Annotated in this window: 53 protein-coding genes, 7 tRNA genes and 1 riboswitch (1 of these 61 running past the window's edge); of the genes, 46 read left to right on the plus strand and 14 right to left on the minus strand. The window is 47.1% G+C overall.

Going from position 1 to position 57,671, the window contains the following annotated elements; all coding sequences use genetic code 11:
- Window positions 1-15 precede the first annotated feature (15 nt).
- The 12 genes from BW952_RS17445 (at window position 16) to BW952_RS17500 (ending at window position 8,730) form a co-directional block, all read left to right on the plus strand.
- Window positions 16-91 (plus strand) — tRNA-Phe (locus BW952_RS17445).
- A 10-nt stretch (window positions 92-101) separates the two neighbouring features.
- Window positions 102-177 (plus strand) — tRNA-His (locus BW952_RS17450).
- A gap of 23 nt (window positions 178-200) precedes the next feature.
- Window positions 201-274: transfer RNA gene (locus BW952_RS17455), tRNA-Gly, on the plus strand.
- A 16-nt stretch (window positions 275-290) separates the two neighbouring features.
- Window positions 291-364: transfer RNA gene (locus tag BW952_RS17460), tRNA-Ile, on the plus strand.
- A gap of 11 nt (window positions 365-375) precedes the next feature.
- Window positions 376-450 (plus strand) — tRNA-Asn (locus BW952_RS17465).
- Window positions 451-453: 3 nt separating this feature from the next.
- Window positions 454-544 (plus strand) — tRNA-Ser (locus tag BW952_RS17470).
- A 3-nt stretch (window positions 545-547) separates the two neighbouring features.
- Window positions 548-619: transfer RNA gene (locus BW952_RS17475), tRNA-Glu, on the plus strand.
- Between the two features lie 242 nt (window positions 620-861).
- Window positions 862-2,736, plus strand: a complete 1,875-nt coding sequence (glgB, locus tag BW952_RS17480) for a 1,4-alpha-glucan branching protein GlgB (RefSeq protein ID WP_045852510.1) — start codon at window positions 862-864, stop codon at window positions 2,734-2,736.
- Window position 2,737: 1 nt separating this feature from the next.
- On the plus strand, window positions 2,738-3,901 hold the full coding sequence (locus BW952_RS17485) for a glucose-1-phosphate adenylyltransferase (RefSeq protein ID WP_045852509.1): 1,164 nt from the start codon (window positions 2,738-2,740) through the stop codon (window positions 3,899-3,901).
- Entirely contained in the window at window positions 3,901-4,911 is a 1,011-nt protein-coding gene (locus BW952_RS17490; protein ID WP_045852508.1) for a GlgC family sugar phosphate nucleotidyltransferase, read from the plus strand. The genes BW952_RS17485 and BW952_RS17490 overlap by 1 nt, the downstream gene beginning before the upstream one ends.
- Window positions 4,908-6,359, plus strand: a complete 1,452-nt coding sequence (glgA, locus tag BW952_RS17495; protein WP_045852507.1) for a glycogen synthase GlgA — start codon at window positions 4,908-4,910, stop codon at window positions 6,357-6,359. Before BW952_RS17490 ends, glgA begins: the two co-directional genes overlap by 4 nt.
- Window positions 6,349-8,730 carry a glycogen/starch/alpha-glucan phosphorylase gene (locus BW952_RS17500; RefSeq protein WP_045852506.1) on the plus strand — a complete coding sequence of 794 codons (2,382 nt, stop codon included), beginning with the start codon at window positions 6,349-6,351 and terminating at the stop codon, window positions 8,728-8,730. Before glgA ends, BW952_RS17500 begins: the two co-directional genes overlap by 11 nt.
- A gap of 18 nt (window positions 8,731-8,748) precedes the next feature.
- Here BW952_RS17500 and BW952_RS17505 read toward each other — a convergent pair whose 3' ends face one another.
- Both BW952_RS17505 and BW952_RS17510 read right to left on the minus strand, forming a co-directional pair.
- Entirely contained in the window at window positions 8,749-9,270 is a 522-nt protein-coding gene (locus tag BW952_RS17505) for a TraR/DksA C4-type zinc finger protein (RefSeq protein WP_052698559.1), read from the minus strand.
- A 76-nt stretch (window positions 9,271-9,346) separates the two neighbouring features.
- Window positions 9,347-10,258 carry a 1,4-dihydroxy-2-naphthoate polyprenyltransferase gene (locus BW952_RS17510; RefSeq protein WP_045852505.1) on the minus strand — a complete coding sequence of 304 codons (912 nt, stop codon included), beginning with the start codon at window positions 10,256-10,258 and terminating at the stop codon, window positions 9,347-9,349.
- A gap of 291 nt (window positions 10,259-10,549) precedes the next feature.
- Here BW952_RS17510 and BW952_RS17515 point away from each other — a divergent pair, with 291 nt between their 5' ends.
- From BW952_RS17515 to BW952_RS17545, 7 genes are all read left to right on the plus strand, one after another.
- Window positions 10,550-11,938 (plus strand): isochorismate synthase, encoded by a 1,389-nt coding sequence (locus tag BW952_RS17515; protein ID WP_076496366.1) that lies wholly within the window; start codon window positions 10,550-10,552, stop codon window positions 11,936-11,938.
- A complete protein-coding gene (menD, locus tag BW952_RS17520; protein WP_045852504.1) occupies window positions 11,931-13,634 on the plus strand; it encodes a 2-succinyl-5-enolpyruvyl-6-hydroxy-3-cyclohexene-1-carboxylic-acid synthase in 1,704 nt (567 codons plus the stop codon). Before BW952_RS17515 ends, menD begins: the two co-directional genes overlap by 8 nt.
- The gene (gene menH / locus BW952_RS17525; RefSeq protein ID WP_045852503.1) at window positions 13,631-14,425 is read left to right on the plus strand and encodes a 2-succinyl-6-hydroxy-2,4-cyclohexadiene-1-carboxylate synthase; all 795 of its coding nucleotides are present in this window, start codon (window positions 13,631-13,633) and stop codon (window positions 14,423-14,425) included. Before menD ends, menH begins: the two co-directional genes overlap by 4 nt.
- The gene (gene menB / locus BW952_RS17530) at window positions 14,415-15,233 is read left to right on the plus strand and encodes a 1,4-dihydroxy-2-naphthoyl-CoA synthase (protein WP_045852502.1); all 819 of its coding nucleotides are present in this window, start codon (window positions 14,415-14,417) and stop codon (window positions 15,231-15,233) included. The genes menH and menB overlap by 11 nt, the downstream gene beginning before the upstream one ends.
- Before the next feature lie 731 nt (window positions 15,234-15,964).
- The gene (locus tag BW952_RS17535) at window positions 15,965-17,401 is read left to right on the plus strand and encodes an o-succinylbenzoate--CoA ligase (protein WP_045852493.1); all 1,437 of its coding nucleotides are present in this window, start codon (window positions 15,965-15,967) and stop codon (window positions 17,399-17,401) included.
- Window positions 17,391-18,491 (plus strand): o-succinylbenzoate synthase, encoded by a 1,101-nt coding sequence (menC, locus tag BW952_RS17540; protein WP_045852492.1) that lies wholly within the window; start codon window positions 17,391-17,393, stop codon window positions 18,489-18,491. The genes BW952_RS17535 and menC overlap by 11 nt, the downstream gene beginning before the upstream one ends.
- A 72-nt stretch (window positions 18,492-18,563) precedes the next feature.
- A complete protein-coding gene (locus BW952_RS17545; RefSeq protein ID WP_045852491.1) occupies window positions 18,564-19,103 on the plus strand; it encodes a LemA family protein in 540 nt (179 codons plus the stop codon).
- Here the strand turns inward: BW952_RS17545 and yidD are convergent.
- Both yidD and ytzI read right to left on the minus strand, forming a co-directional pair.
- On the minus strand, window positions 19,089-19,331 hold the full coding sequence (gene yidD / locus BW952_RS17550) for a membrane protein insertion efficiency factor YidD (RefSeq protein ID WP_045852490.1): 243 nt from the start codon (window positions 19,329-19,331) through the stop codon (window positions 19,089-19,091). The genes BW952_RS17545 and yidD overlap by 15 nt on opposite strands.
- A complete protein-coding gene (gene ytzI / locus BW952_RS17555; protein WP_414735842.1) occupies window positions 19,328-19,483 on the minus strand; it encodes a YtzI protein in 156 nt (51 codons plus the stop codon). Before ytzI ends, yidD begins: the two co-directional genes overlap by 4 nt.
- Before the next feature lie 113 nt (window positions 19,484-19,596).
- Here ytzI and BW952_RS17560 point away from each other — a divergent pair, with 113 nt between their 5' ends.
- A complete protein-coding gene (locus tag BW952_RS17560) occupies window positions 19,597-20,037 on the plus strand; it encodes a Dps family protein (protein ID WP_045852489.1) in 441 nt (146 codons plus the stop codon).
- Between the two features lie 51 nt (window positions 20,038-20,088).
- Here the strand turns inward: BW952_RS17560 and BW952_RS17565 are convergent, their stop codons facing one another.
- On the minus strand, window positions 20,089-20,331 hold the full coding sequence (locus BW952_RS17565; protein ID WP_045852488.1) for a DUF6154 family protein: 243 nt from the start codon (window positions 20,329-20,331) through the stop codon (window positions 20,089-20,091).
- 121 nt (window positions 20,332-20,452) lie between these two features.
- Between BW952_RS17565 and BW952_RS17570 the strand changes: the two genes are divergently transcribed.
- The 4 genes from BW952_RS17570 to BW952_RS17585 are packed head-to-tail and all read left to right on the plus strand — an operon-like array spanning window position 20,453 to window position 22,262.
- On the plus strand, window positions 20,453-20,761 hold the full coding sequence (locus BW952_RS17570) for a hypothetical protein (RefSeq protein WP_045852487.1): 309 nt from the start codon (window positions 20,453-20,455) through the stop codon (window positions 20,759-20,761).
- 33 nt (window positions 20,762-20,794) lie between these two features.
- On the plus strand, window positions 20,795-21,268 hold the full coding sequence (gene ytkD / locus BW952_RS17575) for an RNA deprotection pyrophosphohydrolase (RefSeq protein ID WP_045852486.1): 474 nt from the start codon (window positions 20,795-20,797) through the stop codon (window positions 21,266-21,268).
- Entirely contained in the window at window positions 21,265-22,041 is a 777-nt protein-coding gene (locus BW952_RS17580) for an alpha/beta hydrolase family protein (RefSeq protein ID WP_045852485.1), read from the plus strand. Before ytkD ends, BW952_RS17580 begins: the two co-directional genes overlap by 4 nt.
- Entirely contained in the window at window positions 22,020-22,262 is a 243-nt protein-coding gene (locus BW952_RS17585) for a DUF2584 domain-containing protein (protein ID WP_045852484.1), read from the plus strand. The genes BW952_RS17580 and BW952_RS17585 overlap by 22 nt, the downstream gene beginning before the upstream one ends.
- 724 nt (window positions 22,263-22,986) lie before the next feature.
- Here BW952_RS17585 and pckA read toward each other — a convergent pair.
- Window positions 22,987-24,576, minus strand: a complete 1,590-nt coding sequence (pckA, locus tag BW952_RS17590) for a phosphoenolpyruvate carboxykinase (ATP) (RefSeq protein WP_045851677.1) — start codon at window positions 24,574-24,576, stop codon at window positions 22,987-22,989.
- A gap of 300 nt (window positions 24,577-24,876) precedes the next feature.
- A riboswitch (SAM riboswitch) is annotated at window positions 24,877-24,988 on the plus strand.
- Between the two features lie 120 nt (window positions 24,989-25,108).
- On the opposite strand from pckA, the gene metK reads away from it, so the two are divergent.
- Entirely contained in the window at window positions 25,109-26,305 is a 1,197-nt protein-coding gene (metK, locus tag BW952_RS17595; protein WP_045851678.1) for a methionine adenosyltransferase, read from the plus strand.
- 42 nt (window positions 26,306-26,347) lie between these two features.
- On the opposite strand, the gene BW952_RS17600 is transcribed toward metK, so the two are convergent.
- The gene (locus tag BW952_RS17600; RefSeq protein WP_045851679.1) at window positions 26,348-26,860 is read right to left on the minus strand and encodes a gamma carbonic anhydrase; all 513 of its coding nucleotides are present in this window, start codon (window positions 26,858-26,860) and stop codon (window positions 26,348-26,350) included.
- A gap of 104 nt (window positions 26,861-26,964) precedes the next feature.
- Between BW952_RS17600 and BW952_RS17605 the strand changes: the two genes are divergently transcribed.
- From BW952_RS17605 to BW952_RS17615, 3 genes are read left to right on the plus strand one after another with little or no spacing between them, the layout of a single operon-like run.
- Complete coding sequence (locus BW952_RS17605) at window positions 26,965-27,774, plus strand: alpha/beta hydrolase (protein WP_045851680.1); 810 nt, start codon at window positions 26,965-26,967, stop codon at window positions 27,772-27,774.
- Between the two features lie 9 nt (window positions 27,775-27,783).
- The gene (locus tag BW952_RS17610) at window positions 27,784-28,866 is read left to right on the plus strand and encodes a tetraprenyl-beta-curcumene synthase family protein (RefSeq protein ID WP_045851681.1); all 1,083 of its coding nucleotides are present in this window, start codon (window positions 27,784-27,786) and stop codon (window positions 28,864-28,866) included.
- Between the two features lie 14 nt (window positions 28,867-28,880).
- Window positions 28,881-29,873, plus strand: coding sequence for an LLM class flavin-dependent oxidoreductase (locus tag BW952_RS17615; protein WP_045851682.1), 993 nt, complete (start codon window positions 28,881-28,883; stop codon window positions 29,871-29,873).
- 48 nt (window positions 29,874-29,921) lie between these two features.
- Here BW952_RS17615 and mnmM read toward each other — a convergent pair whose 3' ends face one another.
- Together mnmM and mnmL are read right to left on the minus strand one after the other, a co-directional pair.
- A complete protein-coding gene (gene mnmM, locus BW952_RS17620) occupies window positions 29,922-30,491 on the minus strand; it encodes a tRNA 5-(aminomethyl)-2-thiouridylate-methyltransferase MnmM (protein WP_045851683.1) in 570 nt (189 codons plus the stop codon).
- The gene (gene mnmL / locus BW952_RS17625; RefSeq protein ID WP_045851684.1) at window positions 30,488-31,444 is read right to left on the minus strand and encodes a tRNA modification radical SAM protein MnmL/YtqA; all 957 of its coding nucleotides are present in this window, start codon (window positions 31,442-31,444) and stop codon (window positions 30,488-30,490) included. The genes mnmM and mnmL overlap by 4 nt, the downstream gene beginning before the upstream one ends.
- A gap of 252 nt (window positions 31,445-31,696) precedes the next feature.
- Here mnmL and leuS point away from each other — a divergent pair, with 252 nt between their 5' ends.
- Together leuS and BW952_RS17635 are read left to right on the plus strand one after the other, a co-directional pair.
- Window positions 31,697-34,108, plus strand: coding sequence for a leucine--tRNA ligase (gene leuS / locus BW952_RS17630; RefSeq protein WP_045851685.1), 2,412 nt, complete (start codon window positions 31,697-31,699; stop codon window positions 34,106-34,108).
- A gap of 20 nt (window positions 34,109-34,128) precedes the next feature.
- Window positions 34,129-34,437: a rhodanese-like domain-containing protein gene (locus tag BW952_RS17635; RefSeq protein ID WP_045851686.1), complete on the plus strand. Its 309-nt coding sequence runs from the start codon at window positions 34,129-34,131 to the stop codon at window positions 34,435-34,437.
- A gap of 46 nt (window positions 34,438-34,483) precedes the next feature.
- Here BW952_RS17635 and BW952_RS17640 read toward each other — a convergent pair whose 3' ends face one another.
- Window positions 34,484-35,737 carry a BaiN/RdsA family NAD(P)/FAD-dependent oxidoreductase gene (locus BW952_RS17640; protein WP_045851687.1) on the minus strand — a complete coding sequence of 418 codons (1,254 nt, stop codon included), beginning with the start codon at window positions 35,735-35,737 and terminating at the stop codon, window positions 34,484-34,486.
- 122 nt (window positions 35,738-35,859) lie between these two features.
- On the opposite strand from BW952_RS17640, the gene BW952_RS17645 reads away from it, so the two are divergent.
- Together BW952_RS17645 and BW952_RS17650 are read left to right on the plus strand one after the other, a co-directional pair.
- The gene (locus BW952_RS17645) at window positions 35,860-37,479 is read left to right on the plus strand and encodes a putative polysaccharide biosynthesis protein (protein ID WP_045851688.1); all 1,620 of its coding nucleotides are present in this window, start codon (window positions 35,860-35,862) and stop codon (window positions 37,477-37,479) included.
- Between the two features lie 14 nt (window positions 37,480-37,493).
- Window positions 37,494-38,204, plus strand: coding sequence for a pseudouridine synthase (locus tag BW952_RS17650; protein ID WP_045851689.1), 711 nt, complete (start codon window positions 37,494-37,496; stop codon window positions 38,202-38,204).
- A 66-nt stretch (window positions 38,205-38,270) separates the two neighbouring features.
- On the opposite strand, the gene BW952_RS17655 is transcribed toward BW952_RS17650, so the two are convergent.
- Window positions 38,271-38,492: a DeoR family transcriptional regulator gene (locus BW952_RS17655; RefSeq protein ID WP_045851690.1), complete on the minus strand. Its 222-nt coding sequence runs from the start codon at window positions 38,490-38,492 to the stop codon at window positions 38,271-38,273.
- 294 nt (window positions 38,493-38,786) lie between these two features.
- On the opposite strand from BW952_RS17655, the gene pepV reads away from it, so the two are divergent.
- Window positions 38,787-40,196, plus strand: coding sequence for a dipeptidase PepV (gene pepV, locus BW952_RS17660; protein ID WP_045851691.1), 1,410 nt, complete (start codon window positions 38,787-38,789; stop codon window positions 40,194-40,196).
- Between the two features lie 94 nt (window positions 40,197-40,290).
- Here the strand turns inward: pepV and cysK are convergent, their stop codons facing one another.
- The gene (gene cysK, locus BW952_RS17665) at window positions 40,291-41,220 is read right to left on the minus strand and encodes a cysteine synthase A (RefSeq protein WP_045851692.1); all 930 of its coding nucleotides are present in this window, start codon (window positions 41,218-41,220) and stop codon (window positions 40,291-40,293) included.
- Between the two features lie 149 nt (window positions 41,221-41,369).
- Between cysK and thpR the strand changes: the two genes are divergently transcribed.
- From thpR to trmB, 5 genes are all read left to right on the plus strand, one after another.
- On the plus strand, window positions 41,370-41,945 hold the full coding sequence (gene thpR / locus BW952_RS17670; RefSeq protein WP_045851693.1) for an RNA 2',3'-cyclic phosphodiesterase: 576 nt from the start codon (window positions 41,370-41,372) through the stop codon (window positions 41,943-41,945).
- Window positions 41,929-42,894, plus strand: coding sequence for a nuclease-related domain-containing protein (locus tag BW952_RS17675; RefSeq protein WP_045851694.1), 966 nt, complete (start codon window positions 41,929-41,931; stop codon window positions 42,892-42,894). Before thpR ends, BW952_RS17675 begins: the two co-directional genes overlap by 17 nt.
- A complete protein-coding gene (gene pulA, locus BW952_RS17680; protein WP_045851695.1) occupies window positions 42,891-45,026 on the plus strand; it encodes a type I pullulanase in 2,136 nt (711 codons plus the stop codon). The genes BW952_RS17675 and pulA overlap by 4 nt, the downstream gene beginning before the upstream one ends.
- A 145-nt stretch (window positions 45,027-45,171) precedes the next feature.
- Window positions 45,172-45,999 (plus strand): phosphotransferase family protein, encoded by an 828-nt coding sequence (locus tag BW952_RS17685; protein WP_045851696.1) that lies wholly within the window; start codon window positions 45,172-45,174, stop codon window positions 45,997-45,999.
- Complete coding sequence (trmB, locus tag BW952_RS17690) at window positions 45,983-46,630, plus strand: tRNA (guanosine(46)-N7)-methyltransferase TrmB (protein WP_045851697.1); 648 nt, start codon at window positions 45,983-45,985, stop codon at window positions 46,628-46,630. Before BW952_RS17685 ends, trmB begins: the two co-directional genes overlap by 17 nt.
- A gap of 37 nt (window positions 46,631-46,667) precedes the next feature.
- Here trmB and BW952_RS17695 read toward each other — a convergent pair whose 3' ends face one another.
- Complete coding sequence (locus BW952_RS17695; protein ID WP_045851698.1) at window positions 46,668-46,988, minus strand: PepSY domain-containing protein; 321 nt, start codon at window positions 46,986-46,988, stop codon at window positions 46,668-46,670.
- Window positions 46,989-47,133: 145 nt separating this feature from the next.
- Here BW952_RS17695 and BW952_RS17700 point away from each other — a divergent pair, with 145 nt between their 5' ends.
- The 4 genes from BW952_RS17700 to murC all read left to right on the plus strand — a co-directional run bounded on the left by BW952_RS17700 (window position 47,134) and on the right by murC (window position 52,963).
- On the plus strand, window positions 47,134-48,204 hold the full coding sequence (locus BW952_RS17700; protein WP_045851699.1) for a M42 family metallopeptidase: 1,071 nt from the start codon (window positions 47,134-47,136) through the stop codon (window positions 48,202-48,204).
- Between the two features lie 27 nt (window positions 48,205-48,231).
- Window positions 48,232-49,032, plus strand: coding sequence for a DUF1444 domain-containing protein (locus BW952_RS17705; protein WP_045851700.1), 801 nt, complete (start codon window positions 48,232-48,234; stop codon window positions 49,030-49,032).
- Between the two features lie 221 nt (window positions 49,033-49,253).
- Window positions 49,254-51,491: a DNA translocase FtsK gene (locus tag BW952_RS17710; RefSeq protein WP_045851701.1), complete on the plus strand. Its 2,238-nt coding sequence runs from the start codon at window positions 49,254-49,256 to the stop codon at window positions 51,489-51,491.
- Window positions 51,492-51,664: 173 nt separating this feature from the next.
- Window positions 51,665-52,963 carry a UDP-N-acetylmuramate--L-alanine ligase gene (murC, locus tag BW952_RS17715; RefSeq protein ID WP_045851702.1) on the plus strand — a complete coding sequence of 433 codons (1,299 nt, stop codon included), beginning with the start codon at window positions 51,665-51,667 and terminating at the stop codon, window positions 52,961-52,963.
- 45 nt (window positions 52,964-53,008) lie between these two features.
- Here murC and BW952_RS17720 read toward each other — a convergent pair whose 3' ends face one another.
- Complete coding sequence (locus BW952_RS17720) at window positions 53,009-54,124, minus strand: aminopeptidase (protein ID WP_045851703.1); 1,116 nt, start codon at window positions 54,122-54,124, stop codon at window positions 53,009-53,011.
- Between the two features lie 162 nt (window positions 54,125-54,286).
- On the opposite strand from BW952_RS17720, the gene BW952_RS17725 reads away from it, so the two are divergent.
- The 4 genes from BW952_RS17725 to BW952_RS17740 all read left to right on the plus strand — a co-directional run.
- Window positions 54,287-54,769 (plus strand): DUF948 domain-containing protein, encoded by a 483-nt coding sequence (locus tag BW952_RS17725; RefSeq protein WP_045851704.1) that lies wholly within the window; start codon window positions 54,287-54,289, stop codon window positions 54,767-54,769.
- 33 nt (window positions 54,770-54,802) lie between these two features.
- Window positions 54,803-55,504, plus strand: coding sequence for a YtxH domain-containing protein (locus tag BW952_RS17730; RefSeq protein WP_052698499.1), 702 nt, complete (start codon window positions 54,803-54,805; stop codon window positions 55,502-55,504).
- A 53-nt stretch (window positions 55,505-55,557) separates the two neighbouring features.
- Entirely contained in the window at window positions 55,558-55,878 is a 321-nt protein-coding gene (gene ytxJ, locus BW952_RS17735) for a bacillithiol system redox-active protein YtxJ (RefSeq protein WP_045851705.1), read from the plus strand.
- An 844-nt stretch (window positions 55,879-56,722) separates the two neighbouring features.
- Window positions 56,723-57,671: the 5' portion of a bifunctional 3-deoxy-7-phosphoheptulonate synthase/chorismate mutase gene (locus tag BW952_RS17740; RefSeq protein ID WP_045851706.1), read on the plus strand. The gene runs 128 nt beyond the window's last position; only the first 949 of its 1,077 coding nucleotides appear in the window; its start codon is at window positions 56,723-56,725; its stop codon lies off the right edge, out of view.

Genomic DNA, 57,671 nt, shown 5'->3' on the forward strand with positions numbered 1-57,671 from the left:
CCGCCATTTTTATATGGCTCAGTAGCTCAGTTGGTAGAGCAAAGGACTGAAAATCCTTGTGTCGGCGGTTCGATTCCGTCCTGAGCCACCATTTTTTGATGGCGGCTATGGCGAAGTGGTTAACGCATCGGATTGTGGCTCCGACACTCGTGGGTTCGATTCCCATTAGTCGCCCCATCTGATTAAATACATAAATTAATGCGGGTGTAGTTTAATGGTAAAACCTCAGCCTTCCAAGCTGATGTCGTGGGTTCGATTCCCATCACCCGCTCCATTATCCATACAGCTTTGGGCCTGTAGCTCAGCTGGTTAGAGCGCACGCCTGATAAGCGTGAGGTCGATGGTTCGAGTCCATTCAGGCCCATTTTCAACTATTCCGCAGTAGCTCAGTGGTAGAGCAATCGGCTGTTAACCGATCGGTCGCAAGTTCGAGTCTTGCCTGCGGAGCCATATGGGGAAGTACTCAAGAGGCTGAAGAGGCGCCCCTGCTAAGGGTGTAGGTCGGGTAACCGGCGCGAGGGTTCAAATCCCTCCTTCTCCGCCATTCGGCCCCTTGGTCAAGCGGTTAAGACACCGCCCTTTCACGGCGGTAACACGGGTTCGAATCCCGTAGGGGTCATTTTCAAAAGGAAACACCAGGAAGTTAAATTTAACTTCCTGGTGTTTTTTTGTTGGAGAATTTACAAATAATACATTGTTATTTTTTATTAAATAAGGGAAGATAATAATTAATAAATGTTAAAAAGAAAGAAGGAAAATCAGCAATTTTAAAGAATAGTAACAATATTGATTAAATACGGATTTATCCGCATTTTCCTCATTTCCACTTCACCAAGAATACATAAATAAAGGGTGTGGGCCATGTCATCAGAAACGAGTTATCCAAGCGAATTCGATCTCCACTTATTTCATGAAGGAAATCTTTTCAAAGCGTACAAGCTCTTTGGCGCACATATCCAAAATGGCAAAACGTCATTTGGGCTATGGGCACCGAATGCAAGAAAGGTACGTGTAATCGGCAGTTTTAATGACTGGGATGGATCTGCCTTTGAGATGAAGCGTGTTTCCAAAGAAGGGGTATGGTTTTTGGAAGTTGAGCACGATTTAGAAGGCTCTCTTTACAAATACGAAATTATTGCTGAAAGCGGCAGAGTCATTCATAAAACAGATCCATTTGCTTTTATGACTGAACTCCGTCCTCATACAGCCGGTGTAATCAACTCATTGAATGATTACGAATGGCGGGATGAGAACTGGTTTAACAGTCAGCAGCCTTCTCACATTTATGAAGAGCCGCTCGCTATTTATGAAATGCACCTGGGCACATGGAAACGAAAAGGTCCGGATGAAAACGACTTGTATTCTTACCGCGAACTGGCTGATATGCTGATCCCGCATGTAAAGGAGCAGGGATTTACTCATATTGAAGTCATGCCGGTAACGGAGCACCCATTTGACCGGTCGTGGGGATATCAAAGCACAGGCTATTTTGCTGCGACGAGACGATATGGAGAACCAAAGGATTTTATGTATTTTGTAGATGAATGCCATCGTGCAGGTTTAGGTGTCATCATGGACTGGGTGCCAGGCCATTTCTGCAAGGATGCTCACGGTCTCCACAATTTTGACGGCAATTTCAGCTACGAATACGAAAACAGCTGGGATCGTGAAAATTACGTATGGGGCACGGCCAATTTTGATTTAAGCAAAACGGAAGTACATAGCTTTTTAATATCCAATGCTCTTTTTTGGATGGATCATTATCATATAGACGGTTTTCGGGTCGATGCGGTATCGAATATTTTTTACTGGCCGAACCGGGATGGATTAGAAGCAAACCTTCATGGTGCAGCTTTTCTTCAAAAACTGAATAAAGCCGTTTTTGCGTTTAAGCCGGAAGCTCTTATGATCGCGGAGGATTCCAGCGACTGGCCGCAGGTTACTGCACCGGTACATCAAGGGGGCATCGGGTTTAATTACAAATGGAATATGGGCTGGATGAATGATGTGCTCAAATACATGGAAACCCACTGGACTGAACGGCCCGGTCAGCATCATTTAATGACATTCTCCCTTATGTACACGTATGCTGAAAATTACATTCTGCCTTTTTCTCATGATGAGGTTGTACATGGCAAGCGATCCCTGCTGGATAAAATGCCAGGAGATTACTGGCAAAAATTCGCACAGCTGCGCTTACTGCTCATGTTTATGATGGGCCATCCTGGCAAAAAGCTTCTGTTTATGGGAACAGAGCTTGCCCCGTTTTCCGAATGGAAAGATCTTGAGGAAATAGATTGGCATTTAATGGATTATGATATGCACAGGAGTTTTAATGCGTATTTCACAACACTGATGCATTTTTATAAAAAAGAGCCCGCACTGTATGAGCTGGATCACAGCCCGGAAGGCTTTGAATGGATTGACGTGCATAATCAGGAACAAAGTGTATTATCGTTTATGCGAAAGGATAAAGACGGAAATTCACTTGTCATTGTGTGTAATTTCGGTGATTACGGGTACAGTGAATATAAAGTAGGTGTACCGGAAGAAGGACTGTACGAAGAGGTTTTAAACAGTGACAGTGCTTCGTTCGGAGGCTCGAATCGTGTTAATACAGGCGCCATTCAAACGGTCTCGGATTCGTTTCATGGACAGCCTGCTTTTGTTGAAGTGAATATACCGCCATTTGGCGCAACGTACTTGCGTCATGTAAAAGAAAAAGGGAGGAACTAACATGGCAAAACAAAAATGTGTAGCAATGCTTCTGGCTGGAGGCAAAGGAAGCCGTTTAAAAGAACTGACGGAGAGCCTTGCAAAACCAGCAGTGCCATTCGGTGGAAAATACCGTATTATTGATTTCCCGCTTTCCAATTGTGCAAATTCAGGAATTCATACAGTCGGCGTGCTGACGCAGTACCAGCCGCTCGTTTTAAATTCTTATATCGGCATTGGAAGCGCCTGGGATCTTGACCGTAAAAACGGCGGTGTAACCGTACTTCCTCCTTACAGTGAATCATCTGAAGTAAAGTGGTATTCTGGTACAGCGAGTGCGATCTACCAGAATTTAAATTATATTAAGCAGTATGATCCTGAATACGTACTGATCCTTTCAGGGGATCATATTTATAAAATGAATTACGATACGATGCTTGATTATCATATAGACAAACAGGCGGATGTGACAATCTCTGTTATTGAAGTGCCGTGGGATGAAGCAAGCCGCTTTGGCATTATGAATACAGATGAGGAGTACAACGTCACGCGGTTTGACGAAAAACCGGAAAAGCCGGAGAGCAATTTAGCGTCAATGGGCATTTACATTTTTAAATGGTCTGTTCTTCGTAAATATTTGGAAATGGACGAAAGCAATCCGGATTCATCAAATGATTTCGGTAAAGACGTTATTCCAGCCATGCTGGCGGATGAACTAAAGCTGATCGCTTATCCGTTTAAAGGATACTGGAAAGACGTGGGGACGGTCAAAAGCTTGTGGGAGGCCAATATGGATCTGCTCGATAATGATCAGGATTTAAATTTGTTCGAGCATTCATGGCGCATTTATTCTGTAAACCCAAATCAGCCGCCTCAAATTATTGGAACGGAAGCAAAAATAAAGCATTCTCTTGTGAACGAGGGCTGTGTGATCGATGGAGAAATTGAACAATCGGTTATGTTCCAGGGAGTAGAAGTCGAAGCGGCAGCCGTCGTGAAAGAGTGTGTTGTAATGCCAAACGCACGGATCGGAAAAGGCTCTTACATTGAACGGGCTATTGTCATGAATGAGCTGGAAGTGCCTGAGAACACGATTATTCATAATCACAGCGATGACATTTTACTTATCACAGAAGAATATTTAGCCGAGCATGAAAGAAGACAATCGAGAGTGGAGGAAGCCTGATGAAAAAATCAATGCTTGGTGTTATAGATGCGACAATGCTTCCTGGAGAAATGGCTGAGCTTGCAGGGCACCGTTCTCCAGCGGCTATTCCTTTTGCAGGCCGTTATCGGCTAATTGATTTTGTATTATCAAATATGGTGAATTCCGGCATTCAAAGTGTGGCGATTTTTCCACGCTCTCCGTACCGCTCTTTAATGGATCATTTAGGTTCAGGGAAAGATTGGGACTTAAACCGAAAGCGCGATGGGTTGTTTTTCTTTCCAGCTCCAGCGAAAGAAGGGCAGTTCAGCCGCTTGGCAGAGCATCTGGATTACTTTAACCGGAGCGATCAAAAATACGTCATCGTTTCGAATTGTACGACAGTAGCCAATATGGACTTTGGACCGACGCTTGACCGTTTTATTAAACAAGACTGTGACCTTTTAGAAGTCACACATAACGGAGAGCCGGCAAATATTTACCTCCTCTCTCTTGAGCTGCTCCTAACGCTCATTGAAAATCGTCATGAAACCGGCTACCAATCCGTCCAAAGTGTGTTTGAAGACCAATCCTCGTCTTTGAAAAAGTGCCAGTATGAATTCGAAGGTTTCTTAAAGCGCATCAAATCAGTGAGCGACTATTATCAGACGAGCATGGAGCTTCTTCAAAAGGATAAATGGAGTGAGCTGTTCAACGAATTCCAGCCAATTTATACAAAGGTCAAGGATGAGCCGCCGACCAATTATCTTGAAGGGTCTCATGTAACAAACGCTATGATCGCCAACGGCTGCATCATCGAAGGAGAAGTCAACCACAGTATCGTTTTTCGGGCGGTGACGATTGGCAAGGAGTCGTCGGTGAAAAACAGTATTATTATGCAGAAATCCAAAATCGGCTCCAACTGTACATTAGAGCATGTTATTTTAGATAAAGATGTGTCAGTGGAGGATGGAACAGTGCTGAGAGGCACAGCTGAAAAGCCGCTGGTCGTTAAGAAAGGCTCGATCGAAAGTGCGGTGGCAAGCTCGTGAAGGTGTTATTTGCAGTTTCAGAGTGCGTACCGTTTGTGAAATCAGGGGGGCTTGCAGATGTTGCAGGCGCCCTGCCGAAGGAACTGGCAAAAATGGGTGTGGATGTACGCGTGATCATGCCAAAATATGGCCTGATCCCGGAAAAATATGAAAAAGAAATGAAGCAGGTAGCTGTTTTTACAGTACCGGTCGGATGGCGGAATCAGTATTGTGCTGTATTTGAACTCGTTCAAGACGGTGTCACCTATTATTTTGTTGATAACCTTTACTATTTTAGAAGAGACAGCTTGTATGGCCACTATGATGACGGAGAGCGTTTTGCTTATTTTACGAGAGCTGTTCTTGATTCATTTGCCCATCTGGACTTTTATCCGAATATTCTGCACTGCCATGATTGGCATACAGCCATGATGCCATTTATGCTCAAGGTTGAGCATCAGCACCGTCCGGGATACGAAAAAATCCGTTCCATTTTCACTATTCATAATTTGATGTTCCAAGGAATTTTCCCGGCACAGGCAGTTACAGACTTATTGAATTTACATAGTCAGCATTACCAAACAGGCCAGCTTGAATTCAACGGAAATACGAACTTCATGAAAGGAGCCCTCGTTGCTTCGGACGAAATTACCACGGTCAGCCCGACTTACCGGGATGAAATATTAAATCCTTACTTCGGTGAACAGCTGGAGGGTGTTCTTCAAGAGCGGCAGGGTGATTTAACGGGCATCTTAAATGGGCTGGATTACTCGGTTTACAGCCCGGAAAACAATGAATCGGTCATTCCGTATACGGCAGATGATCTCTCTGGAAAAGCGGAAAACAAAAAACGGCTGCAGGAATTTTTCCACTTGCCGGTAAGAGACGATGTGCCTGTTATCGGGCTGGTGTCGCGGCTGACCAAACAAAAAGGCCTGGATCTCGTGCGTCACGTTTTTCACGAAATGGTTCAAGAAGACGTGCAGTTTGTTTTACTTGGCAGCGGGGAAGCGGAATTTGAACATTTCTTCCGTGAAATGGAATGGGTGTATCCTGAAAAAGTCCGATCCTATATTGGGTTTAATGAATCTCTTGCACACCAGATTTATGCAGGCTCGGATTTGTTTTTAATGCCTTCACAGTTCGAACCGTGCGGCCTCGGCCAGCTGATTGCGATGAAATACGGCTCGCTTCCGCTCGTCCGGGAAACAGGCGGCTTGAATGATACCGTCCATTCGTACAATGAAGCGGACAAAACAGGAAATGGCTTTTCTTTCAGTCATTTTAATGCACACGATATGCTGAATACGTATCGAAGAGCGCTCCGCTTTTACACAGAAGAGCCTGAAACGTGGCTGGAAATTGTCCAGAACGCCATGCGCGAAGATTACAGCTGGACACAATCAGCGACAGAATACTTGAGATTATACGAGGAAGTTTCCACTAGGAGGGAAAGCCATGTTTTCTGATAAAAAAGCGTTTCAGGAATCCTTTAAAAAACGGCTGGAGCAGTCTTACAGCATCAGCTTCCAGGATTCCACACGCGCTCAGCAATTTGTGACACTCAGTAACATGGTTCGGGAGCATATTAGCAGTGAATGGATTGAAACGAATGAGCGCTACCGCAAAGGGAATAAACAAGTATATTATTTATCCATTGAATTTCTCCTCGGCCGGCTGCTCGGGCAAAATCTTATTAATCTAGGACTTTATGAAACGATTGACGAGTGGATGAAGGAATTGAACATTCCGCTTGATGAGCTGGAGGAAATTGAGCCGGATGCTGCACTCGGAAACGGCGGGCTCGGCCGACTGGCTGCTTGCTTCCTGGATTCACTTGCTTCCTTGAATTTACCCGGCCACGGCTGCGGCATCCGCTATAAGCATGGCTTATTTGAACAAAAAATGGTCGATGGCTTTCAAATGGAGCTTCCAGAAAACTGGCTGAGCTACGGCTACGTATGGGAAGTGAGAAAATCTGACTTATCGGTAGATGTGCCGTTCTGGGGCAGCGTTGATGTCATTGAACGTGAGGAAGGAACAAAATTCCGTCACGTGGATGCAGAATATGTTCGGGCTGTTCCGCATGATATGCCGGTCGTCGGGTATGGCGGCGAAACAATCAATACCCTTCGTTTATGGAGTGCTGAAATGTCGACAATGACGCCTATGCATGATGTATTGAAATACAAACGTGAAACAGAAGCCATTTCGGAGTTTTTATATCCGGATGATTCAAACGATGATGGAAAGATTTTACGCTTAAAGCAGCAGTACTTTCTTGTATCTGCCAGCATTCGCTCGATTTTGCGCCGCTACCTGTCAAACGGAGGGCAATTAAAGGATTTGCATGAGCATGTGGCGATTCACATTAATGATACGCATCCGGTACTGGCGATTCCAGAGCTAATGCGCCTGCTTCTTGACGAATATCAGCTTTCATGGGACGAAGCATGGTTTATTACGGAAAGAACGTTTGCTTACACGAACCATACAACGCTTTCCGAAGCACTTGAAAGATGGCCGATTCGTATTTTCAAGCCGCTTCTTCCGCGTATTTTTATGATTGTAGAGGAAATTAACGAACGGTTTTGCAAAAGCCTGTGGGAAGAGTATCCGGGTGACTGGGACCGAATCGAAAAAATGGCCATTGTTGCAAATGGAGAAGTTCGCATGGCTCACCTTGCCATTGCAGGAAGCCATAGTGTAAATGGAGTGGCCTGGCTGCACACCGAAATATTAAAAAATCGTGAAATGAATGATTTTTACCAGTTCCAGCCGAAGAAATTTAACAACAAAACAAATGGCATAACGCATCGCCGCTGGCTGTTAAAGGCGAACCCGGAGCTAACCGCTCTTTTAACAGACACGATAGGGGATGGCTTTCATAAGGATGCAGCGGAATTATCCAAGCTTGCTCCATATGCAAACGATTCCGCGTTTCTTGAAAAGCTCTGGGATGTAAAAACAAAGCGAAAAGAAATTTTGGCGAAGCGGATTTTTGACCAAAATGGCATCAAAGTGGACCCTTCCTCGATTTTTGATGTGCAGGTTAAGAGGCTCCATGCGTATAAACGGCAGCTGCTGAATGTGCTGCACATATTGGCTCTTTACAACAAAATTAAAGCTGATTCATCTTATGAAATTGCACCACGAACGTTCATTTTTGGTGCAAAGGCGTCACCGGGTTATTTTTACGCAAAAAGAATCATTAAGTTGATTCATTCTGTCGCCGATCTTGTCAACAATGATCCAGCAACTAAAGGAATTTTGACAGTTGTCTTTATGGAGAATTACCGCGTATCTCTGGCGGAAGATATTATCCCGGCAGCAGACATCAGTGAGCAAATTTCGACCGCCAGCAAAGAAGCGTCAGGAACAGGCAATATGAAGTTCATGATGAACGGGGCTATTACAATGGGCACACTGGACGGCGCTAATGTCGAAATATTAGAGCAAACCGGACCAGATAACATCTTCATCTTCGGCTTAAAAGCGGAGGAAGTAATGGCATATGACAAAGAGGGCGGCTACCGTTCGATGGATTATTATCACCATGATCCGCTTATCCGCCGCACGCTTGATCAGCTGGTCGACGGTACACTTGACGACAAAGGGCTGTTTGGGATCATATACGATTCTCTTTTAGGTGAAAATGACCAATATTTCGTGTTAAAGGATTTTGAGTCCTACCGTAAAGCGCAGGAAACAGCCGGGCGCATTTATGCAGAAGATCCCGAGAGCTGGCGCAAAATGATGGTTCATAACATAAGCGGCTCTGGCATCTTCTCCAGTGACCGGACGATTAAGGAATACGCAACGGACATTTGGAACATTTAAGAAACAATCCAGCGGCCATTAGGTCGCTGGATTTTCGTCGTCCTCTTCTTCTTTGTACAGCTCATTGTAATTATCTTTGTCTTCGCTGAAATCTGACGGGGTTTCTGACGTGCCATAATTGGCTGCGTCGCTAAAGCTGTCAATTCCATCGTCAGGATGGGGAACACGGTCTTCTGGGACACGGCCCGTTTCTAACGACTGCTCCGGAGAGTGATCGACTGCATACAGCGTTGTCGGGACGGCTTGAAGGCGTTCGAATGGAATCTCTTCTCCGCTTTCTTTACAAATGCCGTATGTACCGTCCTTCATTGCGGCTAGAGCAGCGTCAATCTTTTCAAGCTCTTCTTTCCCATGTTCATCGAGGGCCATGTCGCGTTCACGCTCATACAGCTCCGTTCCCGTATCAGCCGGGTGATTATCGTAAGAAGACAATTCGCCTTCATTCGGGTTTTCTTCCTCCTCTTCCAACCGGCCGGTTAGCTGCTGCTTTTGAAGCAATAGTTCTTTTTTTAGTTCACTTAATTGCTCTTTCGTTAACATAAGCTGTCTCATCCTTTCATCTATTCTATAGGTATAACCGTTTTTGAACAGAAAAAAACCCGATGGTGAAATCGGGTTAAAAAAGAAAGCTGATTAGGACGCCTATGGATAAAAGAAAACCGTAGAATGTATTGGTTTGCGCCGTTGCTTTCATCGCCGGCATCATTTGAATCGGACTCGTTTTTCCTTTAAAGCCTTTAATCGCTTTAATGGCTTTTAGAATGCTGAAGAAGGACAGGAACAGCCAGAGTGAGCCGGCATCGGTAAAGAGGAGCACAGCTACCCATGCATAAGCAATGACAAATGAAGCAGCGAGCACCAGAACAGCACGCTCGTGCCCAATTAAAATAGCCAGCGTTTTTCGGCCGGATTCTTTATCGCCGATACGGTCCCGAATGTTATTAGCCAGGTTAATTCCACCGACAAGCAAGATAATCGGGACGGAAAAAAGGAAGACCGTCCATGACAAAAAGCCGGTTTGAATAAAAAAGGAAATGTAAATAATGACGCCGCCCATAAAAAATCCGGAAGCGGCTTCTCCGAAAGGTGTATAGGCAATGGGCAGCGGTCCGCCAGTGTACAGGTAGCCGACAGCCATGCACACAAGCCCAACGAGCCCGATCCACCAGGAGGAAACAGCGCAAATATATAATCCAAGCAAAAGAGCGATCCCGAAAAAAGCAAACGCCATATTTAAGACGGTCTTCGGCTTCACACCGTTTCGGACAATGGCACCGCCGATCCCGATGGATTTTTCCGTATCCAGGCCGCGCTTAAAATCAAAGTATTCGTTAAACATGTTTGTAGCAGCCTGGATGAGCAATGAAGCGATCATCATGGCAGAAAACAACGGAACATCTAAATCTGTATACTGGGCAGCAAGGACAGTGCCAAGGAAAACAGGCACGAAGGCAGCAGTCAAAGTGTGTGGCCGCATAAGCTGCCACCATATTTGAAAGCCGCTGTCTGCTGAAGGGGTTTGGTTCATTTTCTTCTCTCCCAATCATCATTGTGAACAATTAAACAAATGTCCTTTCACAAGTGTAGAAAACGGAACCAAAAGTGTCAATCATTTTTCATATTTATCCCTTCCACGATTGTTTTCGGAAAAGTCGAACATTGCCACTCATAAATGAAAATGTGATATAAGTGGTATATAATAAAGAGAAATGATAAAAAAGCGCGGTTTTTGCCGCAACCTCTTCGTATAGACTCAACAAGAAGGTACGAAGAAGTTTGACCCGTTTGAGGTCGGCACAATGGAGGGATTTCATTGGCTATGATAAAGGGGCACCCGCTCAAAGGGGCCTTTGTTGATTTTATAAAGGAACAAAAAGGATCGGCTTTGTTCAGCTATGTGGAAAAGGTTGAAGAAGGCGATCCGATCCGTTTTTACGAAAACGGAAAGGAATGGTATAAGGGAGAGCGGTTTTACTTTAAAGACCGTGATGCCGAGCGTATTTTTGCGGGACTCGGAAGTGTTAGCACGATTCAAAGTGCGAAGGACAACCGTTTTGAGGACATTGAGGCGCAGTGGGATCAGTTAATGAGCCAGGCTTCGGTTCATAATCCTTACGATATTTATGGAACGGGTCCTGTGGCATTTGGCGGCTTTTCCTTTGATCCCCTGCAATCTCAGGGAGAAGAATGGTCCCGGTTTGCATCGTCTTTTTTTTATGTGCCGGAAATGATGATGACGGTGTATAACGGTGACACATACATTACCGTGAATATGATCTGTGAAGAACAGGATTCCGAGCTCCTATTTGACCGGATCGAGAAACGCAAGCAGACGATCTTGTCACACATGCAGCACCCATCTGAAAAAGAATCCGTTTTGATGGAGCTCCGGACCGGGGATACATGTGCCTGGAAACAATCGGTCCAAAGTGCAGTGGATGAAATCGAACGTGATGACGAATTGAAAAAAGTTGTTCTGGCACGAAAAGTCACCGCCGTGTTTGATGGAACGGTTCCTTCAGACCGTGTGCTCCGGCGCCTGGATGAAGGCCAGCCGGACAGCTTTGTGTTTGCAATTGAAGCGATGGACAGCTGCTTTTTAGGCGCTTCACCGGAACGGCTTGTGAAAAAGCGGGCGCAAACGGTGCTAACCACCTGTCTGGCAGGGTCTACTGCTCGAGGCGCAACGGCGGAAGAGGATACGGAGCTTGCGGACGCTTTGCTGAATGACGGGAAAAACCGCATTGAGCATGATTACGTTGTACAGATGATCCGGCATGAAATGCAAAAAATGTGTCATCGCGTAACCGTTCCGAAAGAACCTGTTGTAATGAAGGTTCGGGATATTCAGCATCTGTATACCCCGGTGATCGGCGAAGCAGCGGAAGAGGATTCAATTTTGCGCTTTGTTCAAACGCTTCACCCCACTCCTGCATTAGGAGGGCTTCCTGGCGAAAAAGCGCTTCGTGTTATTCGGGAGCTTGAAGGGATGGATCGAGGGTTTTACGCAGCGCCTGTCGGCTGGATGGACTACCGGAAAAACGGCGAATTTGCTGTAGCGATCCGCTCCGGCCTGGTTGTTCAAAACGAAGCTTTTCTATACGCTGGCTGCGGGGTCGTACGGGATTCCAATCCGGAAACGGAGCTCGAAGAAACAAATATGAAGCTGCGGCCGATGCTGCGGGCAATAGGAGGCGGCAATGAGTAGCCATCAGGACAATATGACGCACTATAACGCACATTTCATTGACAGCCTCGTCCGCTCCGGAGTGGAAAATGCGGTGATCAGTCCAGGATCACGCTCCACTCCAATGGCGCTGTTAATGGAGGAGCATCCTCGTTTGAACACATTTATTCAAGTGGATGAGCGGTCGGCTGGCTTTTTTGCACTGGGCCTGGCCAAAGCGACGCAAAAGCCGGTAGCGCTTTTATGTACATCCGGGACAGCCGCTGCCAATTATATGCCGGCGGTGGCGGAGGCGAAAATCTCGCGGGTGCCGCTCATCGTTCTCACATCTGACAGGCCGCATGAGCTGCGGGATGTCGGCGCGCCTCAAACGATCGATCAGCTGCATTTATATGGGCATACCGCGAAATGGTTTGCTGAAATGGCGCTGCCGGAAGCAACGGAAACCGCTTTGCAGTATGTCCGGACACAAGGTGCGCGTGCCGTGTTTGAATCCGTTGCTGCGCCTTCAGGGCCTGTGCATTTAAACTTTCCATACCGGGAGCCTCTTTTGCCTGATTATGATGGGATTTACGAACGAATCCGTATTCCTGCACCCGTCCGGCTCATTTCGGGGAAAAAAGTGCCGGATGCGATTATGATGGAGGATGTAGCGAATGAGATCCAAGTTGAAAAAGGTCTGATCATCGCAGGGGAAATCGTTCATTCGGGCGTTGCTGCCGCGATTGTTTCGCTTTCCGAAAAAACAGGCTGGCCTATCGTAGCGGACCCCTTATCCCAACTGCGTTCACATCATGAAGCAATTGACAGCTATGATGCATTTCTTCGGGATGATGAGGTGAAGGATGCGTTAAAACCGGAAGCCATTGTCCGATTTGGTGCGCTTCCAGTATCCAAGTCTTTGATGCTGTTTATGAAGCGCCATCAGGATATCCCTCATATTGTCGTTGATTCAGACGGGGGCTGGCGCGATCCAGCTCACCTTGCGACGTGTATGGTGAGCACAGATGAAGCCGTTTTTTGCCGTGAAATGGCTGAACGGCTGGAGGCGCAATCCGAGTCATGGAACCGGCTGTGGCAGTCTGTCAATAAAGCAGCCCGCGCAGAAATGAAAAGGGCAAACGGCATGGACGAAGCCGCTCTTTTCCGGCGCTTTTTAGCTGCTGTGCCGGAGGGCTCTTCTATTTTCACCGGTAACAGCATGCCGATTCGCGATCTCGACTCGTTTTTATTCGCCGGGGAGCAAACCGTTCGTTTACATGGGAACCGGGGAGCAAACGGAATCGATGGTCTTGTTTCCACTGCGCTCGGCATCGCAGCCAGCGGCGAAAAGGTGTATGCTGTAATGGGAGACCTGTCGTTTTTTCACGATGTGAATGGGCTTCTAGCAGCGAAAATGAATGGCTTGTCGATGACCATTTTGATTATGAACAATGATGGGGGCGGCATTTTTTCTTATTTGCCCCAATCTGGTGAACAAAAGCACTTTGAGCGGCTGTTCGGCACGCCTTCTGGCTTGAAGTTCAACCATGCTGCCGCTCTTTACGGCTGTCATTACGTTCCGGTCACAAGCGCTGCCCAGCTTGAAAAAGAGCTGGCGGAGCAAAGAGACGGTGTAGTGATTTTAGAAGCGTTTACAGATCGTGCTCAAAATACAGCCATTCACCGTCAATTATGGCAGCAGGCAATGGAAGCAGCTAAAAAGGCATTACCATGAAGTTCTTTTATGAGATCCAGGGGGCCGGAGAGCCGGTTCTGCTGCTGCACGGATTCACAGGAAGCGCGCAAACCTGGAAGGAGCTGACACCGCTTCTGCCGTTCCAGCTGGTGCTGCCGGACCTTGCCGGACACGGACGGACGCAGCGGCCGGCCGACCGCCTGGAGGCAGAAGCGGTGCATTTGAAGAAAATGATGGCGAAAGCCGGTTATGATTCCTTTCATCTGATCGGCTATTCAATGGGTGGCAGGCTTGCCCTGTCCCTTGCTCTTCTTTATCCCGATCAGATAAAATCGTTGATCCTTGAGAGCGCTTCACCCGGACTAAGGACTGATGCTGAGCGCAAGGAAAGGGTCAAAGCAGATGAACAGCTGGCACAGCGGATTGAAAATGAAGGGATTCCGTCCTTTGTCGACTACTGGGAGTCGATTCCGATGTTTCATACACAGCAGGCATTGCCGTTCTCCGATCGACAGAAAATAAGACGGGAGCGGCTCAGCCACCGGGAACAAGGACTTGCTTCCTCGCTTCGGTTTATGGGAACCGGTGCCCAGCCTTCTTACTGGAACCGGCTTGATGAGCTTCGTATGCGGGTGTTGATCCTAACAGGGACAGAGGATGAAAAATTCACCTCCATCGCCCGGAAAATGAAGGAGCGCATCCCGATGAGTGAATGGATCGAATTTCAAGGAGCAGGCCATGCAATTCATGTGGAGCAGCGCGAAAAATTTGGTACAATAGTAAAGACGTTTTTGTTGAATCAAAAAGGAGGAAATGCAAATGGCATTTAATTGGGTAACAGAGCGCGAATATGAAGATATTAAATATGAAACGTATAACGGTATTGCAAAGGTCACGATCAACCGTCCGGAAGTACATAACGCATTCCGTCCGAAGACCGTCACGGAAATGATCGATGCATTTGCTCGTGCACGAGACGATTCAAGCGTTGGTGTGATTATTCTGGCTGGTGAAGGCGGAAAAGCGTTTTGCTCCGGCGGTGACCAGAAAGTACGCGGCCACGGCGGTTACGTGGGAGACGACGAAATTCCCCGCTTGAATGTGCTTGATTTACAGAGGCTGATTCGTGTGATTCCAAAACCGGTTATTGCAATGGTTGCAGGCTACGCGATTGGCGGCGGGCACGTTTTGCACGTTGTATGTGACTTGACAATCGCGGCGGACAATGCGGTGTTCGGTCAGACAGGACCAAAAGTCGGTTCATTTGATGCAGGCTACGGCTCCGGCTACCTTGCTCGTATCGTTGGCCATAAAAAAGCGCGTGAAATCTGGTTCCTTTGCCGTCAGTACAATGCTCAGGAAGCGCTTGACATGGGTCTTGTCAATACGGTCGTTCCGCTTGAAAAGCTAGAAGAAGAAACGGTGCAATGGGCAGAGGAAATGCTCCAAAAGAGCCCGACTGCTCTTCGCTTTATTAAAGCCGCAATGAACGCTGACACAGACGGACTTGCTGGATTGCAGCAGTTCGCCGGAGATGCCACGCTTCTTTACTACACAACAGATGAAGCAAAAGAGGGCCGGGATTCATTTAAAGAAAAGCGGGACCCTGACTTCGGCCAGTTCCCTCGTTTCCCGTAAACAGCTGGGGAGCTTCGGACAAACGATGTTGAATAAACGAAAAGAGCTTGGACAAAAGGTTCTGGATAGAAGAAAAAGCCGAACGATCATTGTATCGTTCGGCTTTCTTTCGAGCTCTTCATGAGGATAAACCGATTAGTGACTGTGCTTGCGTGAACATAGTTTGGGCGTCTTCTGCAGGACTTCGCGTTCGGAGGGGCGGGCGGTGAGCTAACTTTTGTCGCTACGCTCCAAAAGTGGATCTCACCTGGCCCGCTGATCCCTCCTGAGTCTTCGTCCTGCGCCAGCCGCCCTGGTTGGGAGGGCAAGCAGCTGGTAAAACCTAAAAAGAAGCGTTCTGAATGCGTAACAACAAACCTCATTCTATTATTCGTGTAAAAAAAGAAAAGGCGGTTCTCCTACAGCCATTCGTAAGTCAGTGAGAATAAGCCCTTTTTAAGCATTTTTTAATTTCATTGCTTCATTAGAACCACAACGGGCGCAGGGAGGCTGGCGGAGACTTCCATGTGACGAGCGGACAGGCTGAAACAGCCGCGCACTTTAGGCTGGTTCAGCGTTCGCCACATAGAAAAGCGGAGCCGGCAGCCCGGAGCCCCTGTATGTTCTTTTCCGAAAAAAGGAGAATCAAGGCTTTCAGCTACTAGGTTGTTTGCATTCACGAGCCAATCTCATTGTTAAGTCCCAGTTTCTTCGTTTTTTATTCTCTTTTAAAATAGAAAGGATGAACATAGATGACGATGCCGAATTGGCTGGTTCAGCGGGCTTTTTTAACGCCGGACCGGACAGCGCTCACATTTCAAGAGCAAAGATGGACCTTTGCTCAGCTGTTGAAAGAAACACATCAAATGGTGAATAAACTGCATACAGCCGGTCTTAAAGAAGGGGATGCCTGTGGTTTGCTTGCTTCAAACCGTCCGGAAACCGTTTTTGCTATTTTTGCGCTGCAGCAATTGGGGGTGGCGGCTGTCATGCTGAACAGCCGGCTGACCTCAGAAGAAATCAAATGGCAGCTTGAAGACGCGGGCGCTTATTATTTTCTTTACGATGAGTCTGCAGCCCAAAAAGCAAGGACTGTTTCAGGGGTTCGGTCGAGCAGCATGAGCGAGCTGCATGAAACAGCAGGTGCCGACATAAAAGAGGAATATTTTCCAGAGGGCACCTGCTCCATTATGTATACATCTGGCACGACCGGCCGTCCAAAAGGAGTCATTCAAACATATGCCAATCATTATGCCAGCGCGACAGCATCCGCTTTTAACCTGGGGCTTCATCATGATGATGCCTGGTTGTGCGCTGTGCCGGTGTTTCACATATCCGGCTATTCCATTTTAATGAAGAGTGTACTGTACGGTATGGAAGTGCACCTGGTTGAAAAGTTTGATGCAGAAAGAGTCAATCAGGCCTTGAAATCAGGAGATGTGACGATGATTTCAGTTGTGACGGCCATGCTTTCTACTATGCTTCATGCGCTCGACGGCTCCTATCATCCGCGCCTGCGGTCTGTTCTGTTAGGAGGGGGACCGGCTCCCGTTTCAATGCTTGAAGCCTGCAAGGAAAAGGGAATTCCGGTTTTTCAAACGTATGGCATGACAGAAACATGTTCACAGATCGTCACTTTAGCTCCGGAAGATGCACTTCGGAAAATTGGCTCAGCAGGAAAACCGCTGTTTCCATGCGCGGTGAAAATTGAAGGTGAAGAAGAAGGAGAAATTTTAGTAAGCGGTCCGAACGTCACGAAAGGATATTTAAACCGTCTGGACGCAAACAAAGCGGCATTTGATGGCAAGTGGTTTCGGACGGGGGACATTGGCCGGCTCGACGAAGAGGGTTTCTTGTATGTGCTGGACCGCCGCTCGGATTTAATCATTTCCGGTGGTGAAAACATTTATCCGGCTGAAATTGAATCCGTCCTGACGAGTCATCCGTCCATTCGGGAAGCTGGCGTCGTTGGTGTGCCGGATAGCAGGTGGGGACGTGTGCCAGCCGCTTTTTATGTCAGTGAAGCAGATCTTTCTTCAGAAGAACTGAGCCGCTTTTGCCAGGAGAAGCTCGCCCGCTTTAAAGTACCGGTCCACTTTATCAAAATGGATGTCTTGCCGCGAAACGCCTCCAGCAAGCTGCTTCGCCGAAAGCTGGCTGACCGATGGGAGAATCGCAATGAATATTAAAAAACTATCGATGCACGTTGTGTCGATGCCATTAAAACAGCCATTTTACACGCATTTGGAAACGGTCGTGAACCGGGAAGTTATATTGGTCGAAGCAGAGGATGAGCAAGGGAATACCGGGTGGGGAGAAGCATCGGCTTTTTCAACACCGTGGTATACAGAAGAAACAGTTCAAACAGAGTGGCATATCATAAAAAAGTTGCTTTTTCCGCTCTTGAAAAAGAACCCCATTCGCCATCCTGAAGAGGCATACACCCTTTTTTCATCTGTTAGAGGGAATCGAATGGCCAAGGCTGGTGTTGAAGCAAGTTTATGGGACTTGTTTGCCAAGCAGCAAAACAAGCCGTTGTATCAGATTATCGGTGGAACGAAAAAGACCATCCCGGTCGGAGCAGCAGCCGCGGGCAAAACAACGGAGGATATGCTGGAGCGAATTTCCTTTTTGAAGAAAAAAGGCTATAAGCGTATAAAAGTAAAGGTGGGCAGAGGATTTGATCATGATGTACTGCTCGCCATTCGCCGCCAGTATCCACATCTGATGCTGATGGGCGACGCCAATTCTTCTTATACACAGGATGATCTAAATCATTTAAAGAAGCTGGATGACTTTCATCTTATGATGATTGAGCAGCCGTTTTCTGTTGAAGACTTATGGGATCATGCCAAGCTTCAAAAAGAAATTCGTACACCTGTTTGTCTGGATGAAAGCATCCGGTCCCTGCATGACGTTCGCTGTGCTGCTGAAATGAATGCGTGCCAGGTGATCAACGTGAAATACAGCCGTGTAGGTGGAATGAGCGAAGCGATTCGAATTCATGATTTTTGTTATTCGAACAAAATAGACGTATGGGCCGGGGGAATGATTGAATTTGGTATTTCCCGTGCCCATACAATGGCACTTGCTTCTATGCCAGGCTTTACGCTTCCAGGAGACATTGTTTCATCAGACTATTATTGGGAAGAAGATGTGATCAATCCCGGGATCACGGTCGAAAATGGAATGATCCACCTGTCCGAGCTGCCGGGCATCGGCTATGAGGTGAACAGAAACCGGGTGGAGAAAATACGAACGGATTATTATTTTCAGTGAATTTTCGTTTTATTGAAACTTTTTTTGGGAAAAAGAAGTAGAAAGGGTATGAATAGGAAAGAGGTGCCGCCGATGAACATAGGGTTGGGAATAGGTTGTGCTGCAGCGGCCATTGCTTTTCTTTTGTTTTATCGCGTAAAGCGGAAGCTGACAAAGCTCCATATACAGTTAAATGAAACCTTTCAGGAAGTGGATGCATTTATGGAAAGGCGGGTGGCGGTGCATGTGAAATGGGCCGAAACGGTAGCTGCTTATGACCTGGAAGCTCAGGGGATATTAGCCGACACCACTGTCATACAGGACCGCTTTCAGGACATGCCTGTTGAAGAGAAAACACGTCTTTGCAAAAAGCTGGACGAGCTGGCGGAACGAATGATGGCCTCTGCGAAAAAATGTCCGCGTCTCCGGACGTCGGGCAAGTACATTCAGCTTCATTCTCAGGCAGAAGAGCTAAGAATGAACATGCCGGACGCCTGCTGTGCCTACAATACACATGCGGAGCAGATCAACAAAGAGATTGGGCGCTTTCCTGCTAATATTGCCGCGCTAATCACTGGCTTTGAGCAGAAGGAGCTTTTTCATCACCCTGAGAAAAAATCAGCCGCGGTCTGATTTTTTTTTTGGCCATTTTTCCGGTACATAATCAAATCCTCCTGGATGAAAAGGATGGCACTTTAAAATGCGCACCAGCGTCAGCCAGCCTCCTTTTAAGGCACCGTGCTTTTGTACCGCTTCATACCCGTAATGCGAGCAGGTCGGATAAAACCGGCATGTGGGGGGCTTCAGCGGGGACAGAATTTTTTGGTAAAAGCGAATCAGCAGCAAAAAGGCTTTTTTCACTTTTGATCATCCTTTTCCTGCAGGGTGGTGTCCTCCGGTGGATCAATCGTATGCTTGTAGCTGTAGCCCTTGTTCACGGTTAAGATCGATAAAGCCAGCACCGCAAGCACAACAATAATGGAAATGATGATCACAATCATCATAGTCGACATATGGTATACCCCCTTTGCTTCAGTGTATCATGTTTTGGTTTAGATGTGGACGGTGCGGGGAATAGTAAATATGTCGATATAATAAACAGAAATGTAGTTGGAGGGATTTTTTTATGTCAAAAAAATTAGTAAACAGTGTAAACAAGCAGGTAGCAAACTGGACAGTCCTTTACACAAAGCTTCATAATTACCACTGGTACGTAAAAGGGCCACAGTTCTTTACACTGCACACAAAATTCGAAGAGCTATACACGGAAGCGAGCGTTCATATTGATGAACTGGCTGAGCGCCTTCTTGCTCTTGAAGGAAAGCCGATCGCTACGCTTAAAGAATCGCTCGACAAAGCAAGCGTAGAAGAAGCAGCAGGCAAAGAAACGGCGGAGCAAATGGTACAGTCTCTTGTCGATGACTTTACTACGCTGACAGCTGAGCTGAAGGAAGCGATGGATCTTGCGGACGAGGTTGGCGACGAAACAACGGGCGATATGCTTCTGGCAATTCACCAGAGCCTTGAAAAGCACGTATGGATGCTCAAGTCATTCTTGAACAAATAATAAATGAAGGAAAACCCGGGTCCGCTTATGGACTCGGGTTTCTTTTATGTATTAATGAAGCCGGCGATTATGTTTGACGGGTATTTGATCCTGATTAAACTTTTCCTTTAGTCCTTCGTATAAATATACTCGGAACAGCCAGGCAAGCTCGTCTTTTGGCATTTCACCTATTACGGACATTATATCCGTTTCAGACATTTCTCCAAGAACGGTGAGCGTAATCATATCCAGGTCGTCTTCTGTTCCTTGCAGGCGCCCGCGATACAGCTCAAACAACTCATCCACGAATTTCATTGCGCTGCCTCCTTTTCAAGAATATATATATAGTTATACATGAAAACGCTATCATATTCCAACTTTTTTTAGTGAATGAATGAGTTTCATTAAGCACAACCTGTAGAAAGGAGGGATTCTAATGGAAAAACAGCCGTATTATATTGATCTGGCCAGTGGTGAAATTCAATCAAGAGACGATGTGTCGCCGTGGAATTTCAGGGTTTTTGCCAATGACAAAGAAATCCGGTCTTTGAGAGACATGATGACAGGCATGAACGATGCTGAATTCGGCAGCTTTTGGCGGGCTCATTTGCCTGGAATTCCTTATCATGAGGATGCAGACAACGACCAATATGACCGCAAGCTGACATCTATTTACGAAAAAATTTATGAGCTCGGAGACGAAGATGCCCGTGAATATATAAAAAAATGGCATAATAACGTATAATGAGGTGAATGAAGTCAGGGTGAGGGATGTCAGTTGTATACATTTACAGACAAAAACGGCTATACGGTTTCGATGTCTTTTAAACAAAATGCACTTGGCCGAAAGCCCTCCCATGTCCTTGTTTTATGCCGGAAAAATGAGGCATGGCTGCTAACGAAGCATAAAAACCGGGGGATTGAATGCCCGGGCGGGAAAATAGAGCCGGGCGAATCCATTGAGGCAGCGGCGCGTCGTGAAGTGTCAGAAGAAACCGGTGCTGCTGTGTCCGACCTTCACTATATTGGAGAATATTATGTCCACGATCCGGTTTCGCCTTTTTTAAAAGCTGTTTTCTTCGCTCACGTAATGGATATAGAGAAGAAAGAGGACTATTTAGAAACGAATGGCCCTTTTCTAGAGCTGGAAGATCTTCAAACGGTTCGGTTTCGGGATCATTATTCATTTTTAATGAAGGATGACATGATTTTGCTGGCGCTTGCTGAAGTGAAAAGGAGGGGATTCGTATGATGGACTGTGTACCTTACCCGTCCCCTTCTCCTCGTGTCCGCCTTTTTTTGGTGCGGTACCGATCAGGCGGCTTGATGGTGAAAGGGTTTTTGGCAGAACCGTCAGATGGACAGCTGCATGATGGTTTTTTATATTTGCGCGGCGGCATCAAAGGAGTCGGCATGGTGCGCCCGTCCCGCATTGCGGAATTTGCCGCAGAAGGCTTTATCGTGTTTGCTCCGTTTTACCGGGGAAACCGGGGCGGGGAAGGCAACGAAGATTTTGCTGGGGAGGACAGGGAAGACGCATTTTCCGCTTTTGACTGGCTGCAGCAGCATCCGCGTGTGAACAATGGAAAGATTCATGTTTTCGGTTTTTCGCGAGGCGGGGTCATGGCGATTTTAACCGCTATTCACCGGCCGGCCGCTTCAATGGTGACATGGGGCGGGGTTTCGGATATGACGCTCACCTACGAAGAACGGCCGGACATGCGCCGGATGATGAAGCGTGTAATTGGCGGCAGTCCTGCCAGGGCACCGGACCAATACGAGTGGCGGACCCCTCTCGAGGAAGCGTCTCATATTGGAGCGCCGGTTTTGATTATTCACGGACGGCTTGACCAAAACGTTTCAGTGGAGCATGCGTACAAGCTCGAGGCGGCTGTGCCTCATGCGGAAACGGTGTATTTCGATGAATACGATCATTACATACCACCAGCCGTCAACCGGCAAATCGTCAGCCGGCTGGCAAAATGGATGAAGGGGGATAACGAATGGGAATGCCAATGGAATTAAATACGATGATCGTCACAAAAGGAAATGAAGTACGGGAAGAAGAAAACCGGTTTTCACTCAAGAAAAACGGCTATCGCCTGTATCCTATCAATATCCCGGTCGCTGTGCATAAAACAATGGACAGCGAGCAAAGCGGAACGGCTGTTATTGAAAAGGTGGAGTGGACGCAGGAAACAACGACCATTACGTATAAGCTCGTTTCTTTAAAATCAACTAATTAAAAAAGCTAGAAAAAAGAGCAATAATAAAAAAGGTTCGCGGAGGATAGTTCCGCGAACCTTTTTCATGCTTTTGAAAAAAGAATGTGTCAATGAAAAGCAAGTGACAACTTCTCTTTTTCAAAGCTACTGTGCTTGCGCGAACATAGTCAGGGCGGCTTCTGCAGGACTTCGCGTTCGGAGGGGCGGGCGGTGAGCTAACTTTTATCGCTACGCTCCAAAAGTGGATCTCACCTGACCCGCTTGGTCCCTCCCGAGTCTCCGTCCTGCGCCAGCCGCCCTAGTGGGGAGGAAAAGCAGTTGTCAAAACCCAAAAAGAAGCGGAATGAACCGGGAATAATAAACGATTCTGCTCTTTATAAGAAAAAAGAGAAGATTCTTCTCATACGGCCTCTTGTTAATCATTGAAATAAGGTATTTTCAAGCATTTTTTTCTTCACTGTTTCATTAGAACCACAACGGGCGCAGGGAGGCCGGCGAAGACTCCCACTGGACGAGCGGACAGGCTGAAACAGCCATGGTTTTCGGGCTGGTTCAGCGTTCGCCCAGTAGGAAAGCGGAGCCGGCAGCCCGGAGCCCCTGTGTGTGCTTTTTTAGAAAGATAACCGTCTTTATTTTGCTCATAAAAAGGAACATGCTCTAAAAAATACCTATATTCTCTTGACACTTTTGTTTTTCAGAACTATGAAAAAAGTTCGCGGAGGATAACCCCGCGAACCTTTTTGTTTTAAAGCTTTGGACCGCCTTTTTCTTCGATTTCCGGTGCGACCCCCGCGAATTTTTTGAAGTTGTCGCGGAATTTGGCGGATAGCTCTTTTGCTTTTGTCATAAACTCGTCTTCATTGGCCCATGCTTTGCGCGGAATCAAGACATCATCCGGTACGCCTGGCACGTGAAGGGGAATCTCAAGACCGAATACCTTCGTTTTATACGTTTCCGTATGGTTCAGCTCACCTTCAAGAGCGGCTTGAATCATAGCGCGGGTGTAGGAAAGCTTCATTCGTTCGCCTGTTCCGTATTCTCCGCCTGTCCAGCCCGTATTCACAAGGAATACTTGCGCGTTATGCTCATCAATTTTTTTACCGAGCATTTCGGCGTAGACTGTTGCCGGAAGCGGTAGGAATGGAGAGCCGAAGCAGGTAGAGAATGTCGCCTGCGGACTCGTAATGCCCCGTTCAGTTCCAGCAAGCTTGGACGTGTAGCCGCTCAGGAAGTGGTACATCGCTTGTTCCTTTGACAGCTTGCTGATCGGCGGAAGAACACCAAATGCATCTGCTGTTAAAAAGATAATTGTATTGGGGTGGCCGGCTACACTCGGATCGACAATGTTATCGATCAGCTGAAGCGGGTACGCAGCACGCGTATTCTCCGTTAAGGAGTTGTCGCTGTAATCAGAAATGCGTGTATCCTGATCCAGGACAACATTTTCAAGAACAGAGCCGAAACGGATGGCGTCGTAAATCTGCGGCTCTTTCTCCCGTGTCAGCCCGATGGTTTTGGCGTAGCAGCCGCCTTCAATATTAAAGACGCCATTTGCTGACCAGCCGTGCTCGTCGTCACCGATCAAGCGGCGGTGCGGATCAGCGGACAGGGTTGTTTTCCCCGTACCGGAAAGGCCGAAGAACAGTGCGACATCGCCTTCGTACCCGACATTGGCTGAGCAGTGCATAGACAGCGTATTGTTTTCTGGAAGAAGGTAGTTCATGACAGAGAAAATCGATTTTTTCATCTCACCTGCGTATTCGGTGCCACCGATTATAACGATGCGCTGTTCAAAAGACACAATAATAAATGTTTCGGAATTTGTCCCGTCTGTCAGCGGATCCGCCTGGAAGGAAGGAGCTGATAAAATGGTGAATCCAGCTTCATGTGTTGTCAATTCTTCCTCTGTCGGGCGAATGAACATTTGGTGGGCAAATAAATTATGCCACGCGTATTCGTTAATCACCTGAATAGGCAGCCGATGTTTTTCGTCGGCACCGGCAAACCCTTTGAAAACAAACAGTTCGTCTTTTTCTTTTAAGTAGCGGGTCACCTTTTCATACAACCGGTTAAACACGTCTTCTGATATCGGCTGATTGACGGCACCCCAGTCAATTTTATCTTTAATAGAAGCTTCTTCTACAATAAACTTATCCTTCGGAGAACGGCCTGTGTACTTGCCTGTTTCGGCGCGAACGGCACCTTGAGCCGTTAAAACACCTTCACCGCGCTTTAGTACCTTTTCAACAAGAACGGGTACAGAAGGCTGGCTAAGAATATTCGAGCCTTTCAGCAGCTCGTTAATTTCGCTGGAAACAGTTAATGAGTTCGTCATGTACGACCATCCTTTGCTTAATTAATGTATTCGCTTAACATGGAATTAGTATAACACATTTAATTGAATAGTCTATACTATATAAATAAAAAAATCGTATTTTTTTATTATTTGGAGGCAATGATGTTACTGAAGCTGTTTTATTTCATATTATATGGGTGCAGATATGCGGGTCTGAAAAGAAACGAACGTTGCGCTGTAAACGTAAGGGGTCCTGATTAAAATCGACAGGAAAAATTGTTTTCTTTTTTTGGTTGACACAAAGCACGATATTTCGTAACATTGACACTTGAACGGATACTCTTATCCTGAGCTGGTGGAGGGACAGGCCCTGTGAAACCCAGCAACCTGCCGTATGATGATTCGGAGAAGGTGCTAAACCTGAGCAAGGATCAGCCTTGGACGATAAGAGTGAAAGGCCCGAGTAAAAACAACCTTTCCTCTCTCAATGCCGGGAGAGTTTTTTTATTTTCTGGATCACCTGAGGGAAATGAGTACCGTACACATACTGATTTTAAGGAGGAATTTTTTCATGGTAAAACAGCGTCGCCTGTTTACATCAGAGTCTGTAACGGAAGGACATCCGGATAAAATCTGCGATCAAATCTCCGATGCAATTCTTGATGCAATTCTTGACAAAGATCCGAATGCCCGTGTGGCAGCGGAAACATCTGTAACAACTGGACTCGTTCTTGTTGCAGGAGAAATCACCACTTCATCTTATGTGGATATTCCAAAAATCGTTCGTGAAACGGTAAAGGAAATCGGGTATGTCCGTGCAAAATACGGATTCGACTCAGAAACAGCAGGAGTCTTAACGTCTATCGACGAACAATCGCCTGATATCGCCGCCGGGGTTAATGTTGCCCTTGAAGCGCGTGAAGGACAAATGACGGATAAAGAGCTTGATGAAATCGGTGCAGGAGACCAGGGCTTAATGTTCGGCTTTGCGTGCAATGAAACAGAAGAACTTATGCCGCTTCCGATTTCACTGGCTCATAAACTGGCGCGCCGTTTAACGGAAGTGCGCAAAAATGAAACACTAAATTATCTTCGCCCTGATGGCAAAACGCAAGTAACGGTTGAGTATGATGAAAACGGCAAGCCGGTTCGTGTGGATACGATCGTTATTTCCACGCAGCATCATCCGGAAGTGACGCTTGAGCAAATTCAAAAAGAAGTTCGCGAGCAGGTAATTAATGAAGTCGTTCCGGCTGAATTAATGGACGCAGAAACGAAATTCTTCATTAATCCGACAGGCCGCTTCGTTATTGGCGGACCGCAAGGAGATGCCGGTCTTACGGGACGCAAAATTATCGTTGATACGTACGGCGGCTATGCACGTCACGGCGGAGGTGCTTTCTCGGGCAAGGATCCGACAAAAGTAGACCGTTCAGCTGCTTATGCGGCACGCTATGTAGCGAAAAACATCGTCGCTGCCGGTCTTGCAGACAAGTGTGAAGTGCAGCTGGCTTATGCGATTGGTGTGGCACAGCCGGTTTCCATTTCTGTTGATACGTTTGAAACAGGAACGGTGACGGAAGAAGTATTGGTGGCCTTGATTCGCCAAAACTTTGACCTTCGTCCGGCGGGCATTATCAAGATGCTTGACCTTCGCCGTCCGATCTACCGTCAGACTGCGGCTTACGGGCACTTTGGCCGTACAGACGTGGATCTGCCGTGGGAGCGTACAGACAAAGCAGACGCACTGAAATCAGCAGCGAAATAAAAAACGAAACCCGTCTCTTCGAAGAGGCGGGTTTCTTCCTGTTCATTTCTGGATCGATTTGTAATACTGTCCTTTTTCCGCATACTCGCGCACGATGCGCGCCATGTCTTGTCGGTCCGCATCATTTACGTCGCGGATCACCTTGGCGGGCCTGCCGAATGCTACCGAATTTGGCGGGATGACTTTGCCGGGCGGAACGAGACTGCCTGCGCCAATAAAAGCGCCTTCCCCAATCTCAGCGTTATCGAGAATGATCGAGCCCATGCCAATCAGCGCGCCTTTTCGAATCCGGCAGCTATGTAAGGTGACTTGATGGCCGATGGTGACCTCATCTTCCAAAATCAGCGGATTATTCGGGCTTTGATGAAGCACAGAATTGTCTTGAATATTAACGCGCCGTCCAATCCTAGTTGGCGCAACGTCCCCGCGAATGACGGTGTTGTACCATACCGTGGACTCTTCTCCGATCACCACATCTCCCGTTATGGTCGCAAAGTCGGCAATAAAAGCGGAATCAGCAATAGCAGGGTGTTTATCTTTATACGGATAAATCAAGGCTGCAGCCCCTTTCTTTCAGAATGTGTACCGTTTTATTTTATCCAACAGCAAAAGATTTGTATAATGGTAAAAACGAGTGTCGTTTTGAAGGAGAGAACGTTATGTGGAAATGGGAATGTGAAGGAAAGCCAAAAGGAGTTATTGTGATGGTACATGGTGCCCTTGAACACCATGGCCGGTACGGATGGCTGATTGAAATGTGGCGGGAACACGGCTTTCACGTTGTAATGGGTGATTTACCCGGGCAGGGCATGACATCCCGTGCGAGACGCGGTCACATTTCGTCCTTTAAAGAATATACAACAGAATTGTCGGAGTGGGTTCAAGCAGCGTACCAATTTGACGTTCCCGTTTTTTTATTAGGGCATAGTATGGGCGCTCTTGTTGTAACCCGGTATTTGCAGGAGCAAAAGCCGGAACCTGCCGGGGTCATTTTGTCGTCGCCGCTGTTTAAAATGAAGCACACACCGCCAAAGCATTTAAATGTTATGACGCACGGCTTAAATTCCGTAACGCCGTCCCTTAAATTTGATTCCGGTCTCACATCGGACATGGCCACTCGCAATGAAGAAGTGTGGGCATTTGATGCTGAGGATGCGTTATACGTCCGGAAAGTGTCGGTCCGCTGGTACCGTGAAGTGGTGCAGGCTATTAAGGTCGCCATGGCGGGACCGGGTGAGATTCCGGATATTCCTCATTTAATTATGCAGGCCGGAGACGACCGGATCACCGACGGGAGTGCGGCCCGGCTTTTTGCGAAAAAGCTTGACCTGTCCGAATTGCAGTATAAAGAGTGGTCCGGACTTTATCATGAAATTTTTAACGAACCAGAGCGGGAGGATGTGTTTCAATATGCACTTGATTTTGTGCATAATCGGCTGCGCGCACTCGGTTTTATTATTGAAAAGTGAGGTAACAGAATGTCAGTCCCTACAAATTCGCTTCTTTTAATGCGAAAGATTTACAAGCACATCTTTCCGGCTGTGAAGTCAGAATGGAGCAAGTGGAAAGCGCTCGCTGAACAAATTCCAGATCCTGAGCTTCGCCAGCAGGCTCTGGATGTGTATGAAAAAAAGTATTTTCATTGTGAAGCAGGTGGCGTCATCTCCATGCTTGCCGGTGATCAGTCTGAAAAAGTGATTTCCTTTATCGTTCCTTATCAGCTTATTTGCGATTATTTGGATAATCTGTGCGATCAAACGACATCGTTCAATCCAGACGATTTTGCGGCGCTCCACGAAGCGCTGAAGGACTGCTTTTATCCGGGACAGCCGAAGAGCGACTATTACCGCTTTCGTGAAACAAAAGAGGATGGCGGCTACTTAAACGCTTTAGTAGACGGCTGCCGGCGTATTGTAGCAAAAACACCTTCGTTTGAACCCGCTAAGCCGCACCTGTTGGATTTGAGCCGGTATTACAGCGAGCTGCAAATCCATAAGCATGTCCGTGAAGAAGAGCGGGAGGAACGAATGATCCGCTGGTTCGAGAGCCGCAAGCACGAGCTGCCGGAGGAAATGACCTGGTATGAGTTTTCTGCCTGCACAGGATCGACTGTCGGTGTGTACTGTCTCATGTCCTGTGCAATGCAGCCGGCGTTTACTCCGACCTATGCCAAAATGGTCCGTGAGTGCTATTTTCCGTACGGCCAGGGCATTCATATTTTGCTTGATTATTTTATTGATCAGGAAGAAGATTTGGAAGATGGAGAGCTGAATTTCTGCACGTATTATGAAAGTGAGACCGAGATGATGGAGCGGTTTCTGTACTTTTTAAAGCAAGCGAAAAAAGCGACGGAACAGCTGCCGCACGCGAAGTTTCATTCGTTCCTGATTGAAGGGATTGTGGCCGTTTATTTATCAGAAGAAAAAGCGGCAGGAAAGAAAAGTGTACGGTCGCATTGCCGCAGGCTCGTTCACACAGCCGGACCGGCCAGCATTTTCTTTTATTGGAACGGACGGACTTATAAAACGTACCGGAAAATGCGTCAATCCTATAATGACTGAGGTGTGGCAAAAAGATGAAAATCAGTATTCTGGATCAATCACCCATTTCCGAGGGAGAAACGGCGGCTGAAGCTTTGCAGAAAACAGTTGAGCTTGCGATACTTGCTGAAAAGCTTGGCTATGAACGTTTCTGGGTATCAGAGCACCACGATGCATCGACACTCGCTGGTTCCTCACCGGAAGTGCTTCTCGCTCATTTGGCAGCGAAAACAGCATCCATTCAGATTGGTTCCGGTGGGGTCATGCTGCCGCACTACAGCGCATATAAAGTAGCAGAAAACTTTAAAATGCTCGCTGCACTGGCTCCCGGGAGAATCAACCTTGGTGTTGGACGTGCTCCTGGTGGTATGCCCAGAGCTTCATTTGCCTTGAGTGATGGACGTAAACGGGACAAGGACCGGTATCCAGAACAGATTGATGATCTTCTCGCTTATTTACACGATCAGTCGGTGCCGCACCCTTATACAGGTGTAAAAGCAACACCTCTTATTGATGTGAAGCCAGATGTCTGGGTGCTGGGCTCGAGCCTTTCAAGTGCTCAGCTGGCTGCAGAAAAAGGGCTTCCTTATACGTTTGCCAAATTTATTAATGGAGACGGTGGTCAATCGGAGCTGGCTGAATACCGCAGATTATTTCAGCCGTCCGCTTATTTGGATGCACCGAAGGCAAATATCGCTGTGTTTCTTATCTGTGCTGAAACAGACGAGGACGCTTTTTACTTGGCGGGGAGCCTGGAGCTGGCATTAATGATGGCGGGGCAGGGCATCCCGTCAAATGGAACACCGTCTCCTGAAAAAGCCGCAGCCTATCAATACGGAAAGTTTGAACAAAAGCATGTTCAAGAAAATCGGAAGCGGATGGTTGTCGGAAGCGTGGAAACGGTTCGAAAAAAACTAAAGCAGCTTTCAGAAGAATATGGAATAGAGGAAGTAATGGCAGTGACCATTATATATGATTTTGAAAAAAAGAAACGGTCCTTCGAGCTGCTTTCAACCGCCATTCGTTGATAAAAACAAAAACAGCCTTTGCACAACGCTATGTGCAAAGGCTGTTTCTTATCTTTTTTCAATGGCCACGATAAAAGGCGGCGTATTGGCTTGATTGATAAAGCCGTATTGCAGGACATGGGCTTTTTGCTGATCGAGTGACGCTGCATAGGTCGTTACGGCATCCCGTTCATCTGCTCCGCCGGCATGGCCGTGGTAAATGACGAGAACAATGATGCCACCAGGCTTCAGCATCTCGAAAAGCTGCTCAATCGCGCTGATGGTCGTGTCCGGTTTTGTAATGACCGTTTTGTCGCCTTTAGGCAAATAGCCGAGGTTAAAAATCGCCGCATTGACATGACCGTGAACGCACTCGGGGATCAAGGAGCTTGCCTGTTCATGCCCAGCACGGAAAAGCGTGGCTTTATGCAGCAAAGAGGCGTCCTGTAAACGCGACGCTGTATTGGCAATCGCCTGCTCCTGAACGTCAAATGCAAAGACGTGTCCGTCGCCCGCGAGCTGCGCAAGAAACAGCGTATCGTGTCCATTGCCAGCTGTGGCATCGACAAAATAGCCCTTTTCTGACACTGTTTTTTGCAAAAGCAGCCGGGCAAAGGGCAGTATTCCTTCTACGATCATGGCTGCATAACGGCTCCTTTATAAAACTTGCCCTGCCACGTGTCGCGGCGAAGCATTTCATCATGGATGGCATTGAGCACTTCCCACTTGTTCACACTCCACATCGGGCCAACCATCAGCTCAATCGGGCCGTCACCGGTAATCCGGTGAACAATCATGTCGGGAGGAAGAATTTCCAGCTGATCAACAACGAGCTTGGCGTATTCTTCCATCGTCAAAAAGTCGAGCATGCCTTTTTCATACTGCTTGACAAGCGGGGTGCCTTTTAATAAATGAAGCAAATGGATTTTAATGCCCTGAACATCAAGGTCCGCAATGGCCCGTGCTGTTTCCATCATCATCTCCGGTGTTTCAAGCGGCAATCCGTTAATTAAATGAGAGCAGATCCGAATGTTATGCTTGCGAAGTTTTTCGACGCCTTCCACATATGTCTCGAAATCATGGGCACGATTAATGATACGGGCGGTTTTTTCGTGAACGGTCTGAAGGCCAAGCTCCACCCATAAATACGTCCGCTCATTTAATTCAGCCAAATATTCGACCACATCATCCGGCAGACAGTCTGGCCGTGTGGCAATCGAAATGCCGACGACGTCATCCTGCTTTAAAACGGCTTCATATTTTTCACGCAGCACATCAACCGGTGCATGTGTATTCGTGTAGGCTTGAAAATAAGCCATATACTTGCCATGCTTCCATTTTTCATGCATTTTATTTTTTATATCATGAAACTGTTTTTCAAGCGGGTCCACGCGCTTACCGGCAAAGTCGCCTGAGCCAGCCGCGCTGCAAAATGTACACCCGCCAAAGGCGACGGTGCCATCCCGGTTCGGGCAGTCAAAGCCGCCGTCGAGAGCCACTTTAAACACTTTGTGGCCGAAATGGTTTCGCAAATGGTAGTTCCATGTATGGTACCGTCTGTCGTCACTAGCGTACGGAAACGGATTGGTCATGTTTCATTCCTCCTTTAAAGCTCGATTTAAATTGTAGCACGAAGAGAGGCACGGGTAAAATGCGCTTGCATATTAGCTGAAGTTTTTCTAAAATGGAAGATAAAGATTAATGAAGAAAGCCGATTGGCTGATAGTTAATACTGGATAGAGAAAAATCTCTCCTGTCCCATTCTTCGGGCAGGATTTTTTTAGGCAATTCGTCTTCTGAAAGAGAAGGAAGGCAGTTTACATAAACGGAAGGCAGGTTTCAGCATGAATTTTGATCATAAACAAATTGAGCCGAAATGGCAAAGCTACTGGGAACAAAACAAAACCTTTAAAATGGAGAACGACTCGGAAAAGCCGAAATTTTACGCACTTGATATGTTTCCTTATCCATCCGGCGCCGGACTTCACGTCGGACATCCGGAAGGCTACACGGCAACGGACATTTTAAGCCGATTCAAGCGGATGCAGGGCTTCAATGTTCTTCATCCGATGGGCTGGGATGCATTTGGCCTGCCAGCGGAGCAGTACGCGCTGGATACCGGAAATGATCCAGCTCAGTTCACGGAACAAAACATTAACAATTTCCGCCGTCAAATTAAAGCGCTTGGCTTTTCTTATGACTGGGACCGTGAAATTAACACAACAGATCCGGATTATTATAAATGGACGCAGTGGATCTTCCTTCAGCTTTACAAAAAAGGCCTTGCGTACGTAGATGAAGTACCGGTGAACTGGTGTCCGGCACTTGGCACGGTTTTAGCGAATGAAGAAGTAATTGACGGCAAATCAGAGCGCGGCGGCCACCCGGTCGAGCGTCGTCCGATGCGCCAGTGGATGCTGAAAATTACAGCTTACGCTGATCGCTTAATTGAAGACCTGGAAGAGCTTGACTGGCCGGAAAGCATTAAAGATATGCAGCGCAACTGGATTGGCCGTTCGGAAGGAGCCGAAGTCACTTTTGGCATCGATGGCCATGATGAAACCTTCACCGTTTTTACAACCCGTCCGGATACACTGTTTGGTGCGACGTATGCCGTCTTGGCGCCTGAGCATCCGTTTGTGGAAAAGATCACAACAGCTGAACAAAAAGAAGCTGTTGCTGCGTATATTGATCAAGTGAAGTCGAAAAGCGACCTGGAGCGGACAGATTTAGCCAAAGACAAAACCGGTGTTTTCACGGGTGCCTACGCAATCAATCCGGTGAACGGAGAGAAAATGCCGATCTGGATTGCCGATTACGTGCTGATTACGTACGGAACAGGGGCAATCATGGCGGTACCGGCACACGATGAACGCGACTATGAATTTGCCCGCAAATTTGAGTTGAACATTCAGGAAGTAGTTTCAGGCGGCAACGTAGCAGAAGAAGCGTATACAGGTGACGGAGCGCACGTGAATTCCGGCTTCCTTGACGGCTTAAACAAAGAAGACGGCATCGCCAAGATGATTGACTGGCTTGAAGCGGAAGGTATTGGGACGAAAAAAGTAACATACCGTCTGCGTGACTGGCTGTTCAGCCGCCAGCGCTACTGGGGTGAGCCGATTCCGATTATTCATTGGGAGGACGGTACAACAACAGCCGTTCCAGAATCTGAGCTTCCGCTCGTTTTGCCAAAAACAACTGAAATCCGTCCATCCGGTACGGGCGAGTCACCTCTTGCTGTGATCGAAGACTGGGTGAACGTGGTCGACCCTGAAACGGGCAAAAAAGGCCGTCGTGAAACAAACACAATGCCTCAGTGGGCGGGAAGCTGCTGGTATTACCTGCGCTTTATCGATCCGGATAATAAAGAGGCGTTGGCAGACAAAGAGCTGCTTGAACGCTGGCTGCCGGTTGATATTTACATTGGCGGTGCCGAGCATGCGGTTCTTCACTTACTTTACGCGCGCTTTTGGCACAAGGTATTGTACGATATCGGCGTCGTTCATACGAAAGAGCCATTCCAAAAACTATTTAACCAGGGCATGATCCTCGGTGAAAACAATGAAAAAATGAGTAAATCAAAAGGGAATGTCGTGAATCCGGATGAAATCGTGGAAAGCCATGGAGCGGATACACTGCGTTTGTATGAAATGTTCATGGGACCGCTTGAAGCGTCGATTGCCTGGAGCACGACCGGCGTTGACGGTGCGCGCCGTTTCCTTGACCGGATTTGGCGCTTGCTGATGACAGAGGACGGCGAACTAAAGTCGAAGGTAGGCGGAAAAGATTTATCGCTTGAAAAGGTGTACCATCAGACGGTGAAGAAAGTGACAGAAGACTATGAAGGTCTGCGCTTTAATACAGCGATTTCTCAAATGATGGTTTTTGTGAACGAAGCGAATAAAGCGGAAACCATACCAGCTGAATATGCGGAAGGCTTTGTGAAGCTTGTTTCGCCGCTTGCTCCTCATTTAGCAGAAGAGCTATGGGAAAAGCTAGGGCACAGCGGAACAGTGACGTACGAAGCATGGCCCGTGTTCGATGAATCAAAGCTTGTGGACGATGAAGTGGAAATTGTCCTTCAGCTGAATGGCAAGGTAAAAGCAAAATTGATGGTTTCAAAAGATGCCACGCGGGAACAAATGGAAGAGATAGCGATGGAGAATGAAACGTTCAAGGGCGAGCTTGAAGGCAAGACTGTTCGCAAGGTTATTGCGGTTCCCGGCAAGCTTGTCAACGTCGTCGCTAATTAACGAAGGAGGAACAGAGCCTTATGATTCCAACGATTACAGGTGAAGAAGTACACGAAAAGCTTCAAAAAGGGGAGCAGCTTTCCCTGATTGATGTACGGGAAGAAGAAGAAGTGGCAGAAGGGATGATCCCGGTGGCGGACCATATCGTGATGGGCACCATCCCGGACAGCCTTGACCGGCTAAACAAAGACACCGACTATATTATCGTCTGCCGTTCCGGTGCACGCTCGGAAAATGTGTCCCGCTTCTTGATCGAAAATGGGTACAAGGCAACGAATATGACCGGCGGCATGATGAACTACCCCGGCGAAACAGCTCCAAAACAATAACAACAGCAAAGAAACAAGCCTCTCCGGGTATGGAGAGGCTTGTTTTTTATCGGACAGCAGCGGCGTTTGTTCCGGCGATGTGGCCTGTAATAAGAGCGGCGGTAATGTTGTAGCCGCCGGTGTAGCCGTGAATGTCAATGATTTCCCCGCAGAAAAAAAGCCCGTCTTTCTTTTTCGATGCCATGGTTTTCGGTTCAATTTCTTTTACAGAAACGCCGCCGCCGGTGACAAACGCTTTTTCAATCGGCAGTGTCCCGTTGACATTCAAGGTAAAGGACTTTACGAGAGAAGCGAGCGCACGAATGGCTCCATCGGACATTTGATTGCCGGGTGTTTCAAGGTCAATCGAAGCCTGACTGAGCAAAAAGTGCAAATACCGCTCGGGCAGCAATTGTTTCAAGCTGTTTTTCACTGCTTTTTTCGGTTCTTCCTTGAGAATTTTCCGAATAGCGACGCTAGCTTCGTGCTCATTTCCATCGGGAAAAGCGTCAATAGACATGCGTGCGGGAGCGCCATTTTTCTTCAGCTCCTTCACGACGTATTGACTGCAGCGCAGAGCAGCTGGGCCGGATAAGCCGAAATGAGTAAACAGCATATCCATCCGGTGGGTCACAATCGGCTTGCCTTTTTTATTCAGCACAGACAGTCCGACATCACGAAGCGCTAGTCCCTGCATCGACCGGTTGACAATAAACGGTTCCTTTGACGTGATGGGCACTTCCGTTGGAAACAGATCAGTGATTGTGTGTCCGGCTTGGCGCGCCCACGGATAACCGTCGCCTGTTGAGCCGGTCTGGGGAACCGCTTTGCCGCCCGTCGCCAGAACAACGGCGTTCGACCGGATTTCTTCACCTGATTTCAGCCGGACACCGTGCATGAAGCTGTCATCCATTAACAGTTCTGCAACAGGAGATTCCAGCCGAAGCTCGACCCGCAGCCGCTTTAATTCACTAAGAAGCGCTTCGACGACATCCTGTGCCCGGTTTGATACCGGAAACATTCGCCCGTGGTCTTCCTCCTTCAATTTGACGCCAAGGTTTTCAAAAAAACGAATAATGTCTTCATTGCTGAAAACGGAAAAAGCGCTGTATAAAAAGCGGCCATTGCCCGGGATATGCTTAATAATTTCTTCAACGGGAAGCCGGTTGGTCACGTTGCACCGTCCGCCGCCGGAAATTTGCAGCTTGTTTCCCGGCTTGCGGCCTTTATCAATCAGCAGGGTGCGCGAGCCCGTCCGTCCTGAAGCAATAGCTGCCATCAAGCCGGCTGGGCCGCCGCCCACCACAATTACGTCATACATTCCTGTCCACCTCGTTCTTTAAACTTTGTTCATTATAGCAGATGACGAAAAAAATTGTCAGACACGAAAGAAAGAGGTACACTAGCAAGTGATGTTTAATTGAGAAAAAGAGGGATTTAGTCATGTCATCCAATTTAATACGAGGGACATTTATTCTCACGCTGGGCACATTTATTTCAAAATTTCTCGGCTTGTTTTATGTCATACCATTTTACAGCATTATTGGCGGAGAGGATGCAGCGGCGCTGTACAGCTATGGGTATGTGCCGTACACGATTTTTATCAGCATCGCGACAGCGGGTATTCCACTCGCCGTATCGAAGTATATTGCCAAGTATAATGCCATCGAAGAATATGCGGTCGGACGAAAGCTGTTTAAATCAGGGCTTGTGATTATGCTGCTGACCGGCTTTGCTGCCTTTCTGATCATGTATACATTTGCACCGTTTCTTGCATCGCTTTCATTAAATGGCAAAGAAACCACGTATACGATTGAGGAAGTAGCGACGGTTATGCGGGCTGTCAGCTTTGCGCTGATCATTGTTCCGTTTATGAGTGTGACACGCGGGTTTTTCCAGGGGCATCAATCGATGGGGCCGTCCGCTGTGTCACAGGTTGTTGAGCAAATTGCCCGGATTATCTTTCTGCTGGGCGGTGCCTACATCGTTATCCATGTGATGAACGGATCGGTAGTTACAGCGATTAGTGTGGCGACTTTTGCAGCGTTTATTGGGGCCGTTTTCGGCTTGATCGTATTATATGTATACTTTTTTAAGCGCAAAAAGCACCTGGACAAGCTCCTTGAAAAAGATAAAGGGCAGACAGACGTCTCGCTGTTCAGCATGTATGCTGAAATCGTCGTGTATGCCATTCCCTTTATTTTCGTCGGCATTGCCATCCCGCTTTATCAGCTGGTGGATCAGCTGACATTTGCTAAAGCAATGAATACGATCGGTGTTGAAAAGCCGGATACTGCGTTTGGTATTTTGAATTTTAGCACGCAGAAGCTGGTGATCATCCCGGTTTCCTTGGCAACAGCATTTGCAATGACCCTTGTGCCGATGGTGACGAGCTCGTTCGTGAAAAAGGATATGGCGGCGGTGAAGCAGCAGCTGAACAAAACGTTTGAAGTGCTGCTGTTTCTGACGGTGCCGGCAGCGGTCGGCATGATGCTTTTGGCAGAGCCGTTGTATACCATTTTCTATGATTACAGCGAGCTCGGTACGGATGTACTTCGTGTGTACGCACCGGTTGCGATCCTGTTTGCCCTGTTTTCTGTGACGGCAGCCATTTTGCAGGGCATTAATGAGCAGCGGTTTACCGTACTCAGCCTGTTGACGGGCCTTCTCGTCAAGCTGTCGCTGAATATTCCGCTGATCAAGCTGTTTGAAACAGAAGGAGCGGTGTACGCGACGGCACTCGGGTATTTGACATCGATTTTGATAAACATCGTCGTCATTCGCGTGTACGCATCATATTCATTGCGGCCGTTAGCGAAGAAAATGGGACAGATTGCGGCGTTTAACGGGGTTATGGCCATTGTGGTGATTGCCCTTTACGGCATTTTGTCTCTTGTTCTTTCAACAGAAACCGATGGCTCCGCATTGCTGATGATTTTCATTTGTGCAGGGGCTGGAGCCCTTGTCTACTTTGCTCTCAGCGAAAAGTCCGGGCTGCTTGCTGACGTATTCGGCACCCGGCTTGATGGAATTAAACGAAAACTACGCTTGAAAAAAGCTTAAAGGAGCAGTTCAACATGCGTTTAGATAAATGGCTGGCAAATTCGGGGATCGGCTCCCGGAAAGAAGTGAAAAAGCTTTTAAAAACCGGTGCCGTGACGGTGAACGGAAAAATGGAAAAAGACCCAAAGGTTCAAGTGAAGCCGGATCAAGACCAGGTGATGCTGTTTGATGAACCAGTGGAGTATCGTGAATTTGTTTATTTGATGATGAACAAACCGCCGGGCGTTATTTCGGCAACGGAGGACAAGCAGGATGAAACGGTGGTGGACCTGCTGGACGACCTGCATAAAAATTTTGACCCGCATCCGGTCGGCCGCCTCGACAAGGATACAGAAGGGTTTTTATTGTTAACGAATGACGGCGGACTTTCTCACAGACTGCTGTCACCTAAGCATCATGTGCCGAAAACGTATTTCGCCCGCATCAATGGCGAGGTGACGCAAACAGACATTGCTGCTTTTAAAGAAGGTGTTACGCTCGATGATGGCTACAAAACAAAGCCGGGTGAGCTTGTGATTCTGTCAGCCGGTTTGGAATCAACGATCGAACTGACGATTACAGAAGGAAAGTTCCATCAAGTAAAAAGAATGTTTCAGTCAGTAGGCAAAGAAGTCGTTTATTTAAAACGGCTTTCGATGGGTGCTCTTGTGCTGGATGAGGAGCTCGAGCTTGGCGAATACCGCGAGCTGACAGAAGAAGAGCTCAGCTTGCTTAAAGGTGAGTGAAAAGCTTCGTCAGGTTGACAAAAAACGGCTGTCCCATTAGGGGACAGCCGTTTTTACAAGCATAACTTATGAAGTCATGCGAACCTTTTTTTCTGTTGTTGTCCATTTTCCGCGTGTCGGACTAAAAACAAGCTCATTGTAAGCCAGTACATTCAAGTCCCGTTGAATTGTTCGCGGGGTGATGCCGAATTCATCTACAATATCCTGCGTTGTCACAGTCCCATTTTCTTTAATAAACATGTAGATGGATTTAATGCGAGTCAGCATGCGATTTGTAGTAGGCTTCAAAGAACCACTCCCTCATCTTTTTTCCCTGAGGCACGAGGCGGCAGACGGCAGAAAATGACTTTATTAAATGAATGAAATTGTTTCAGACATCTCCTTTATGGACTGTTTAGTATAGAACGAAACTGTCTGACAACTACAGTGTACTGTATTTAATGGATTTTTGCTAGAAAAAAAGGCTGAATTTACAGTATATTTACCCTATATTCATAATAATATGCTTGTTTAGAAGGAGAAATGTCCGTATTTGTACAATATTTTTGGAAATAGGTAAAATAAAATGAGGAGGTTTTGTAGATGAAAGAAATCAATTGGCTAGAAGAAATAAAAAAACAGGAAAGCGGCTTGATCCGGGATTTGCAGGCTCTTATTCAAATTCCAAGCGTAAAAAGCACAGAGACTGCGGAGGATGCACCGTTCGGAAAAAGTGTTCGTCAGGCACTGGATTTTATGCTGGCGCTCGGTGAAAAAGAAGGATTTACGGTGAAAAATGTAGGCAATGTGGCAGGACACCTTGAGATGGGGGAAGGCGAAGGCATAATTGGTGTTTTGTGCCACGTGGATGTTGTGCCGGAAGGAGATGACTGGTCGTATAAGCCATTTGGCGGTGAAGTAGAGGATGGCAAGCTGTTCGGCAGAGGCGCGATGGATGATAAAGGACCGACAATCGCCGCTTTTTACGCGATGAAACTGATTAAAGAATTAAAAGTGCCGCTTGAAAAGAGAGTGCGGATGATTATCGGAACCGATGAAGAAAGTGATTGGGGCTGTGTAGAGCGCTATTTTCAAACAGAAGAAATGCCGGAAGCCGGATTTGCACCTGATGCCGATTTTCCCATTATTTTTGCGGAAAAAGGCATTGCGGATCTTCAGCTGGAGATTCAAGTCCCTACCAAAACAAACGGGGGCGTTTCGATCGAATCTTTTCATGCAGGAAGACGATATAATATGGTGCCGGATTTTGCGGCAGCGGAGGTTTCCATTCAAGAGCAGCACACCTTTTTTCTGCAAAAGTATACCGAATATGTGAAGGATCTGGGGCTTGAAGGATCTTATTATATGGAAAGCGGAATGATTCATTTGGAGATGAAGGGGAAGTCAGCCCATGCAATGGAGCCGGATTACGGTGTGAATGCCGCGCTTCTGCTGGCCGGTTTTTTTAAAAATGAAGCGCTGGACCCTGCTTCAGCAGCGTACATTGACTTCGTGCTTCAATATTTTGACGGAGATACACGAGGCTCAAAGCTAGGCATTGCTGCAACCGATCCTGAAATGGGCGATGTAACGGTCAATGCCGCTATTTTTCAATACAAAAAGGGGGAGACTTCCAACATTGGCTTGAACATTCGCTACCCGGTTTCGTTTTCATTCGAAGAAGAGATAAAACGGATGGAGCAAGACCTGCAGGGAGCAGCTGTGACCATTGTTGACAACAGCCGACCGCATTACGTAGAACCGACTGATCCGTTTATTCAGACACTCGCCCGTGTGTATGAAGAAGAAACGGGGGATCAAGCAGAACTGCTTTCGATCGGGGGCGGCACATACGCCCGGGCGCTTGAGACCGGTGTTGCATTCGGTGCCCTGTTTCCGGGAAGAGAAGATGTAGCGCATCAAAAGGATGAATATGCGTTTATCGAGGATCTGTGCAAGGCAGCCGCTATTTATGCTCGCGCCATCGTGGAGCTTGCCGGTAAAAAAGAGTAGGCAATAAGGATGTCTCCATCAAAAAAGCCGAACGATTAGGCGGAAAAATCGCATTCGTTCGGCTTGTTTTTGTTTTATTCCCGTATTCAATTGATTAATAGTGAAAGACGTCCGTTGATAAATACCGTTCACCGGTATCCGGTGCAATGCAAATGACGATGTCGTCTTTTGTTAATGTTTTCGCCAGTTCGATTGCCGCGTAACATGTAGCACCCCCTGAAGGCCCGATCAGAATGCCTTCTTCCGCAGCCAGACGGCGGGTAATCGTATACGCGTCCTCATCTTCAATCTTAAAGATGGAATCATACACCGACGTGTTCAATATAGCGGGAACAAAGCCTGGACTCGTGCCGACAAGCTTGTGCTTTCCGGGTTTTCCGCCTGACAGCACAGGAGAGCCGGCCGGTTCGACTACATGAACAGCAAGCGCCGGGAATTGTTTTTTTAGTTCTTCTCCCGTTCCGGTAATCGTCCCGCCAGTGCCGGCACTGGCCACAAAGGCTGCAAAGTTTTTGCCGATTAGTTGCGCAGCCTCGGCAATTTCCGTTGATGTCGTTCCCCGGTGAGCATCAGAATTGGCTGGATTATCAAATTGCATCGGAATAAAGCTGTCCGGAATCGTCGCCGACAGTTCAATCGCTTTTTGAATAGAGCCGGGCATCTTTTCATCTCCTGGAGTCAGAACGACCTCTGCACCGTATGCTTTTAAAATGTTCACTCGTTCCTTGGTCATCGTATCCGGCATCACAAGAACGGATTTATACCCACGCGCAGCCGCGTTCATGGCGATGCCAATCCCGGTATTGCCGCTTGTCGGCTCAATGATAGTTGCACCCGGCTTCAGCTTTCCGGATTTTTCTGCTTCGATGATCATATTGTAGGCAGCGCGGTCTTTCACGCTTTTACTCGGATTGTAAAATTCAAGCTTTACGTACACATCTGCTCCGTTCTCAGGTGACAGACGCTGTAATTTGACGAGTGGTGTATCACCGATTAAATCTGCTATGTTGTCAACAACCTTCATAAAAAAATACCACCCTTCCTATTATTCCTTTTCACCATCATATCACTTTGACAATTCCAATGGAAATACAATGAATGAAATGAACGGCTTTTCCACATGATTTTTGGTAAACTAAGAGCAATACACAGCCGAAAAAAGGAGTGGGGGCTATGACACCGCATTATTTCTTTGCGCTCGTTCTGCCGGATGAAATAAAACAGGCGATTGCGGAAGAAATGGAAACGAGACATCATTTGTTCCAAAAGTCCGTTCACCCTGAGGACTACCATTTAACGCTGGCTTTTCTCGGGTCTGTGAGCGGTGAAGCAATAAAGGGAGCGTGTGAACACGTCCAGCAGGCCGTCGACACCGTTTCTTCTTTTCCCTTAACGATCACGGGCTTTGGCACATTTGGAAAAGAAACCGCACCCCGAATTTTCTGGGCAGGAACCGATGAACCGGCCGCGCTTTTTTTGCTTCAGCAGAAGGTGTCGTCCGCCTGTAAAAGGGCCGGCTTAAAAATAGATGAAAAGCCCTTTCGCCCGCACGTGACCACAGCAAGAAAATGGCTGAATGCGGAGAAGCCGTTTAAACAGCTCCGAGAAACGCTCGTGTGGCCTTTTTTTACAGCAGCTGAAATTGCTTTGTTTCAAACTAACGTAAAGAATGAACCAAAATACGAGAAAAAATGGTCCTGCACACTTAAACAGCTAGGAGAGGACAAACACAATGGCCCAATTAGTTAAACTGCAAAATTATATATCACGGTACGAAAATGATCCTTTTCACTATCCTGCCCGGTACGTCCGCTTGAAAAAACAGGAGTGGTTGAAGTTCCGGGCACTGTGGGAGCGTCAAAAAGAATCCGGCGGTGCTTTGGCGGAAGAAAACGATGCCGGCAGCTGGATGCTCGAGGAGCCGAAAGAAAGATCATCCTTTCTTAAAGGGATTTTTTCACGGAAACAAAAGCAGCCGGACACTGAAGCTGAGCATGTTCCTCTTCAAGAGGAGGAGACGTTGTTCTCCATTAATGAAACAGAATCGCTTTATTTGCAAACAGAGGAAGAAGCAAAAAAGGCATTCGTTGAAAAAATGTATCAATTTCAAATCAAGTGGGCAAGTTCAACGTTGACCTACCAATCGCCGCTTGATCACAAATATTTTGTAGATGAACGGCTGAAGTTTTTGCTGAAAAGACTGCCGGATACATTTTTGATCTTTTATGAACCAGTATTCCGGTTTCAAAAGGCGGTGGTGGAATTGGACGTTGTCATGATTACGCCGCTGCACATATGGTGTATTTCTTTTTTAGAAGAACAGGATGATGCCGCTTTTACAGGCTCGCCGGAACGATTTTGGGTCAAGCGGTTTGGTGAGAAAGAGTCCAAAATATTAAGTCCAGCCGTGTCTCTTGGAAGAACGGAAGCCATCGTTAAAAAGCTGATTCATCATGAACAAATCGAGCTGCCGGTCCGCAAAGCGGTCATTTCCCGAAACGGCTACATTGATGACCCGGGAGCGCCTGCAGACATACAGTATATAGATAAGCGCCATTTCAACCAGTGGTTTCAGGAAATGCGGCAGCTGTCATCCCCGTTAAAAACGGTTCAATTAAAAGCAGCGAAAGCGATGCTTTCTCATGCAGATACAGTCAGTGTGCGCCGCCCGGAGTGGGAGGAGGAGGAAGAAGGATGATTACAACACGCCCGTTTAACGCGTATTTAGATACGTTACATGAAGTAGCCATTTTGCTGCCGATCCACTATTATTCAGGGAAATCGGCCGCTTTTTACATTGAAAGCGGCAGCAGTGTAACGAGGATGGACATTTTAAAAACGGAAGAATTTGAAACGATGGTGAAATACACGTGCCGCCTAAAGGACGTACCGGACTTTGCTCATGAGCATGTTATTTTAGATGAGCGGCTCATGCGAACCGACCTGCAAATTGGCGGCGTGATCCGGACAAAGGAGTTTGACGATCTATTTTATTACGAAGGGGAGCTCGGCAGCTTGTATACGCCTGCTCAAACCTCCTTCCGAGTATGGTCGCCAACGGCTACAGAGGCTTTTGTAAAGTACAAAGAAACAAGCATAAGTCCGCTCAAGTATGTTCCGATGAAAAGAAGCGTGTCAGGTACGTTCGAAGCAGAATTAAATGAAAATGCGGAAGGGTATTTTTATCATTATCAGGTAAGGATCAATAATGTCTGGCATGAAGCAGTAGACCCGTACGCCAAAATGGTTTCCGTGCACAGTGAATGGGCACGGGTAGTGGATGATGAGAAGCTGGCCGTTGCCAGGCATGAGCTGCCGCCTTTTTCGTCTCCGCTCGATGCGGTTATTTACGAAGCGTCTATACGCGATGTATCCAGTCAGCCGGAAAGCGGGATAAAACACCGGGGCTTATTTCTCGGTCTCACAGAGGAAGGAACGCAAAGCCCTGACGGAAAGCCGACCGGACTTGACTACATGGCATCACTCGGTGTAACCCATGTAGAGCTGCTTCCTTTTTTCGATTTTTTCGGTGTATCAGACATTGATTTTTCCGCTAATTATAACTGGGGATACAACCCATTATACTTTAACGTCCCAGAAGGAAGCTTCAGCACAGACCCGGCTCATTTATACACAAGAGCGACCGAGCTGAAAGAAATGATCCGTGCCTTTCATAAAAAAGGGCTGCGTGTGATTATGGATGTCGTTTATAATCATGTGTTCGTTCGTGAAACGTCGTCGTTTGAACGACTCGTTCCCGGTTATTTTTTCAGGCAGGGCCATGACGGGCAGCCGTCAAACGGGTCAGGCTGCGGAAATGATTTCGCCTCAGAGCGGAAAATGGCTCGAAAGTTCATCCTTGATTCGCTGGAATACTGGCTGGAGTCTTATCACCTTGACGGCTTCCGTTTTGATTTAATGGGCCTGATTGATGTAGAGACGATGAAGCAGGCAGCAGAGCGGATCCACCGGACAAAGCCGGATGCCATCATTCTGGGAGAAGGCTGGGATTTAAACACCGCCCTGCTGCCAGAGCACCGATCCACCATCCAAAACCATTCTTCCTTAAAGGATATCGCCTTTTTTAATGATCGTTTCCGAGATTCTGTAAAAGGCAGCACGTTTCAGCTGTTTGAACCTGGCTTCGCGTTCGGGAACAGCCGGTTGATGGATCAGGCGTTTGCCGCATTAACCGCAAACGCGGGCTGTGCAGGAAGTGAACGGCTGTTTCATTCGCCGGCTCAATCCGTTAACTATGTTGAATGTCACGACAACTATACATTATGGGACAAACTGGAGGCTTGCTTTCCAGGCGAAACAGCCATTAACCGAAAAAAACACACACTGGCAACCGCTTTTGTATTACTGTCACAGGGCATTCCTTTTTTACATGCCGGGCAGGAGTTTTGCCGGACGAAATATGGGGTTGAAAACAGTTATACGAGCTCCGACATGATCAATCAGATGGACTGGCGCCGGCGAGGTGAGTTTTTTGATCATGTTCAGTACGTGAAAGGGCTTATTCAACTTCGGCATGCATCCGGCGCTTTTCGGATGCGGACAGAGGAAGCGATTTGCCATCATATCGTGAAATGGCCGTCGAATGCGGATACGCTGACGGTTTGGCTGAAGGATGTGGCTTCATACGGAGGGTGGCGGGATCTTGTCATTAGTTTTAATGCTGGCGGCGTGCAGTCCCGCTTTGTGCTGCCGGAGGGGATAGCGTGGAATCAGGTGGTTTCCGGCGAGTATGCCGGGACAGACATTCTTCAGCACAATGTAGCAGAGGCATCGGTTGATCCTTTCAGCTGTGCCGTATTTGTCCGGTAGAAGTTTTTTGAATGGAACTAGTCGAATGAATGAATTCATGATACAATACTTCATACGATATAAGGAACGATAGAAGAAATAAAAAAGACAGCGATTGTTTTTCGAAGCGGCTGCTGTCTTTTTTTGTGAAAAAAGGTGAGGGATTGTGGAACATTTTCTTGGCGGAGACTGGGAAATAACGCCTGCTGGCGGTGTAACAGGAAAAGCATTTTTTGCAAGGCACGCAGGAAAAGAATTGTTTTTAAAACGAAATTCTTCTCCTTTTCTTGCCATGCTCTCAGCCGAGGGAATTGTTCCAAAACTCGTCTGGACGAAGCGGCTTGAAAATGGAGATGTGATTTCTGCCCAGCACTGGATGAATGGACGGGAGCTTGCGCCAGAAGAAATGAGCTCGGAACGCGTGGCAAGGCTTATGGGGAAAATCCATTCCTCTAAGCCGCTTTTGAACATGCTGAAGCGGCTCGGCAAACAGCCTGTGATGGCACCTGCTATACTTGCGGAGGTCCGCGCCCGGGTAGATTTGCTGTCCGCTCATCCCGATGTAGCGGAGGCCCTTCGCTTTTTAGAAGATAAAGTACCGGCTGTACAGGACTTTCAGCTCGTCGTGTGCCATAGCGACGTGAATCACCATAACTGGCTGCTGTCAGATGAGGATGAACTGTTTTTAATCGATTGGGACGGAGCGATGATTGCCGATCCGGCTATGGATATTGGGACACTCCTGTTCGGGTACATTGAACGAGCGCAATGGAGCACCTGGTTGTCACAGTACGGAGAAGGCGTAACAGCCGATTTTTTTCATCGCATGAAATGGTATGCGACTGCGCAGCTTCTTTTGTCCATTGAATGGAACAGAGAGAAAACACGTTTCCATGACATGAACCAAAGCTTACAGTCATTACATGAGTTAATCAACGTACAATTTATTTTAGATGGAAATGGAGCGAGCGAGCAAGATGCGTTTAAGAAATAAACCGTGGGCGCGTGAAAAACTAGACGCGCATCCGCAATATGTCGTCCTGAACCCGGAACAGGAAAAGGGACAGTGGAACAAAACCTTTAACAATGACCAGCCGATTCATATTGAAGTCGGGACCGGAAAAGGGCAATTTGTCACCGGGATGGCCAGGCAAAATCCGCACATCAATTATATCGGCGTTGAACTGTATGAAAGCGTCATTGTCACAGCACTTGACCGTTTAATTGAAGCGGACCTGCCAAACTTAAAGCTGTTGAACGTAGACGGAGCAGAGCTGATGAATTATTTTGAAAAAGGGGAAGTGGACCGTGTGTATTTGAACTTTTCCGATCCATGGCCGAAAACCCGTCATGCTAAGCGCCGGTTAACGTACAAATCGTTTTTGAGCTTATATGAATCCCTGATGCCGGACGGTGGAGAAGTCCATTTTAAAACGGATAATCAAGGCCTGTTTGAGTATTCACTAAAAAGCTTCTCGGAATACGGCATGCTGCTGACATTCGTCAGCCTGGATTTACACAACAGCGGATTTGAAGGAAATGTGATGACGGAATACGAAGAGAAATTCTCGGCAAAAGGCCAGCGCATTTACCGGTCGGAAGCCAAATTCCAGCCTCGTCCATAAAAAAACACCCCCAGCCTTTGGGGGTGTTTCTTTCGCTTTATACCGGCTGCACGTTTAACAGTGTACCCGTTTTGGCGTCAGCGGAAAATTCAAACTGCTCGTTGCCCTGTTCACCCGGACGCGAGATGCCGCCTTTGTATACAAGTGTAGAAAATCCATTGTTATCAACCTGCTCAGGCTTCATTTGAATCCAGGAGCCGTCGACTGGACCGTTTTGTTTAAACGTATCTTTTACCTTCTTCAGCACTTTTTCAGGCGGAACATTCATTGATTCGGATGTTTGCTTTTGGATCAAAACGGCTGCGGCTGCTCCAGCGGCTGCCCCGATTAAAAAAGAAGCGCGATCACACTTTGGCATGTTAAAAACCCCCTGTTTATCTAGTTGACTGCACTTACAGTATACAAGAAGCGGCAAACGAAGAAAACTAAAATGCGCTTCATTCCACCTTCCACCGTATTTTCTGTATAATGAACAAAAGAAAAAAGCGGGAGGACGTGGAGAAATGAATCAAGAAACAAAAGAGATGTTTAAGACGTTGACGGAATTGCCGGGGGCTCCTGGAAATGAGCATGCCGTTCGTGCATTTATGAAAAAAGAGATAGAGCCGTATGCGGATTCCATTATTCAGGATCATCTCGGAAGTGTATTTGGCGTGAAAAACGGGGATGAAAAGGGGCCGCGCATTATGGTGGCAGGCCATATGGATGAAGTTGGTTTTATGGTCACTGCCATTACCGAAAACGGCATGATTCGCTTTCAGCCGCTTGGCGGATGGTGGAGCCAAACGATACTTGCACAGCGAGTGCACATTTGGACGGATAAAGGACCGATAGACGGCGTCATTTCTTCTACGCCCCCGCATTTGCTGACGGATGCGCAGCGAAGCAAGCCGATGGACATTAAAAACATGATGATTGATATTGGAGCCGACGACCAGGCGGATGCAAAAGCCATTGGCATTAAGCCGGGTCAGTCTATTTTACCGGCTTCTTCCTTCACACCGCTCGCGAATCCGAAGAAAATAATGGCAAAGGCGTGGGACAACCGCTATGGATGCGGATTGGCGATTGAGCTGTTAAAAGAGCTGAACGGGAAACAGCTGCCGAATATGCTTTACTCCGGTGCAACAGTTCAGGAGGAGGTCGGGCTCCGCGGGGCACAAACAGCTGCTCATCTGATTAATCCGGATCTCTTTTTCGCGCTGGATGCAAGCCCGGCCAATGATGCATCCGGAGACAAAAATGAATTCGGGCAGCTTGGCAAAGGGGTCCTTCTTCGCATTTTCGATCGGTCAATGGTCACGCACGGAGGCATACGGGATTATGTTCTTGATACGGCAGAATCAAATCATATCCCTTATCAATACTTTGTGTCGCCGGGCGGAACCGATGCCGGCCGCGTTCATACAACTGGAAACGGGGTGCCTAGCGCTGTCATTGGCATATGCTCGAGATACATCCATACGCACGCATCGATCATTCATACAGATGATTACGACGCTGCCAAAGAGCTCCTCGTCAAGCTGGTTCAGCAGATGGACCAGGCAACAGCAGATTCAATCAAGAGTGTTTAAAATGATGAATAAGAAAGGCGGGCACCTATGTCTACAATGAAATTAAAAAAAACGCTTGAAGAAGCGCTCCAGAAGCCAAACCGGACCATTGCTTTTGACCGCGAAAAGGAAGAAATGCGTGTTGAAAACAGTGAAACGAAAAAAGGGGTCACTGTCGCACTGGGCGGTATATTAGCCAAATTTGAAGGCGATGTTCAAAAAGCCGCGGAAGAAACGATTTATTATGTGAATGAAGCGCTTCTTGCCTTTGATGGGACCGGTATGACGGAAGAAAAAGAAAAACGGATTTTTCCGGTAATCAGAGCGGCTTCATTTCCGGTAGAGGCAGAAGAAGGGATTCCACTTTTTTGGGACGAGCATACGGCTGAAACCCGCATTTACTACGCTGTTGATTTAGGCTCCACATACCGTCTCATTGATGAAAAGCTGATGACAAAAGAGAGTTGGACAGCCGATCAAATCCGTGAAACAGCCCGGTTTAATCTTAGATCGCTTCCGCTGGACATGAAGCAGGATACGGTGGCAGGGAATGTGTTTTATTTTTTGAATTCAAACGATGGCTACGATGCAACCCGTATTTTAAATGAGCGCTTTTTAAAAGAAATGAGCGAGAAGGTAGAAGGAGACATGACCGTTTCCGTTCCTCACGGTGATGTACTCATTATTGGGGATATCCGCAATGAAACAGGGTATGATGTATTAGCGCAAATGGCCATGAGCTTTTTTGCGGCGGGCCGCGTCCCGATTACGGCTCTCTCCTTCGTGTATGAAGAAGGACATCTGGAGCCGGTTTTTATTCTAGCGAAAAACCGTCCGAGCAAAGACTGATCCGCTTAAACGGTTGAGCGGACAAGCAGCGCTTTTCCGAAAAATGAAGAATGGGCCGACTGCCGGAGCCTTTATGCAGGTGTCTGGCAGCCGGTCCTCATTTATGAACCGAATTCCGCTTTTATTTCCCCACCTATTTTCCCAAAATTTCGTTTTTCTGTTAACAAATCATATATAGTTGGTACAATGAAAGAGACTTCAAGGAGAAAGAGTGGTAATGAATGAGCATGATTAAAAAAATTCTCTCCTACTTCAGAGAAGAAATTGAGATTATTGAAGAAGAAGAAATGAAACCAACTGCTGATAAACAAGAAGAACCGAAAAGGAACGAGACGCAAGACGTTGCGCCTGCTGATGCGGCACCGTCTCCACCAGAACGTAAACGGCGCATGACTCCGCTCGCACCATCTATGTCATCTGCACAGCATCTGTCAGCCAAGGTGGCGTATCGGTATCCGACGAGAAAAAATAGTCTGGCTGATGAACCGCGGCCGCCTCGCCAGCGTGGTGGACGGACGGAACCGGCAAACAAAGAAAACGTGCAGCAGCCAGCCGCTGATTATCCTCGGCAGCAGCCAGCAGCCAAGCCCGTCAGCCGGGTGGCTCCTCGGCCATTTAAGCCGTCGGAGATTCCTTCGCCTATTTACGGATTTCGGGCACGACCGGTGAAGGAGGATGCACGCAGCGTGCGAAGCGAGTCGCGTGAGGCCAATCATGAGCCATTGCGGCTTTTCACCAACGAATCAGTAAAACCTTCTGCGGAAGCGGACAAGCCCGTTCATCAGGAGAGCAGGCAGGAACGGATCGAACCAGTGCCTCACATCCTGGAGAAGCCTGCACCAATTCATAATGAAAGCGGCAAGCTTCCAAAGCCGGAACGAACAGAAAAACCGCGTGAACGCCGCCATTCACCATTCAATGTCGTGATGCTTAAAAAAGACCGTGAAAAAATCAATAAGCCGGCATTAAAAGTACAGTCGCCTGTTCAGAAGCGGCAGGAGCCGGTCCTTTCGCCGGCCTCTCCAGTTGCCAGCGAGAAGGTGAACCGCCCGCCTATTTCGTTTTTAACGCCGCCTGCTGAAAAAGCAACGGACGAAAAGTGGGTCCAGGAAAAATCGGACCTTTTAAATGAAACATTAAAAAGCTTTAACATACAGGCAGAGGTAACCGGTGTTACAACGGGTCCTTCCATCACGAGATTTGAAGTGACGCCTGCGATCGGTGTAAAAGTAAGCAAAATTGTCAGTTTAACCGATGACATCAAACGCAGTCTGGCAGCCCGGACACTTCGCATTGAAGCGCCTATTCCGGGGACACAGGTAGTTGGGATTGAACTGCCGAATGATCAAGGCCGGCCTGTCTTTATTAGTGAAATTATCGCACAGCCCGAATTTCAACGAAGTCGGTCGCCGCTGGCATCGGCACTTGGTCTGGACATTGCGGGTAATCCCGTTGTGCTGGACTTGCAAAAGATGCCTCATGGGCTTATTGCCGGTGCTACGGGTTCAGGGAAAAGCGTCTGCATTAATTCGATTTTAGTCAGCTTGTTGTATAAAGCAGCACCACATGAGCTCAAATTGCTGCTCATTGATCCGAAAATGGTAGAGTTGACGCCTTACAACGGGATTCCTCATCTGGCAAGCCCGGTTATTACGGATGTGAAAGCTGCAACCGCCGCGCTGAAATGGGCAGTAGAGGAAATGGAGCGCCGCTATCAACTGTTCGTTCATGCAGGTGTACGTGATATGAAATCGTACAACGAAAAGGTCAAGCAATCTGAATTCAATGAACCGCATTTGCCTTATCTTGTGATTGTGATTGATGAGTTAGCTGATTTAATGATGATGGCACCGGGAGAAGTAGAGGAATCGATTTGCCGGATTGCCCAAAAGGCCCGGGCTTGCGGCATTCACCTGATTGTAGCCACTCAGCGCCCTTCAGTAGATGTTATTACAGGGCTGATTAAGGCAAATATCCCGACACGCATTGCTTTTTCCGTTTCTTCTCAAATTGATTCACGTACGATTCTCGACAAGGTCGGTGCAGAAAAGCTCCTTGGAAAAGGAGATATGCTGTTTCTTGATAATGGGTCGAGTGAAGCGGTACGGCTGCAGGGAACGTTTGTGACAAACGAAGAGATTGACGAAGTCGTCCGGTTTGCCCGGGAACAGCAGGAGCCGAGCTTCTTGTTCAAGCAGGAGGACCTTTTGCAAAAAGCGGCCGTTCAAAGCGCAGAGGACGAGCTTTTTCAGGAAGCATGTGAGCTGGTTGTCCGCCAGGGCGGCGCGTCCACCTCTATGCTGCAAAGAAATTTAAAGGTAGGGTACAATCGCGCTTCACGGCTGATTGAAATGATGGAAGAGCAAGGGCTTATTTCAGGCCAGCGTGCCGGCCGTCCGCGTGAGGTACTCCTGACAGAAGAAGAGCTGTACGCCTTTTTAGACGAGTCCAACGGATAAGCAAAAACGGATAAGCAAACCGGTGCGATGGCACCGGTTTTTTGAAGGAATAGTCACGTTTTTAAAAAAGTGCTATAATGAACAAATGCAAAGGATTGACTGCCCGCTGTTTCAAATGAAACGGCGTTACATATACTACATGTAAAAGGCTAGAGAATGCTGGAGGTTTAATGATGACAACCTATCATTTTGTTGGAATAAAAGGCTCTGGAATGAGCGCCCTCGCTCATATTCTTCATGATAAAGGATACAGTGTGCAGGGATCAGATATTGAAAAAACATTTTTTACACAAAAAGCGCTTGAAGATGCAGGCATTTTAATTTTGCCTTTTCACGCAGATAATATTCAAGAAGGCATGACGATTATTGCCGGAAATGCATTCAGCGATGATCATGAAGAAATAAAGCGTGCGATTGAGATGGATTTACCGGTTATCCGCTACCATACGTTCTTAGGGAATTTTATTCAAAACTTTACAAGCGTGGCGATTACCGGCTCCCACGGCAAAACATCTACGACAGGCTTGATGGCTCATGTCGTCAGCGGTGCAGCGCCCACTTCGTATTTGATCGGTGATGGAACAGGATGCGGAGCAAAGGATGCAGCCTATTTTGCCTTTGAAGCATGTGAATACCGCCGCCACTTTTTATCGTATTCTCCCGACTATGCCGTCATGACGAATATTGACTTTGACCATCCGGACTACTTCGCAGACGTGCAGGATGTGTTGTCTGCTTTTCAGCAAATGGCCATGCAAGTGAAAAAAGCGATTTTTGCATGCGGTGATGACGACTATTTGCAAAGCATTCAAGCAAACGTTCCGGTCGTTTTTTACGGCTTTGGCGATGAAAATGATTTCCAGGCCCGCAATACAGCGTTTGATGAAAACGGCACGACATTTGATGTATTTGTCCGGAATGAGTTTTATGCCACTTTCCGTATACCAGGGTACGGGGATCACAATGTATTGAATGCCCTGTCTGTTATTGGCCTGTGCCACTACGAGGAAATTGATACAGATATCGTGAAAGAGCGTCTGCTTACATTCTCCGGTGTGAAGCGCCGTTTTTCTGAGAAAAAAGCAGGAGAGCAAATGTTGATTGACGACTATGCCCACCATCCGACGGAAATTCGCGCAACGATTAATGCGGCCCGTCAAAAGTACCCAAACCGTGAAATCGTCGCTGTTTTCCAGCCGCATACCTTTTCACGCACACAAACGTTTTTGGATGAGTTCGCTGACAGCTTAAGCGGAGCGGACGCGGTTTACTTGTGCGATATTTTCGGTTCAGCCCGTGAAAATCACGGAAAGCTGACAATTGAAGATTTACAGGGGAAAATCCCAGGCGCGCAATTAATGAAAGAAGATGGGACTGCGATTTTAAAAGAACATAAAAACAGTGTCCTTATTTTTATGGGAGCCGGAGACATTCAAAAGTTTCAGGCAGCCTACGAAGGACAGCTTGCATAAAAAAAGCTCTTGCCGTCATCGGCAAGAGCTTTTGCTTATTTTTATTTACTTGAGGTTTTCCGGGTTTAATCCTTCGAGCTCAGGCAGAACAAAGAGACCGTCCTTTCGTACAAGAACGTCGTCAAACCAGATTTCACCACCGCCATATTCCGGACGCTGAATGTTGACCATATCCCAATGAATATTGGATTGATTGCCGTTGTAGGCATCCTCATAGCATTCACCCGGTGTGAAATGAAAACTGCCGTCAATTTTTTCATCAAACAAGATGTCTTGCATCGGATGGTGAATAAACGGATTAACCCCAATCGCAAATTCGCCGATATAGCGTGCACCTTCATCTGTATCAAAAATCTCATTAATCCGCTTTACATCGTTCGCATGTGCATCGATAATTTTTCCGTTTTCAAACCGCAGCTTGACATTTTCAAACGTAAAGCCGTTGTAGGGGGACGGCGTGTTGTAAGAAATAAATCCATTCACAGAATCGCGAACAGGCGCTGTATAGACTTCTCCATCCGGGATGTTTAAATGACCGGCACATTTGACTGCGGGAATGTCTTTAATCGAAAATGTCAAATCGGTTCCAGGCCCTTTTAGCTGGACTTTGTCCGTCCGGTTCATTAGTTCCACAAGCGGATTCATCGCTTCATCCATTTTACGATAATCAAGGTTGCACACATCAAAGTAAAAATCTTCAAACGCATCTGTGCTCATTTTAGCGAGCTGGGCCATAGAGGATGTTGGATAACGAAGAACGACCCATTTTGTTTTCGGAACCCGAATATCCCGGTGCACTTTTTTGCCAATTGTATTCCCGTGAATTTTCATTTTTTCAGCGGGTACGTCGGCCTGCTCATTTATATTATCGCCGGCACGGAGCCCGATATAAGCATCCATTTCCTTCATCACATTCGCTTCAAAGTCGGCCATTAAGTCATACTGGCCTTCTACGGCACCCATAAGAAGCGAACGGTCCACCCGGTGGTCTTTTAATAAAACATACGGCCACCCGCCTGCTTTATACGCTTCTTCTACAAGTGCAGTGACAAGCTCTCTTTGAAGCCCGAAGTTTTCAATCAGCACTTTTTCGCCGGGCTGAATCTGGCAAGAGTAATGAATTAAGTTTGCTGCAAGTGTTTGAATACGTGAATCCTTCATAGATCATCATCCTCCTAGTCTCTTCTTATTGTACGGTTTGAAGAAACTTTGTGCAAAAAGAAGGAAAACCTTCTGTTGAAAAAGAAATAAATAATTTAGTGTTTATATTTTAAGCACTGGGGTAATTTTATTACATAACAATAACGTTGGAGGTGTCCCGGAGTGGAAATTATTCTTTACTTAAGCGCGGCGGTTGCGGCGATCGCGTTCTTGATTTTGGTCATTAACCTGTCTAAAACATTAAAATCTGTCGACAATACGCTCGACACACTGTCTCGCACAGTTGACCGCCTGGAAGGGCAATTAAAAGATGTGACGGCAGAAACCGCAGAGCTGCTACATAAAACAAACGCACTTGCTGAGGATGTACAGCATAAAACGGAGCAGTTAAACACTGTTGTGTACGCTGTGAAGGATGTTGGTTCATCTGTTCATAACTTAAACCATTCACTGAAAAAAGTAACAACCACTGTTTCTTCGCAAATGGAAAAAAATCAGTATAAAATTTCTCAGGCTGTTCAGTGGGGAAATGTCGTGAAGCAAATGATGGATAAATTCAAGGAAGACAAGCAAAAGCCTGAAGCCCAGCCACCAGCTGTGCGGACGGAAGCTCTTCCTGCACCGGTTTACAAAAACAACCAATAAAAAAGAATATTTAAAAAGAGGAGCGTTTTATTCATGAGAAACAAACACACATATGATCAATTTAACATTAAGAAAAATGGTGTTAACGTCCCAGCATCTCAATCTCCACAGTATGACAGCTTTGACTTGAATGCAGACCGTTATGCGTACGATGACACGATCAATACAAAGGACTTCGTCATCGGTGCTTTGTTTGGCGCATTTGTAGGCGCTGCTGCTGCTTTAATGCTGGCACCTAAGTCAGGCACAGAACTTCGCAGCGACTTGAATACACAAGCTGGCTCGTTAAAAGAACGCGCGAGCGGTCTAACAGATACGGCAAAGGATAAAACCTCTACATTAACAAGTGCTGTGCAGGAAAAATCAACTGCGATTGTGGATAAAGTAAAATCCATTAAATCATCAGAAGACGGTTCAGTTGATTCTGAAAAAGCAGAAGAAAAGAAAGAAGAAGCAAAATCAGCTGTTGATACCGTAGCAGACGCTGTGAAAGACAAAGTGGACACTACAGCAGACACAGCAAAAACAAAGCTGGACGAAACAAAAAAGGCTTTTGATGAAGCAGAAAAAGCAAAAGGATCTTCTGCTCAAGCAGGCGGAACATCTTCAAAGCCTGCATCTGAAGCAGGAGCAAATCCAGCGGACAAAGGCTTCAATGAAAAAAAGAAAAACGGCGGCGCAAATAATAACTTTAACAATAACAACAATCAAAATAAGAAACCAAATAACAAGTAATAAAGAGAAGCCGGAACTTGTTCCGGCTTTTTCAATGGAAAGGAGTTTTACACATGCAAAAAATAACAAATATTGCAGAGTATGAAGAACTAATCGAAGCGGGGGAACCATTCTTCCTTTTAAAGCACAGCACGACATGCCCGGTCAGTGCAGGAGCGTATGATGCTTACGAAACGTTCGTAAACGATCCAGCTTCAGAGGCTAAAGGCGTGTACATTGCTGTTCAAGAATCACGTGAGTTATCCAATCACATCGCTCAGGTAACAGACATCCGCCACGAGTCACCGCAGGTTCTTTTCTTTAAAGACGGTCAGGTGGCATGGAATGAGTCACACTGGAAGATTACAAAGGACCAGCTGGCTGCAGTAAAATAAAAAAGAGATCCACAAAAAGGGTTTTGAATAAAAAGGAAAGCCGAACGAAAATTCGTTCGGCTTTCCTGCTGTTGAAAAATAATCTGTCAATGAAAAACAGATGGAAAATATTAACGTCCTTAAAGCCACCGTGCTTGCACCAACTCTAGTAGGGGCGGCTTATGCAGGACTTCGCGTTCGGAGGGATGGGCGGTGAGCTAACTTTTGTCGCTCCGCCCCAAAAGTGGATCTCACTTAACCCGCTGTGATCCCTCCCGAGTCTTCGTCCTGCGCCAGCCGCCCTTATAGTGGGGAGGAAAAGCAATTGGTAAAACCCAAAAAGAGCGTGATAAATGGGAAGCACCAAACGATTCTGCCCTTCATACGAAAAAAGAGAAGCTTTTTTTCATACTTGCGCTTCTCAGTCGTTGAAAACAAGCCGTTTTTACGCATTTATCTCTGCCCTGTTTCATTAGAACCACAACGGGCGCAGGGAGGCCGGTGCAGACTCCCACTGGACGATCGGACAGGCTGAAACAGCCACGCACTTTGGGCTGGTTCAGCGTTCGCCCAGTAGGAAAGCGGAGCCGGCAGTCCGGAGCCCCTGATTGTGCTTTTTCAAGAAAAAAGAAGAATCAAGGCTTCCAACTACTAAATTGTTTGGGTTCAATGGCTGCTCTCATTGTTATGACTCAGTCTCTCTTTTTTTCGCTTTAATGCTTAAAAGCGTTTAAGTGATAGAGTAACTTTTGCGTGACTTTTCTAAATAGATAATTTATAATAACCGTAACAGTTCGCAGCGAGCGAAGAAAAAAGGCGCTGCGGTGAAAACGGGCAGGTGCCTATTGATGGAAGGATGAGAAATATGAGCAACCAGGAACTAGATGTGCTAAGAAGCAAAGTGGACGAGATGAATGGACAACTGCTGCAACTAATTAATGAGCGTGCCGAGCTTGTACAGGAAATTGGCCGGATTAAAGAAAAGCAGGGTGTAAACCGTTACGATCCGGTCCGCGAGCGCTCCATGCTGAATAATCTATTAGAAAAAAACGATGGACCGTTTGAACGTTCCACGGTTGAACATATTTTCAAAGAAATCTTTAAAGCGGGTCTTGAGCTTCAAGAAGATGATCACCGAAAAGCGCTTCTCGTTTCACGTAAAAAGAAACAAGAAGATACGGTGGTGACAGTCCGCGGCCATAAAGTCGGAGACGGCAATGTGACCTTTGTCTTCGGCCCATGTGCGGTAGAGTCATACGAGCAGGTAGCAGAGGTGGCAAAGTCCATTAAAGGCAAGGGGCTTAAAATGATACGAGGCGGCGCATACAAGCCGCGTACCTCTCCATACGACTTCCAGGGGCTCGGTCTTGAAGGGTTAAAAATATTAAAGCGTGTAGCGGATGAGTTTGATCTGGCTGTTGTCAGTGAAATTGTGAACCCGGCAGACATTGAAACGGCCTGCGAATACATTGATGTCATTCAAATCGGTGCCCGCAATATGCAAAACTTCGAATTGCTGAAAGCAGCCGGCTCGGTGAAAAAGCCTGTCCTTCTCAAGCGAGGGTTAGCTGCAACGATCGACGAATTTATTAATGCGGCCGAATACATTTTAGCGCAAGGAAATGATCAAGTGATTCTTTGCGAGCGTGGCATCCGTACGTACGAGCGTGCGACGCGAAACACACTTGACATTACGGCCGTGCCGATTTTAAAGCAGGAAACGCATCTTCCCGTTTTTGTTGATGTGACGCACTCAACAGGACGGCGTGATTTGCTTCTGCCGGCAGCAAAAGCAGGAATAGCGATTGGGGCTG

The sequence above is a fragment of the Domibacillus enclensis genome, from assembly GCF_900156125.1.
GTDB lineage: Bacteria > Bacillota > Bacilli > Bacillales > Domibacillaceae > Domibacillus > Domibacillus enclensis.

Bases quoted from the DNA above. Each gene is read 5' to 3' on its own strand.
- glgB (WP_045852510.1), top strand. From the start codon at position 862: ATGTCATCAGAAACGAGTTATCCAAGCGAATTCGATCTCCACTTATTT.
- BW952_RS17485 (WP_045852509.1), top strand. From the start codon at position 2,738: ATGGCAAAACAAAAATGTGTAGCAATGCTTCTGGCTGGAGGCAAAGGA.
- BW952_RS17490 (WP_045852508.1), top strand. From the start codon at position 3,901: ATGAAAAAATCAATGCTTGGTGTTATAGATGCGACAATGCTTCCTGGA.
- BW952_RS17500 (WP_045852506.1), top strand. From the start codon at position 6,349: ATGTTTTCTGATAAAAAAGCGTTTCAGGAATCCTTTAAAAAACGGCTG.
- BW952_RS17505 (WP_052698559.1), bottom strand. From the start codon at position 9,270: ATGTTAACGAAAGAGCAATTAAGTGAACTAAAAAAAGAACTATTGCTT.
- BW952_RS17510 (WP_045852505.1), bottom strand. From the start codon at position 10,258: ATGAACCAAACCCCTTCAGCAGACAGCGGCTTTCAAATATGGTGGCAG.
- BW952_RS17515 (WP_076496366.1), top strand. From the start codon at position 10,550: ATGATAAAGGGGCACCCGCTCAAAGGGGCCTTTGTTGATTTTATAAAG.
- menD (WP_045852504.1), top strand. From the start codon at position 11,931: ATGAGTAGCCATCAGGACAATATGACGCACTATAACGCACATTTCATT.
- menH (WP_045852503.1), top strand. From the start codon at position 13,631: ATGAAGTTCTTTTATGAGATCCAGGGGGCCGGAGAGCCGGTTCTGCTG.
- menB (WP_045852502.1), top strand. From the start codon at position 14,415: ATGGCATTTAATTGGGTAACAGAGCGCGAATATGAAGATATTAAATAT.
- BW952_RS17535 (WP_045852493.1), top strand. From the start codon at position 15,965: ATGACGATGCCGAATTGGCTGGTTCAGCGGGCTTTTTTAACGCCGGAC.
- menC (WP_045852492.1), top strand. From the start codon at position 17,391: ATGAATATTAAAAAACTATCGATGCACGTTGTGTCGATGCCATTAAAA.
- BW952_RS17545 (WP_045852491.1), top strand. From the start codon at position 18,564: ATGAACATAGGGTTGGGAATAGGTTGTGCTGCAGCGGCCATTGCTTTT.
- ytzI (WP_414735842.1), bottom strand. From the start codon at position 19,483: ATGTCGACTATGATGATTGTGATCATCATTTCCATTATTGTTGTGCTT.
- BW952_RS17560 (WP_045852489.1), top strand. From the start codon at position 19,597: ATGTCAAAAAAATTAGTAAACAGTGTAAACAAGCAGGTAGCAAACTGG.
- BW952_RS17565 (WP_045852488.1), bottom strand. From the start codon at position 20,331: ATGAAATTCGTGGATGAGTTGTTTGAGCTGTATCGCGGGCGCCTGCAA.
- BW952_RS17570 (WP_045852487.1), top strand. From the start codon at position 20,453: ATGGAAAAACAGCCGTATTATATTGATCTGGCCAGTGGTGAAATTCAA.
- BW952_RS17580 (WP_045852485.1), top strand. From the start codon at position 21,265: ATGATGGACTGTGTACCTTACCCGTCCCCTTCTCCTCGTGTCCGCCTT.
- BW952_RS17585 (WP_045852484.1), top strand. From the start codon at position 22,020: ATGGGAATGCCAATGGAATTAAATACGATGATCGTCACAAAAGGAAAT.
- pckA (WP_045851677.1), bottom strand. From the start codon at position 24,576: ATGACGAACTCATTAACTGTTTCCAGCGAAATTAACGAGCTGCTGAAA.
- metK (WP_045851678.1), top strand. From the start codon at position 25,109: ATGGTAAAACAGCGTCGCCTGTTTACATCAGAGTCTGTAACGGAAGGA.
- BW952_RS17605 (WP_045851680.1), top strand. From the start codon at position 26,965: ATGTGGAAATGGGAATGTGAAGGAAAGCCAAAAGGAGTTATTGTGATG.
- BW952_RS17610 (WP_045851681.1), top strand. From the start codon at position 27,784: ATGTCAGTCCCTACAAATTCGCTTCTTTTAATGCGAAAGATTTACAAG.
- BW952_RS17615 (WP_045851682.1), top strand. From the start codon at position 28,881: ATGAAAATCAGTATTCTGGATCAATCACCCATTTCCGAGGGAGAAACG.
- mnmM (WP_045851683.1), bottom strand. From the start codon at position 30,491: ATGATCGTAGAAGGAATACTGCCCTTTGCCCGGCTGCTTTTGCAAAAA.
- mnmL (WP_045851684.1), bottom strand. From the start codon at position 31,444: ATGACCAATCCGTTTCCGTACGCTAGTGACGACAGACGGTACCATACA.
- leuS (WP_045851685.1), top strand. From the start codon at position 31,697: ATGAATTTTGATCATAAACAAATTGAGCCGAAATGGCAAAGCTACTGG.
- BW952_RS17635 (WP_045851686.1), top strand. From the start codon at position 34,129: ATGATTCCAACGATTACAGGTGAAGAAGTACACGAAAAGCTTCAAAAA.
- BW952_RS17640 (WP_045851687.1), bottom strand. From the start codon at position 35,737: ATGTATGACGTAATTGTGGTGGGCGGCGGCCCAGCCGGCTTGATGGCA.
- BW952_RS17645 (WP_045851688.1), top strand. From the start codon at position 35,860: ATGTCATCCAATTTAATACGAGGGACATTTATTCTCACGCTGGGCACA.
- BW952_RS17650 (WP_045851689.1), top strand. From the start codon at position 37,494: ATGCGTTTAGATAAATGGCTGGCAAATTCGGGGATCGGCTCCCGGAAA.
- pepV (WP_045851691.1), top strand. From the start codon at position 38,787: ATGAAAGAAATCAATTGGCTAGAAGAAATAAAAAAACAGGAAAGCGGC.
- cysK (WP_045851692.1), bottom strand. From the start codon at position 41,220: ATGAAGGTTGTTGACAACATAGCAGATTTAATCGGTGATACACCACTC.
- thpR (WP_045851693.1), top strand. From the start codon at position 41,370: ATGACACCGCATTATTTCTTTGCGCTCGTTCTGCCGGATGAAATAAAA.
- BW952_RS17675 (WP_045851694.1), top strand. From the start codon at position 41,929: ATGGCCCAATTAGTTAAACTGCAAAATTATATATCACGGTACGAAAAT.
- pulA (WP_045851695.1), top strand. From the start codon at position 42,891: ATGATTACAACACGCCCGTTTAACGCGTATTTAGATACGTTACATGAA.
- trmB (WP_045851697.1), top strand. From the start codon at position 45,983: ATGCGTTTAAGAAATAAACCGTGGGCGCGTGAAAAACTAGACGCGCAT.
- BW952_RS17695 (WP_045851698.1), bottom strand. From the start codon at position 46,988: ATGCCAAAGTGTGATCGCGCTTCTTTTTTAATCGGGGCAGCCGCTGGA.
- BW952_RS17700 (WP_045851699.1), top strand. From the start codon at position 47,134: ATGAATCAAGAAACAAAAGAGATGTTTAAGACGTTGACGGAATTGCCG.
- BW952_RS17705 (WP_045851700.1), top strand. From the start codon at position 48,232: ATGTCTACAATGAAATTAAAAAAAACGCTTGAAGAAGCGCTCCAGAAG.
- BW952_RS17710 (WP_045851701.1), top strand. From the start codon at position 49,254: ATGAGCATGATTAAAAAAATTCTCTCCTACTTCAGAGAAGAAATTGAG.
- murC (WP_045851702.1), top strand. From the start codon at position 51,665: ATGACAACCTATCATTTTGTTGGAATAAAAGGCTCTGGAATGAGCGCC.
- BW952_RS17720 (WP_045851703.1), bottom strand. From the start codon at position 54,124: ATGAAGGATTCACGTATTCAAACACTTGCAGCAAACTTAATTCATTAC.
- BW952_RS17730 (WP_052698499.1), top strand. From the start codon at position 54,803: ATGAGAAACAAACACACATATGATCAATTTAACATTAAGAAAAATGGT.
- ytxJ (WP_045851705.1), top strand. From the start codon at position 55,558: ATGCAAAAAATAACAAATATTGCAGAGTATGAAGAACTAATCGAAGCG.